At 65.2% G+C, this 54,716-nt stretch carries 60 protein-coding genes (2 of these 60 running past the window's edge); 44 read left to right on the plus strand and 16 right to left on the minus strand.

The genetic code is table 11. The features are described from left to right. The 34 genes from rpoC to B8446_RS04795 form a co-directional block, all read left to right on the plus strand. Positions 1-592 carry the final stretch of a DNA-directed RNA polymerase subunit beta' gene (rpoC, locus tag B8446_RS04630; protein ID WP_048847692.1) on the plus strand. It extends 3,599 nt beyond the left edge of the window, so the window shows 592 of its 4,191 coding nt (coding positions 3,600-4,191); its start codon lies beyond the left edge, outside the window; the stop codon is at positions 590-592. 406 nt (positions 593-998) lie between these two features. Next, positions 999-1,370, plus strand: coding sequence for a 30S ribosomal protein S12 (gene rpsL, locus B8446_RS04635; protein ID WP_023979007.1), 372 nt, complete (start codon positions 999-1,001; stop codon positions 1,368-1,370). Between the two features lie 12 nt (positions 1,371-1,382). After that, positions 1,383-1,859: a 30S ribosomal protein S7 gene (gene rpsG, locus B8446_RS04640; protein WP_048847697.1), complete on the plus strand. Its 477-nt coding sequence runs from the start codon at positions 1,383-1,385 to the stop codon at positions 1,857-1,859. A gap of 116 nt (positions 1,860-1,975) precedes the next feature. Next, positions 1,976-3,166 carry an elongation factor Tu gene (gene tuf, locus B8446_RS04645; protein WP_048847699.1) on the plus strand — a complete coding sequence of 397 codons (1,191 nt, stop codon included), beginning with the start codon at positions 1,976-1,978 and terminating at the stop codon, positions 3,164-3,166. A 137-nt stretch (positions 3,167-3,303) separates the two neighbouring features. After that, the gene (gene rpsJ, locus B8446_RS04650) at positions 3,304-3,612 is read left to right on the plus strand and encodes a 30S ribosomal protein S10 (protein WP_048847701.1); all 309 of its coding nucleotides are present in this window, start codon (positions 3,304-3,306) and stop codon (positions 3,610-3,612) included. A gap of 10 nt (positions 3,613-3,622) precedes the next feature. Continuing rightward, positions 3,623-4,306 (plus strand): 50S ribosomal protein L3, encoded by a 684-nt coding sequence (gene rplC, locus B8446_RS04655; protein WP_048847703.1) that lies wholly within the window; start codon positions 3,623-3,625, stop codon positions 4,304-4,306. 12 nt (positions 4,307-4,318) lie between these two features. Continuing rightward, complete coding sequence (rplD, locus tag B8446_RS04660; protein WP_048847705.1) at positions 4,319-4,933, plus strand: 50S ribosomal protein L4; 615 nt, start codon at positions 4,319-4,321, stop codon at positions 4,931-4,933. A 41-nt stretch (positions 4,934-4,974) separates the two neighbouring features. Then, complete coding sequence (locus tag B8446_RS04665; RefSeq protein WP_148505852.1) at positions 4,975-5,271, plus strand: 50S ribosomal protein L23; 297 nt, start codon at positions 4,975-4,977, stop codon at positions 5,269-5,271. A 19-nt stretch (positions 5,272-5,290) separates the two neighbouring features. After that, positions 5,291-6,121: a 50S ribosomal protein L2 gene (gene rplB, locus B8446_RS04670; protein ID WP_048847709.1), complete on the plus strand. Its 831-nt coding sequence runs from the start codon at positions 5,291-5,293 to the stop codon at positions 6,119-6,121. 17 nt (positions 6,122-6,138) lie between these two features. Continuing rightward, positions 6,139-6,417 (plus strand): 30S ribosomal protein S19, encoded by a 279-nt coding sequence (rpsS, locus tag B8446_RS04675; RefSeq protein WP_048847711.1) that lies wholly within the window; start codon positions 6,139-6,141, stop codon positions 6,415-6,417. A gap of 2 nt (positions 6,418-6,419) precedes the next feature. Beyond that, positions 6,420-6,887, plus strand: a complete 468-nt coding sequence (gene rplV, locus B8446_RS04680; protein WP_048847713.1) for a 50S ribosomal protein L22 — start codon at positions 6,420-6,422, stop codon at positions 6,885-6,887. A 2-nt stretch (positions 6,888-6,889) separates the two neighbouring features. Further along, entirely contained in the window at positions 6,890-7,567 is a 678-nt protein-coding gene (gene rpsC, locus B8446_RS04685) for a 30S ribosomal protein S3 (protein WP_048847715.1), read from the plus strand. Between the two features lie 26 nt (positions 7,568-7,593). Continuing rightward, complete coding sequence (gene rplP, locus B8446_RS04690) at positions 7,594-8,010, plus strand: 50S ribosomal protein L16 (RefSeq protein WP_048847718.1); 417 nt, start codon at positions 7,594-7,596, stop codon at positions 8,008-8,010. 1 nt (position 8,011) lies between these two features. Further along, positions 8,012-8,245, plus strand: coding sequence for a 50S ribosomal protein L29 (gene rpmC / locus B8446_RS04695; protein ID WP_048847720.1), 234 nt, complete (start codon positions 8,012-8,014; stop codon positions 8,243-8,245). A 13-nt stretch (positions 8,246-8,258) separates the two neighbouring features. Further along, positions 8,259-8,537 (plus strand): 30S ribosomal protein S17, encoded by a 279-nt coding sequence (gene rpsQ / locus B8446_RS04700; protein ID WP_048847722.1) that lies wholly within the window; start codon positions 8,259-8,261, stop codon positions 8,535-8,537. Between the two features lie 13 nt (positions 8,538-8,550). After that, a complete protein-coding gene (gene rplN / locus B8446_RS04705; protein ID WP_048847724.1) occupies positions 8,551-8,919 on the plus strand; it encodes a 50S ribosomal protein L14 in 369 nt (122 codons plus the stop codon). Next, positions 8,919-9,239, plus strand: coding sequence for a 50S ribosomal protein L24 (gene rplX / locus B8446_RS04710; protein WP_048847726.1), 321 nt, complete (start codon positions 8,919-8,921; stop codon positions 9,237-9,239). Before rplN ends, rplX begins: the two co-directional genes overlap by 1 nt. 10 nt (positions 9,240-9,249) lie before the next feature. Continuing rightward, on the plus strand, positions 9,250-9,816 hold the full coding sequence (gene rplE, locus B8446_RS04715) for a 50S ribosomal protein L5 (RefSeq protein ID WP_048847727.1): 567 nt from the start codon (positions 9,250-9,252) through the stop codon (positions 9,814-9,816). Between the two features lie 178 nt (positions 9,817-9,994). Beyond that, a complete protein-coding gene (gene rpsN / locus B8446_RS04720) occupies positions 9,995-10,300 on the plus strand; it encodes a 30S ribosomal protein S14 (RefSeq protein WP_048847729.1) in 306 nt (101 codons plus the stop codon). A gap of 12 nt (positions 10,301-10,312) precedes the next feature. Then, positions 10,313-10,711, plus strand: a complete 399-nt coding sequence (rpsH, locus tag B8446_RS04725; protein WP_048847731.1) for a 30S ribosomal protein S8 — start codon at positions 10,313-10,315, stop codon at positions 10,709-10,711. Between the two features lie 13 nt (positions 10,712-10,724). Further along, the gene (rplF, locus tag B8446_RS04730) at positions 10,725-11,261 is read left to right on the plus strand and encodes a 50S ribosomal protein L6 (protein WP_048847733.1); all 537 of its coding nucleotides are present in this window, start codon (positions 10,725-10,727) and stop codon (positions 11,259-11,261) included. After that, positions 11,261-11,623, plus strand: coding sequence for a 50S ribosomal protein L18 (rplR, locus tag B8446_RS04735; RefSeq protein WP_048847735.1), 363 nt, complete (start codon positions 11,261-11,263; stop codon positions 11,621-11,623). The genes rplF and rplR overlap by 1 nt, the downstream gene beginning before the upstream one ends. 13 nt (positions 11,624-11,636) lie before the next feature. Further along, complete coding sequence (rpsE, locus tag B8446_RS04740) at positions 11,637-12,215, plus strand: 30S ribosomal protein S5 (protein WP_048847737.1); 579 nt, start codon at positions 11,637-11,639, stop codon at positions 12,213-12,215. Then, positions 12,208-12,396: a 50S ribosomal protein L30 gene (gene rpmD / locus B8446_RS04745; RefSeq protein WP_048847739.1), complete on the plus strand. Its 189-nt coding sequence runs from the start codon at positions 12,208-12,210 to the stop codon at positions 12,394-12,396. Before rpsE ends, rpmD begins: the two co-directional genes overlap by 8 nt. 1 nt (position 12,397) lies before the next feature. Beyond that, positions 12,398-12,883, plus strand: coding sequence for a 50S ribosomal protein L15 (rplO, locus tag B8446_RS04750; protein ID WP_048847740.1), 486 nt, complete (start codon positions 12,398-12,400; stop codon positions 12,881-12,883). A gap of 125 nt (positions 12,884-13,008) precedes the next feature. Continuing rightward, the gene (gene secY / locus B8446_RS04755; RefSeq protein ID WP_048847742.1) at positions 13,009-14,376 is read left to right on the plus strand and encodes a preprotein translocase subunit SecY; all 1,368 of its coding nucleotides are present in this window, start codon (positions 13,009-13,011) and stop codon (positions 14,374-14,376) included. Then, entirely contained in the window at positions 14,373-15,041 is a 669-nt protein-coding gene (locus tag B8446_RS04760) for an adenylate kinase (protein WP_048847744.1), read from the plus strand. Before secY ends, B8446_RS04760 begins: the two co-directional genes overlap by 4 nt. A gap of 222 nt (positions 15,042-15,263) precedes the next feature. Continuing rightward, positions 15,264-15,641, plus strand: a complete 378-nt coding sequence (rpsM, locus tag B8446_RS04765; RefSeq protein WP_048847747.1) for a 30S ribosomal protein S13 — start codon at positions 15,264-15,266, stop codon at positions 15,639-15,641. 86 nt (positions 15,642-15,727) lie between these two features. Beyond that, positions 15,728-16,120 (plus strand): 30S ribosomal protein S11, encoded by a 393-nt coding sequence (gene rpsK, locus B8446_RS04770; protein WP_048847749.1) that lies wholly within the window; start codon positions 15,728-15,730, stop codon positions 16,118-16,120. Between the two features lie 130 nt (positions 16,121-16,250). Next, complete coding sequence (locus B8446_RS04775; protein WP_048848040.1) at positions 16,251-17,270, plus strand: DNA-directed RNA polymerase subunit alpha; 1,020 nt, start codon at positions 16,251-16,253, stop codon at positions 17,268-17,270. Between the two features lie 45 nt (positions 17,271-17,315). Then, positions 17,316-17,747: a 50S ribosomal protein L17 gene (gene rplQ, locus B8446_RS04780; protein ID WP_048847750.1), complete on the plus strand. Its 432-nt coding sequence runs from the start codon at positions 17,316-17,318 to the stop codon at positions 17,745-17,747. 369 nt (positions 17,748-18,116) lie between these two features. Further along, the gene (locus B8446_RS04785; protein WP_048847752.1) at positions 18,117-19,430 is read left to right on the plus strand and encodes an MFS transporter; all 1,314 of its coding nucleotides are present in this window, start codon (positions 18,117-18,119) and stop codon (positions 19,428-19,430) included. A 107-nt stretch (positions 19,431-19,537) separates the two neighbouring features. Further along, positions 19,538-19,774, plus strand: a complete 237-nt coding sequence (locus B8446_RS04790; protein WP_048847754.1) for a hypothetical protein — start codon at positions 19,538-19,540, stop codon at positions 19,772-19,774. 57 nt (positions 19,775-19,831) lie between these two features. After that, complete coding sequence (locus tag B8446_RS04795; protein ID WP_048847755.1) at positions 19,832-20,008, plus strand: DUF1328 domain-containing protein; 177 nt, start codon at positions 19,832-19,834, stop codon at positions 20,006-20,008. Between the two features lie 68 nt (positions 20,009-20,076). On the opposite strand, the gene B8446_RS04800 is transcribed toward B8446_RS04795, so the two are convergent. Genes B8446_RS04800 through B8446_RS04815 form a run of 4 tightly spaced genes read right to left on the minus strand, consistent with a single transcriptional unit; the run spans position 20,077 to position 29,564 of the window. Continuing rightward, complete coding sequence (locus B8446_RS04800; RefSeq protein WP_048847758.1) at positions 20,077-21,678, minus strand: efflux transporter outer membrane subunit; 1,602 nt, start codon at positions 21,676-21,678, stop codon at positions 20,077-20,079. Then, positions 21,675-24,953 carry an efflux RND transporter permease subunit gene (locus B8446_RS04805; RefSeq protein ID WP_048847760.1) on the minus strand — a complete coding sequence of 1,093 codons (3,279 nt, stop codon included), beginning with the start codon at positions 24,951-24,953 and terminating at the stop codon, positions 21,675-21,677. The genes B8446_RS04800 and B8446_RS04805 overlap by 4 nt, the downstream gene beginning before the upstream one ends. Then, on the minus strand, positions 24,950-28,144 hold the full coding sequence (locus tag B8446_RS04810; RefSeq protein ID WP_048847762.1) for an efflux RND transporter permease subunit: 3,195 nt from the start codon (positions 28,142-28,144) through the stop codon (positions 24,950-24,952). Before B8446_RS04810 ends, B8446_RS04805 begins: the two co-directional genes overlap by 4 nt. Positions 28,145-28,199: 55 nt before the next feature. Further along, positions 28,200-29,564, minus strand: a complete 1,365-nt coding sequence (locus B8446_RS04815) for an efflux RND transporter periplasmic adaptor subunit (protein ID WP_048847764.1) — start codon at positions 29,562-29,564, stop codon at positions 28,200-28,202. A gap of 380 nt (positions 29,565-29,944) precedes the next feature. On the opposite strand from B8446_RS04815, the gene B8446_RS04820 reads away from it, so the two are divergent. From B8446_RS04820 to B8446_RS04835, 4 genes are all read left to right on the plus strand, one after another. Further along, positions 29,945-30,232, plus strand: coding sequence for a CsbD family protein (locus B8446_RS04820; RefSeq protein WP_048847767.1), 288 nt, complete (start codon positions 29,945-29,947; stop codon positions 30,230-30,232). 102 nt (positions 30,233-30,334) lie between these two features. Further along, on the plus strand, positions 30,335-30,964 hold the full coding sequence (locus B8446_RS04825; RefSeq protein WP_048847769.1) for a ribonuclease HII: 630 nt from the start codon (positions 30,335-30,337) through the stop codon (positions 30,962-30,964). Next, complete coding sequence (locus B8446_RS04830) at positions 30,961-32,046, plus strand: site-specific DNA-methyltransferase (protein ID WP_048847771.1); 1,086 nt, start codon at positions 30,961-30,963, stop codon at positions 32,044-32,046. The genes B8446_RS04825 and B8446_RS04830 overlap by 4 nt, the downstream gene beginning before the upstream one ends. Positions 32,047-32,544: 498 nt before the next feature. Beyond that, entirely contained in the window at positions 32,545-33,561 is a 1,017-nt protein-coding gene (locus B8446_RS04835; protein ID WP_048848042.1) for a purine-nucleoside phosphorylase, read from the plus strand. A 61-nt stretch (positions 33,562-33,622) separates the two neighbouring features. On the opposite strand, the gene B8446_RS04840 is transcribed toward B8446_RS04835, so the two are convergent. The 6 genes from B8446_RS04840 to B8446_RS04865 form a co-directional block, all read right to left on the minus strand. Next, positions 33,623-35,116, minus strand: coding sequence for an adenosine deaminase family protein (locus B8446_RS04840; protein ID WP_084712075.1), 1,494 nt, complete (start codon positions 35,114-35,116; stop codon positions 33,623-33,625). Positions 35,117-35,168: 52 nt separating this feature from the next. Beyond that, complete coding sequence (locus tag B8446_RS04845; RefSeq protein ID WP_148505840.1) at positions 35,169-35,777, minus strand: ankyrin repeat domain-containing protein; 609 nt, start codon at positions 35,775-35,777, stop codon at positions 35,169-35,171. Positions 35,778-35,853: 76 nt separating this feature from the next. Beyond that, entirely contained in the window at positions 35,854-37,947 is a 2,094-nt protein-coding gene (locus B8446_RS04850) for a hypothetical protein (protein WP_048847773.1), read from the minus strand. Next, positions 37,944-40,736, minus strand: a complete 2,793-nt coding sequence (locus tag B8446_RS04855; RefSeq protein WP_048847775.1) for a DUF4159 domain-containing protein — start codon at positions 40,734-40,736, stop codon at positions 37,944-37,946. The genes B8446_RS04850 and B8446_RS04855 overlap by 4 nt, the downstream gene beginning before the upstream one ends. A 10-nt stretch (positions 40,737-40,746) precedes the next feature. Next, positions 40,747-41,706 carry a DUF58 domain-containing protein gene (locus B8446_RS04860; protein ID WP_048847777.1) on the minus strand — a complete coding sequence of 320 codons (960 nt, stop codon included), beginning with the start codon at positions 41,704-41,706 and terminating at the stop codon, positions 40,747-40,749. A gap of 23 nt (positions 41,707-41,729) precedes the next feature. Continuing rightward, complete coding sequence (locus B8446_RS04865; protein ID WP_048847779.1) at positions 41,730-42,758, minus strand: AAA family ATPase; 1,029 nt, start codon at positions 42,756-42,758, stop codon at positions 41,730-41,732. Positions 42,759-42,896: 138 nt separating this feature from the next. Between B8446_RS04865 and B8446_RS04870 the strand changes: the two genes are divergently transcribed. The 4 genes from B8446_RS04870 to B8446_RS04885 all read left to right on the plus strand — a co-directional run bounded on the left by B8446_RS04870 (position 42,897) and on the right by B8446_RS04885 (position 47,067). Beyond that, the gene (locus B8446_RS04870) at positions 42,897-43,511 is read left to right on the plus strand and encodes a DUF1285 domain-containing protein (RefSeq protein WP_084712093.1); all 615 of its coding nucleotides are present in this window, start codon (positions 42,897-42,899) and stop codon (positions 43,509-43,511) included. After that, on the plus strand, positions 43,508-44,713 hold the full coding sequence (locus B8446_RS04875; protein WP_048847781.1) for a CCA tRNA nucleotidyltransferase: 1,206 nt from the start codon (positions 43,508-43,510) through the stop codon (positions 44,711-44,713). The genes B8446_RS04870 and B8446_RS04875 overlap by 4 nt, the downstream gene beginning before the upstream one ends. A gap of 144 nt (positions 44,714-44,857) precedes the next feature. Continuing rightward, on the plus strand, positions 44,858-46,630 hold the full coding sequence (locus B8446_RS04880; protein WP_048847783.1) for an ABC transporter ATP-binding protein: 1,773 nt from the start codon (positions 44,858-44,860) through the stop codon (positions 46,628-46,630). Beyond that, a complete protein-coding gene (locus tag B8446_RS04885) occupies positions 46,627-47,067 on the plus strand; it encodes an NUDIX hydrolase (RefSeq protein ID WP_053053704.1) in 441 nt (146 codons plus the stop codon). The genes B8446_RS04880 and B8446_RS04885 overlap by 4 nt, the downstream gene beginning before the upstream one ends. On the opposite strand, the gene B8446_RS04890 is transcribed toward B8446_RS04885, so the two are convergent. From B8446_RS04890 to B8446_RS04915, 6 genes are all read right to left on the minus strand, one after another. Beyond that, positions 47,019-47,534: an RNA pyrophosphohydrolase gene (locus B8446_RS04890; protein ID WP_048847785.1), complete on the minus strand. Its 516-nt coding sequence runs from the start codon at positions 47,532-47,534 to the stop codon at positions 47,019-47,021. The two genes, B8446_RS04885 and B8446_RS04890, sit on opposite strands and share 49 nt — an antisense overlap. A gap of 129 nt (positions 47,535-47,663) precedes the next feature. Beyond that, positions 47,664-48,866, minus strand: a complete 1,203-nt coding sequence (locus B8446_RS04895) for a divergent polysaccharide deacetylase family protein (protein ID WP_048847787.1) — start codon at positions 48,864-48,866, stop codon at positions 47,664-47,666. Then, positions 48,853-50,319, minus strand: a complete 1,467-nt coding sequence (locus B8446_RS04900) for a S41 family peptidase (protein ID WP_048848052.1) — start codon at positions 50,317-50,319, stop codon at positions 48,853-48,855. Before B8446_RS04900 ends, B8446_RS04895 begins: the two co-directional genes overlap by 14 nt. 234 nt (positions 50,320-50,553) lie before the next feature. Further along, positions 50,554-51,849 carry a murein hydrolase activator EnvC family protein gene (locus tag B8446_RS04905; protein WP_048847789.1) on the minus strand — a complete coding sequence of 432 codons (1,296 nt, stop codon included), beginning with the start codon at positions 51,847-51,849 and terminating at the stop codon, positions 50,554-50,556. Between the two features lie 22 nt (positions 51,850-51,871). Further along, positions 51,872-53,407, minus strand: coding sequence for a 2,3-bisphosphoglycerate-independent phosphoglycerate mutase (gpmI, locus tag B8446_RS04910; RefSeq protein ID WP_048848054.1), 1,536 nt, complete (start codon positions 53,405-53,407; stop codon positions 51,872-51,874). Positions 53,408-53,519: 112 nt separating this feature from the next. Then, on the minus strand, positions 53,520-53,699 hold the full coding sequence (locus B8446_RS04915; RefSeq protein ID WP_048847791.1) for a CsbD family protein: 180 nt from the start codon (positions 53,697-53,699) through the stop codon (positions 53,520-53,522). Between the two features lie 163 nt (positions 53,700-53,862). Here B8446_RS04915 and msrB point away from each other — a divergent pair, with 163 nt between their 5' ends. Next, positions 53,863-54,273, plus strand: coding sequence for a peptide-methionine (R)-S-oxide reductase MsrB (gene msrB / locus B8446_RS04920; RefSeq protein ID WP_048847793.1), 411 nt, complete (start codon positions 53,863-53,865; stop codon positions 54,271-54,273). A gap of 44 nt (positions 54,274-54,317) precedes the next feature. Next, on the plus strand, positions 54,318-54,716 hold the 5' portion of the coding sequence (gene upp, locus B8446_RS04925; RefSeq protein WP_048847795.1) for a uracil phosphoribosyltransferase. It continues 267 nt past the right edge of the window; only the first 399 of its 666 coding nucleotides appear in the window; it begins with the start codon at positions 54,318-54,320; its stop codon lies off the right edge, out of view.

Consider the following 54,716-nt stretch of genomic DNA (forward strand, 5'->3'; position numbering starts at 1 on the left):
CGTGCAGGAAGGCGACTTCGTCCAGAAGGGCGATCCGCTGGTCGACGGTCCGCGCGTTCCGCACGACATCCTGAAGGTCATGGGTGTGGAGGCTCTGTCCGACTATCTCGTGAACGAGATCCAGGACGTCTATCGACTGCAGGGCGTGAAGATCAACGATAAGCACATCGAGGTCATCGTGCGGCAGATGCTGCAGAAGATCGAGGTGCTCGAGCCGGGCGACACGACCTACCTGATCGGCGAGACGGTGGATCGCATGGAGTTCGACGCGGAGAACACGCGGCGCATGAATGCAGGCGAGCGCCCGGCAGCGGGTATGCCGATCCTTCAGGGCATCACCAAGGCGTCCCTGCAGACCCAGTCGTTCATCTCCGCGGCCTCCTTCCAGGAGACCACACGCGTGCTGACCGAAGCGGCGACAGCCGGCAAGGTCGATACGCTGAACGGGCTCAAGGAGAACGTCATCGTCGGTCGCCTGATCCCGGCCGGCACGGGCAGCGTGATGAATAAGCTTCGCGCGGTTGCGGCGTCTCAGGATCGTCAGCGTGTCGGGCGGGCTACTCCGCGAGTCGAGGAAGATGCCGCGGAGTAAGGATTCCATCGCGTTCCTGCGCAACAATATTACCTGGCGGGCCTCTGGCCCGCCTTTTTTTTGCGCCGAATGTTCCAGTTTGGGCCGGGTACGGGTCGTTTGCGCAAAGCCTGCCCGAATCGGGCGGTTCTGCTTGACTCGGGCTCAATCCACTCGTAGGTTCCGCGCCCTCGGCTACCCCCGTCTGAAACGACGTCGATAGCCGCAAAAAACCAGCATGTTCGCGTGCGGTGCCGCGGAGGCAGCTCTGGGTTTTCGACCTTGTGAGTTTGCCGTAAGCCCAGGCCGGATGCGCTGAGGATGCCAAAGGCGCGCGATGAAGATCGTGCGTCGTCTTGTCATGAATGAAGCGGTCCGGCGTGAGACGTTAGGCCGGCATTGAGAAAGCAAGGATCGGGAAGGGCGTATGCCGACCATCAACCAGTTGATCGCCAAGGGCCGCGAGCCGGCCGCCAAGCGGAACAAGGTGCCGGCGCTGCAGGGCTGCCCGCAGAAGCGCGGCGTTTGCACCCGTGTCTACACCGTGACGCCGAAGAAGCCGAACTCGGCTCTCCGTAAGGTCGCCAAGGTGCGTCTGACCAACGGGTATGAAGTCGTGAGCTACATCCCTGGCGAAGGCCATAACCTTCAGGAGCACAGTGTGGTCCTGATCCGGGGCGGCCGCGTGAAGGACCTTCCGGGTGTTCGCTACCACATCCTGCGCGGCGTGCTCGACACGCAGGGCATTGCCAAGCGTCGTCAGCGTCGTTCGCTGTACGGCGCGAAGCGTCCGAAGTAAGAGGAAAGAGGCATGAGCCGCCGCCACCGCGCCGTAAAGCGCGAGATCCTTCCCGATCCGAAGTTCGGAGACGTCGTCATCACGCGCTTCATGAATGCGCTGATGTACGATGGAAAGAAGTCCACCGCCGAAGGCATTGTCTACGGTGCGATGGAGACCATGCGTCGCCGCGGTGGTGCATCCGCCGATCCGGTGTCGATGTTCCACGCTGCCTTGGACAACGTGAAGCCGGCCGTTGAGGTTCGCTCCCGCCGCGTCGGTGGTGCGACCTATCAGGTCCCCGTCGAGGTGCGTGCAGAGCGCCGCCAGGCGCTGGCAATCCGCTGGCTGATCGACGCCTCCCGCAAGCGTGGCGAGAACACGATGCAGGACCGGCTCTCGAACGAGCTGATGGACGCGGTGAACAACCGTGGCACGGCGGTCAAGAAGCGCGAAGACACGCATCGTATGGCTGAAGCCAACAAGGCATTCAGCCACTACCGCTGGTAATTGCGACCGGCTAACGGGCTTGTGCGGCACGGTGCGGACATCCGGCCCGGCACCGCACCGTGTTTTGAACTTTTCATTCTCACCCGGCTGATCTGGCCGGGCCCTGGAGAGAGACAATGGCAAAGGCCAAATTTGAGCGGACCAAGCCGCACTGCAACATCGGCACCATCGGTCACGTCGACCATGGCAAGACGTCGCTGACCGCTGCGATCACCAAGACGCTGGCGAAGTCGGGTGGTGCGACCTACCGCGCATACGACATGATCGACGCTGCGCCGGAAGAGCGCGCTCGTGGCATCACGATCTCGACGGCTCACGTCGAGTACGAGACGAAGGCGCGTCACTACGCCCATGTCGACTGCCCCGGTCACGCCGACTATGTGAAGAACATGATCACGGGTGCCGCCCAGATGGACGGCGCGATCCTGGTCGTGTCGGCTGCTGACGGCCCGATGCCGCAGACCCGCGAGCATATCCTGCTCGCACGTCAGGTCGGCGTTCCGGCGCTGGTCGTGTTCCTGAACAAGGTCGACCAGGTTGACGATCCGGAGCTGCTCGAGCTCGTCGAGATGGAAGTGCGCGAGCTGCTTTCGTCCTACCAGTTCCCCGGCGACGATATTCCCATCGTCAAGGGTTCGGCGCTCGTCACCCTCGAGGACGGCGATGCGACGATCGGTGAAGACCGCGTTCTGGAGCTGATGGAAGCGGTTGATACCTATATCCCGCAGCCGGAGCGTCCGATCGACCGTCCGTTCCTGATGCCGATCGAAGACGTGTTCTCGATCTCGGGTCGTGGCACGGTGGTGACCGGCCGTGTTGAGCGTGGCGCCGTCAACGTTGGTGACGAAGTCGCAATCGTGGGCCTGAAGGACACCGTCAAGACGACCGTCACCGGCGTCGAGATGTTCCGCAAGCTGCTCGACCGCGGAGAGGCTGGCGACAACATCGGCGCGCTGCTGCGTGGCACCAAGCGTGAAGACGTCGAGCGTGGCCAGGTTCTGGCGAAGCCCGGCTCGATCACGCCGCACAAGACCTTCAAGGCCGAGGCGTACATCCTGACGAAGGAAGAGGGTGGCCGTCACACGCCGTTCTTCACCAACTATCGTCCGCAGTTCTACTTCCGCACGACCGACGTCACTGGCGTCGTGAAGCTGCCGGAAGGCACCGAGATGGTGATGCCGGGCGATAACGTTGCGATGGATGTCGAGCTGATCGCGCCGATCGCCATGGACGAAGGCCTGCGCTTCGCGATCCGCGAAGGCGGCCGCACGGTTGGCGCCGGCGTGGTTGCTTCGATCAGCGCCTGAGCGCCCTGAAGGTTCTGCCTGAAGGCGCCCCGGCCGGAGTAATCCGGCCGGGGTCTGCTTTTAAGTAGAGGCTGAAGAGGTGGCGGGGCGGTTTCGACCGCAGGCCCGAACCTATTTTGAGTTGGACGAACAGACAGATGGACAACCAGAACATCCGCATTCGCCTGAAGGCGTACGATCACCGCGTGCTGGACAACAGCACCAAGGAGATCGTCAACACGGCGAAGCGTACGGGTGCGCGGGTTCGGGGTCCTATCCCGCTACCGACGCATTTCGAACGGTTCACGGTGAACCGTTCCCCACACGTGGATAAGAAAAGCCGCGAGCAGTTCGAAATTCGGACCCATCGCCGGCTGCTCGACATTGTCGAGCCGACACCGCAGACCGTGGACGCCCTCATGAAGCTCGACCTCGCCGCTGGCGTGGACGTCGAGATCAAACTGTAAGGTCCAGACGATGCGTACCGGATTGATCGCAAAGAAGCTGGGTATGACCCGGCTGTTCAAGGAAGACGGCACCCACGTGCCGGTCACCGTCCTTCACCTCGACGAGGTCGAGGTCGTGGAGACGCGGACCGTGGAGCGTGACGGCTACAGCGCTGTGGCGCTGGGCATGATGCCGGCCAAGGTGAAGAACGTGTCGAAGCCGATGCGTGGGCATTATGCCCGCGTGGGCGTCGAGCCGAAGAAGGTCGTGCGCGAATTCCGCGTGGCCGATGATGCGGTGCTCGAAGCCGGCTCGAAGCTCTCCGCGGCCCATTTCGTGGTCGGCCAGAAGGTCGATGTCACGGGGACGTCGAAGGGCAAGGGCTTCGCCGGCGTCATGAAGCGCTGGAACTTCGCGGGTCTCGAAGCCTCGCACGGTGTTTCGGTCAGCCACCGTTCGCACGGTTCGACCGGCCAGCGCCAGGACCCGGGCAAGGTCTTCAAGAACAAGAAGATGGCGGGACACCTCGGCGACCAGCGCGTGACCACGCTGAACCTGGAAATCGCGGCAGTCGATGCCGAGCGCAACCTGATCATGGTGCGCGGCTCGATCCCCGGTGCCAAGAACGGTCTCGTCATGATCCGCGATGCGATCAAGAAGGCTCGCCATAGCGATGCGCCGTATCCGGCCGCGACGCTGGCAGCCGCCGGTTGAGGATAGAGGGTGATGGAATACGATATTAAGACCCTCGACAACGGCAGTGCCGGTCAGGTCGACTTGCCGGAGGCGATCTTCGCCCAGGCGCCGCGGACCGACATCATGGCACGCGTTGTTCACTGGCAGCTGGCCAAGCGCCGCGCCGGTACGCATCGCACCAAGGGCATGGGCGAGATCTCGGGCACGACCAAGAAGCCCTACAAGCAGAAGGGCACGGGTTCGGCTCGTCAGGGCTCGCTGCGGGCACCGCAGTTCCGTACCGGTGGCGTCGTCCACGGTCCGGTCGTGCGTGACCACGGCTATGACCTTCCGAAGAAGGTTCGCAAGCTGGGCCTGATCTCGGCGCTGAGCCAGAAGGCTGCCGAAGGCAAGCTGGTCGTCCTCGATACGACATCGGGCGTGACCAAGACGCGCGAGGCGCAGGCCAAGATGCGCGCGTTCGGCTGGACGTCCGCTCTCATCGTTGATGGTGCAGTCGACGAGCGCTTCGGCCTTGCGATTCGCAACCTGCCGAAGATCGACGTGCTGCCGACCATCGGTGCCAATGTGTATGACATCCTCAACCACGACGTGCTGGTCATCACGCGCGCCGGGCTCGAGGCTCTGAAGGAGCGCCTGTCATGACCGCAAGGAACGTACTCGCCGAGCGCAACCGCGCAACGCGCATGTCGCGTGATGCGCTCTTTGACGTGATCCGCGCGCCGCACATCACCGAGAAGTCGACCGCCGCTTCCGAGCGGAACCAGGTTGTCTTCAAGGTGGCCCTTGATGCGACGAAGCCGCAGATCAAGGTCGCTGTCGAGACGCTGTTCGGGGTGAAGGTCCTCGGCGTCAACACGCTGGTGCAGAAGGGCAAGACCAAGCGGTTCAAAGGCCGTCCGGGTCAGCGCTCCGACATCAAGAAGGCTTTCGTGCAGCTCGCGGAAGGTCAGTCCATTGACCTGACCGCGAAGCTCCCCTGAGCCGACGGGATAGAATACCATGGCATTGAAGCACTTTAATCCCAAGACGCCGAGCACCCGCGGCACCGTCCTGATCGACCGCAGCGAGCTGTGGAAGGGCAAGCCGGTCAAGCAGCTCACCGAGGGCAAGAACAAGTCGGGCGGCCGTAACAACCACGGTCGTACGACGTCTCGCTTCCGTGGCGGCGGGCACAAGCAGTCCTACCGTTTCGTCGATTTCAAGCGTCGCAAGTTCGACGTAGCCGGCACGGTCGAGCGTCTGGAATATGACCCGAACCGGACCGCGTTCATCGCGCTGATCAAGTATGACGACGGCGAGCTGGCCTACATCCTGGCGCCGCAGCGCCTGCGTGCCGGTGACCGCGTGGTCGCCGGAGCGCGCACGGACGTCAAGCCGGGCAATGCGATGCCGCTCGCGGCGATGCCGGTCGGCACGATCGTCCACAACGTCGAGCTGAAGCAGGGCGCTGGCGGCAAGGTTGCGCGTTCGGCAGGCACGTATGTGCAGCTCGTCGGCAAGGATGCCGGTTACGCGCAGATCAAGCTGCAGTCGGGTGAGCTGCGTCTCGTTCGCGCCGAGTGCATGGCGACAGTTGGCGCGGTGTCGAACCCCGACAACATGAACCAGCATCTCGGCAAGGCCGGACGTCGTCGCTGGATGGGTCGTCGCCCGCACAACCGCGGCGTCGTGATGAACCCGGTTGACCATCCGCATGGTGGTGGTGAAGGCCGCTCCTCCGGTGGCCGTCACCCGGTCACGCCGTGGGGTATTCCGACGAAGGGTTACAAGACCCGGACCAACAAGAAGACGGACAGCCTGATTATCCGTCGCCGCAAGACCGGCAAGTAAGAGGGGGCACGAGAGAGATGGCACGTTCCGTCTGGAAAGGCCCGTTCGTTGACGGGTATCTGTTCGGTAAGGCCGAAGCGTCGCGCGCTTCGGGTCGTAATGAGGTGATCAAGATCTGGTCGCGTCGTTCGACGATCCTGCCGCAGTTCGTCGGACTTACGTTCGGCGTCTATAACGGCCACAAGTTCCTGCCGGTGCAGGTGACGGAGAACATGGTCGGTCACAAGTTCGGCGAGTTCTCGCCGACGCGGACCTTCACCGGCCATTCGTCCGACAAGAAGTCGAAGCGGGGCTGATCATGAGCAAGCCGAAGCACATTCGCACCCTGGCCGATAACGAGGCCCAGGCTGTTGCGCGCAACATTCGCGTCAGCCCGCGCAAGCTGAATCTGGTCGCGGCCACGATCCGCAACCAGCCCGCTTCCGCCGCGATCGCAGCGCTGACGTTCTCGCGTCGCCGGATCGCGCAGCAGGTCAAGGCAGCGCTGGAAAGCGCCGTGGCCAATGCCGAGAACAACCACCAGCTCGATGTCGACCAGCTGGTCGTCAAGACGGCGGAAGTCGGCAAGTCGATCGTCATGAAGCGTTTCCACGCTCGTGGCCGCGGTCGTTCGGCGCGCGTCGAGAAGTTCTTCAGCCACCTGAAGATTGTCGTCGCCGAGCGCTCGGCCGACGAAGGCGCGGAGACGGGGGGCAAGACGGAAGAGCCGTCAGCGCGCCGCCGTCGTGCCGCGTCCAAGTCCGCCACCGAGCAGAAGGCAGCCTGATCATGGGACATAAAGTCAATCCGGTCGGGCTGCGGCTCGGCGTCAACCGCACATGGGACAGCCGCTGGTATGCCGGCGCCGACTATTCCCGCCTGCTGCATGAAGACCTGAAGCTGCGCGCGTATCTTCGTCGCAAGCTGTCCGGAGCAGGCGTGTCGCGCGTCGTGATCGAGCGTCCGGCCAAGAAGCCGCGCGTCACGATCTATGCGGCACGTCCCGGTGTCGTCATCGGCAAGAAGGGCCAGGACATCGACGCACTGCGTCGTGAGCTGTCCAAGATGGCGAAGACGGATGTTGCCCTGAACATCGTCGAGATTCGCAAGCCCGAGATCGACGCGACTCTGGTCGCCGAGAACATCGCGCAGCAGCTCGAGCGCCGCGTTGCGTTCCGTCGCGCCATGAAGCGCGCAGTCCAGTCCGCCATGCGTCTCGGCGCGCAGGGGATCCGGATCAACTGCGGTGGTCGTCTCGGCGGTGCTGAAATCGCACGTGTCGAGTGGTATCGCGAGGGTCGGGTGCCGCTGCACACATTGCGCGCGGACATCGATTATGGTGTAGCCACGGCGAAGACCACGTATGGCACCTGTGGCGTGAAGGTCTGGATCTTCAAGGGCGAGATCCTGGCTCACGATCCGTTGGCGCAGGACCGCCGCGCTGCCGAGCAGGCGCCGCAGCGGTAACCACGTCGCATTGAGGAATAACGACGATGCTTTCCCCGAAGCGAACGAAGTTTCGCAAGGCTCATAAGGGCCGCATCCATGGACTGGCGAAGGGCGGCACCACGCTGAACTTCGGTGCGTTCGGCCTGAAGGCGCTTGAACCCGAGCGGGTGACGGCGCGCCAGATCGAGGCTTCGCGTCGCGCGATTACGCGTGCGATGAAGCGTGCTGGCCGCGTGTGGATCCGTATCTTCCCGGATCTTCCGGTTTCGACGAAGCCTGCCGAGGTCCGCATGGGCTCTGGCAAGGGCTCGCCGGAATACTGGGTGGCGCGCGTCAAGCCGGGCCGCATCCTGTTCGAGATCGAAGGCGTTCCGCCCGAGGTTGCCCGCCAGGCGCTGAGCCTTGGTGCCGCAAAGCTCCCGATCAAGACCAAGTTCATTCAGCGCATCGGGGAGGCGTGATATGGCTGACCAGTTGAAGCCCGCTGACCTGCGTGCGAAGAGTGCGGACGAACTGCAGACGCTGTTGGTCGATCTGAAGCGCGAGCAGTTCAACCTGCGTTTCCAGGCGGCTACCGGCCAGTCGGAGAACCAGGCGCGTGTGCGCGTCGTGCGTCGTGCGATTGCCCGCGTGAAGACGCTGGCCCATCAATCCAAGAACAGTGCGGGCGCAAAAACGTCCGCCGTCAAGTCCTGAGAGGAGACGGGCGATGCCAAGGCGCGTCCTGACCGGGCGGGTTACGAGCGACAAGATGGACAAGACGGTCACCGTTCTTGTCGACCGTCGTATCATGCACCCGCTCTACAAGAAGTTCATTCGCCGCTCGAAGAAGTACGCGGCGCATGACGAGCAGAACCAGTGCCAGATCGGCGATATGGTGCGCATCGAAGAGTGCGCGCCGATCTCGAAGCGCAAGACCTGGGCGGTGATCACGCGGAATGGCGCGGAGCTGGCTTCGCCGGCTCCTGCCGACCAGGCATCGGCGTAAGGGGGCATAGACAATGATCCATCCCGAGACCAACCTCGACGTCGCTGACAACTCCGGCGCGCGTCAGGTGCAGTGCATCAAGGTGCTGGGCGGTTCCAAGCGGAAGACTGCCTCGGTCGGCGACGTGATTGTCGTGTCCGTCAAGGAAGCGATCCCGCGCGGCAAGGTGAAGAAGGGTGACGTCCATCAGGCCGTCATCGTTCGCACATCCTATCCGGTGCGTCGTCCGGACGGCAGCGCGATCCGCTTCGACAAGAACGCGGCGGTGCTGATCAACAAGCAGCAGGAGCCGATCGGCACCCGTATCTTCGGACCGGTTGTTCGTGAGCTTCGTGCACGCAAGTTCATGAAGATCATTTCTCTGGCGCCGGAGGTGCTGTAATGGCTGCGCGCATCAAGAAGGGTGACCAGGTTGTGGTTACCGCCGGCGCGTCCAAGGGCGTCCGGGGCGAGGTTCTGTCCGTGCTGCCGACCGTCGAGAAGGCGGTCGTGCGCGGCGTTGCGATTGCGAAGCGCCACACGAAGGCGAGCCGCACCAATCAGGAAGGCGGCATCGTGGAGCGTGAGCGTCCCGTGCATCTGTCCAACCTTGCATTGATCGATCCGAAGAGCGGCAAGCCGACGAAGGTTGGCTTCCGCGTGCTTGAGGACGGTCGCAAGGTCCGCGTCGCGCGTGCGACCGGCGAAGTGATCGAAGGCTGAGGGGCGAGACATGAGCGACACACAGACACGGCCGGTGCCGCGCCTGCAGAAGCGCTACCAGGAGACGCTTCGTCAGCAGCTGCGTGAGCAGTTCGGCTACAAGAATATCATGCAGGTGCCCAAGCTCGAGAAGATCGTGCTGAACATGGGCGTCGGCGAAGCGGCGGGCGACCAGAAGAAGCTCGACAGCGCGGTGGCTGAAATGACGGCGATCGCCGGCCAGAAGCCGGTGAAGACCCTGGCGCGCAAGGCCATTGCGGGCTTCAAGATCCGTGAAGGCCTGCCGATCGGATGCAAGGTCACGCTGCGCAGCGCGCGGATGTACGAATTCCTCGATCGTCTGACGACGATCGCGATGCCGCGTATCCGTGACTTCCGTGGCCTCCCGGGGAACAAGGGCTTTGATGGACGTGGCAATTTCGCCATGGGTGTCAAGGAACAGATCATTTTCCCCGAGATCGAATACGACAAGATCGATGCGGTGCGCGGCATGGACATCATCTTCGTCACTTCGGCGAAGACGGATGCGGAAGCCAAGGCTCTGCTCAAGGCATTCGACCTGCCGTTCAACGCCTGATCGGCGCTGGCATTCGAGCCCGTTGATCGGAGTGCCCGGCCACAGAACCTGTGGCCGGGCCGCTATTTCATGTCAGGGGCAATCAGGCCTTTCTTTTGGGCTGACGTTGCCTATATAGACACGCTGTGTGGAAAACCGTAGGGCGAGGCCCGACAGGTTCCGGAGGAAAAAAGTAAGCATGGCCAAGATCTCCGCCGTCAACCGCAATGCCAAGCGCGAAAGCATGGCAAAGCGGGACAAGGGAAAGCGGACCGCGCTCAAGAACATCATCATGGATCGGACTCTTCCCGTGGAAGAGCGCTTCGATGCGTCGATGAAGCTCGCCGAGCTCCCCCGCAACGGTGCGCGCGTCCGCGTCCGTCTGCGTTGCAAGGTGTCCGGTCGTCCGCGCGCCAACTACCGCAAGTTCGAACTTTGCCGCGTCGCGCTTCGCGATCTGGCGTCCGCCGGGCAGATCCCCGGAATGGTCAAGTCGAGCTGGTAAGGGGCTACATCCATGTCAATGTCAGATCCGCTGGGTGATATGCTCACCCGGATCCGCAATGCGCAGCGTGCGCGTCACGCCGCCTGCATTGCGCCCGCGTCCAAGCTCCGTGCGAACGTCCTGGAGGCGCTCCGTCGCGAAGGTTATATTCGTGGTTTCTCCACGGAAGAACTGCGCGCCGGCATTTCCCAGCTTCGTATCGAGCTGAAGTATGCGGACGGTCAGCCGGTGATCAAGGAGATCCATCGCGTCTCCAAGCCCGGCCGCCGCGTCTATTCGAAGATCAAGGAGCTGCCGCGCGTCTACGCCGGTCTTGGCGTCTCGATCCTGTCCACTCCGCGTGGCGTCCTGTCGGACGCCGAGGCCCGCGCTGCCAATGTTGGCGGCGAGGTCCTCTGCCGCGTGTTCTGAGGGAGGGGAAACGATGTCACGTGTAGGCAAGTATCCCGTCGCCATTCCGTCGGGCGTCGAAATTTCGATCGCGGATGGTCAGTTCACGGCAAAGGGCAAGCGCGGCTCGCTCTCGATTCCGCTTTCGCGATATGTCGAGGCGAAGGTCGAGGACGGCAAGATCGCCATCGTTCCGGTCGGCGCGCGTTCGCGCGAGAACTGGACCATGTGGGGCACGACGCGCGCCGTTGTCGCCAACGTGGTCAAGGGTGTCTCCGAAGGCTTCAGCAAGTCGCTCGAGATCCAGGGCACGGGTTTCCGCGCTTCGGTGCAAGGCTCGAACCTGGTGATGAACCTCGGCTTCTCGCATGACGTGGTCTACCCGATCCCGTCGGACGTGAAGATCACGACGCCTCGTCCCACGGCCATCACGGTCGAAGGTAACGACAAGCAGCGCGTTGGTCAGGTTGCACTTGATATTCGGAGCTTCCGCCGTCCCGAGCCGTACAAGGGCAAGGGCGTTCGGTACGAGACCGAAGTGCTCCGCAGGAAGGAAGGCAAGAAGAAGTAATGGCTACGCAGCAAGGTTTGCAGGAGCGCCGCCGTCAGCGGCTGCGTTTCCAGCTTCGCCGCAAGAGCGGTGGCCGGCCGCGTCTGTCGGTCTTCCGCTCTGGCAAGAATATCTATGCGCAGGTGATCGACGACGCCGCCGGCCGGACGCTGGCCAGCGCCTCCTCGATCGAGAAGGTTCTGCGCGACGGCAACAAGACGGGCGCGGATGTCGAGGCGGCGAAGGCTGTCGGCAAGCTCGTTGCCGAGCGTGCGACGGCGGCCGGCGTGTCGGCGGTCGTGTTCGACCGTGGGTCGTATGTCTACCATGGCCGGGTAAAGGCCCTGGCCGAGGCTGCCCGCGAGGGCGGGCTCGCGTTCTAAGGAGAGATCACTGATGGCACGAGAGCCAAGAGAAGGCGGCCGTGGTGGTCGTGAGCGCGAGCAGGACGATGGCCTGGTCGACAAGCTCGTCACGATCAACCGCGTCGCGAAGGTGGTGAAGGGCGGACGTCGTTTCGCTTTCGCCGCACTCGTCGTGGTGGGTGACCAGAAGGGTCGCGTGGGTTACGGCGCCGGCAAGGCGCGCGAGGTTCCCGAAGCGATCCGCAAGGCCACCGAGCGCGCGAAGCGCACGATGATCCGCGTTCCCATGAAGGAAGGCCGCACGCTGCATCATGACATGTTCGGCCGCTTCGGCGCCGGCAAGGTCGTGCTGCGGACGGCAGAGGCCGGCACCGGGATCATCGCGGGCGGTCCGATGCGCGCCGTGTTCGAGTCGCTGGGCGTGAACGACGTCGTTGCCAAGTCGCTCGGCACGCGGAACCCGCACAACATGGTCAAGGCCACGTTTGCGGCGCTCGAGCGTTGCACGAGCCCGCGCGCAGTGGCCAGCCGTCGTGGCAAGAAGGCGTCCGACCTGTTCGCCAAGCGCGATGTGACCGACGCGGCTTCGACGGAGGACGCTCATGTCTGAGACGAAGTCGACGGTTGTCGTCAAGCAGATCGCGTCTTCGGCCGGGCGTAAGCCCGGTCAGAAGGAGACGCTGGTTGGGCTGGGTCTTCGCGGGATCGGTTCCGTGCGCGAGCTGGAGGATACTCCCTCGGTGCGCGGGATGATTCGCAAGGTCGCCCACCTGATTTCGGTGGAGGGGTGACATGAACCTCAACGAACTCCGCGATAACGAAGGTTCGCGTTATCGCAAGAAGCGACTGGGCCGAGGTATCGGTTCGGGCAAGGGCAAGACGTCCGGCCGTGGCGTGAAGGGTCAGAAGGCACGTGAAGGCGTGTCTCTGAACGGCTTCGAGGGCGGTCAGCTCCCGATCTACCGCCGGATGCCGAAGCGCGGCTTCGTCAACATCTTCCGCAAGGAATACGCTCCGGTGAATGTCGGCGCGCTCCAGGCGGCGATCGAGGCAGGCAAGATCAAGGCCGATGCGACCGTCACCGAGACCGTCCTGCGTGAAGCAGGGCTGGTCGGCACGGGCAAGTATGCCGGTGTGCGCCTTCTGGCGCGCGGCGAGCTGAGCCATGGTCTGACGATCGAGGTGGCCGGTGCTTCGGCAGCGGCAGTCGCTGCTGTCGAGAAGGCGGGCGGCTCGGTCAAGACCACGGCCAAGCCCGCGGAAGCGCCTGCTTCCTGAAGGCTCGCGCCTGGGCTCTGGTCAGGATGGCGGCACGCCGGTATCCTGACCAGGCTTCGATAATGACGACTGAGGCAGCGTCCCGTGCATGCACGGCGACGCTGTTTTCGTGAAAGGACTGTCGGATGGCGTCCGCGGCTGAACAGCTCGCCTCCAACCTCAATTTCCAGGCCTTTTCCAAGGCGACCGAGCTGAAAAAGCGCATCTGGTTCACGCTGGGTGCGCTCATCGTGTATCGGCTCGGAACATACATTCCGGTTCCGGGCGTCGATGCGACTGTGATGGGCCAACTCCTGGCCCAGCATCAGGGTGGCATCCTCGGTATGTTCGATATGTTCACGGGTGGTGCGCTGGGCCGCATGACCGTGTTCGCGTTGAACATCATGCCCTACATCAGCGCATCCATCATTGTGCAGCTGCTTTCGACCGCGCTGCCCTCGCTGGAAGCGATGAAGAAAGAAGGCGAGGCAGGGCGGAAGAAGCTCAACCAATATACGCGCTATCTGACCGTCATCATCGCCCTGTTTCAGGCCTATGGCATCGCCGTGGGGCTTGAGAACATGCACAGCCAGGCTGGCAGTGCCGTGGTCGACCCCGGCGCGTTCTTCCTACTGTCGTCCGTCGTCACGCTTGTCGGCGGTACGATGTTTCTGATGTGGTTGGGCGAGCAGATCACCGCACGTGGCGTCGGCAATGGCGTTTCACTGATTATTTTCGCGGGCATCGTCGCCAATCTGCCGCATGCGCTCGCAAGCCTGTTCCAGCTTGGCTACACTGGTGCGTTGTCGCCGTTCTTCGTAATCGTCTTTCTGGTCCTCGCGGCTGTGACGATTGCGTTCATCGTCTTCATGGAACAGGCTCAGCGCCGGGTGCTGATTCAGTATCCGAAGCGGCAGGTCGGCACGCGGATCTATGGTGGCGAATCGACGCATATGCCGCTGAAAGTGAACACGGCCGGTGTGATCCCGCCGATCTTCGCGTCGTCGGTTCTGCTGATCCCCGTGACCATCGCAGGGTTCATGAACGGCAAGTCGATGCCGGGCTGGCTGTCTTTCCTCGGTCAGGAGCTCGGTCAGGGGCAACCGCTCTATATGGCGTTCTATGCCGGCATGATCCTTTTCTTCTCTTATTTCTACGCGGCTGTGACCTTCAATCCGGACGAGACGGCAGAGAACCTGCGCAAGCAGGGCAGCTTCATCCCGGGCATCAAGCCGGGATCGGCAACGGCGAAGTATTTCGACCGGATCCTGACGCGACTGACGACGATCGGTGCCCTGTATCTGGTGCTCGTATGTCTGCTGCCGCAGATCCTGATCAGTCGCTACAACGTCCCGTTCTATTTCGGCGGCACCAGCCTGATCATCATCGTCTCCGTCACGATCGATACCGTCACGCAGATCCAGTCTCATCTGGTGGCGCATCAGTATCAGGGTCTGATCCGCAAGCAGCGAGGCCGAGAAGGACGACTTCGCGGACGGGTGCGTCCGCGATGAATATCATTCTTCTGGGTCCGCCGGGAGCGGGCAAGGGCACGCAGGCCAAGCGCCTGGAACAGACCTACGGACTGGTGCAGATCTCGACGGGCGACATGCTGCGCGCAGAGGTCAAGGCTGGAACCAAGCTGGGCCTCGAAGCACGGGAGATCATGGAGCGGGGCGCATTCGTGCCGGACCCCATCATGGTCGGTATGATCGAGACTCGCGTGCAGCGACCGGACTGCGCGGGCGGCTTCATCCTCGACGGGTTTCCCCGCACGGAGGCACAGGCCGAGGCCCTCGATTCGATGCTGTCGAGGCGATCCCTGCGAATCGACGCAGTGTTGTTGCTTGAGGTGGATGAAGATGCGCTGACCAAGCGCTTGAGTGGTCGATTCACCTGCGCCGAGTGCGGCGCCGGGTACCACGACCGGTTCAAGCCGACGAAAGTGCCGGGTGTCTGCGACGTATGCGGCAGCACGGAGTTCATCCGGCGTCCGGATGATAATCCGGCCACGGTTCGCAAGCGGTTCGAGATCTACCGCGAACAGACCGCACCGATTCTTCCTTATTATGAGCAGGAAGGGCGGCTAGTCCGGATCGACGGCATGGCCGAGATCGGCGTCGTTTCAGCGGAAATCGACGGCGCACTGCGAAAGCTTGGGCTGATCACGCAAACGTGATCGGTTTCGTTTGACTCAAGGGGGTGCGCCGTTATATTGCGCGCCCTCGACACCGGCGCAATTCGGCAGTGATGACACGAAGCGCGTCCGACCGCGAAAGCGGCGGCGTTTCGTGCGCTGACCAGGGTTCTGGCGCCGCGGATACGGATTTTGGGCCCCGGGCTGATACCGGGAACAAGCCCCAGCCACGAGATGGCTGGAGGCTCTGAGGGAGTGAGTGGCGTGGCGCGTATTGCCGGCGTGAATATTCCGACGAACAAGCGGGTGCTGATCGCACTCAGCTATATCTATGGCATTGGGCCGTCGACGGCGCAGGCGATCTGCACGCGTCTCGAAATTCCCGATGCAAAGCGTGTGAATGAGCTGAGCGACGACGAGATCGTGCGCATTCGCGAACTGATCGACCAGGACTACCGCGTCGAGGGCGATCTGCGGCGTGAAACTGCGATGAACATCAAGCGCCTCATGGACCTCGGCTGCTACCGCGGCCTGCGTCATCGTCGCGGGCTGCCGGTTCGCGGCCAGCGCACCCATACCAACGCGCGCACCCGCAAGGGCAAGGCAGTCGCGATCGCCGGCAAGAAGAAGGCCACGCGCTGATCTTCTCCGCGCGGCGAAAGCAGCTGTTTCATCTGCTGCTCCGCCCGCTTCGCGCCCCCGCACGGAACTGACAGGAACACCTCACTATGGCCAAGGCCGCTACGCCGCGCATTCGCAAGAAAGAGCGCAAGAACATCATCTCCGGTGTCGCGCACGTGCTCTCCACGTTCAACAACACCATGATCACGATCTCGGACGCACAGGGCAACTCGATTGCCTGGTCGTCCGCTGGCGCCCAGGGGTTCAAGGGCTCGCGCAAGTCCACGCCTTACGCCGCCCAGGTTGCCGCCGAGGATGCAGGCCGCAAGGCGCGCGAGCACGGCATGGAGACGCTGGAGATCGAGGTGTCCGGTCCGGGCTCGGGGCGTGAAAGCGCGCTGCGTGCGCTGCAGGCCGTTGGATTCTCGATTACGTCGATCCGCGACATGACGCCGGTGCCGCATAACGGCTGCCGCCCGCGCAAGCGTCGCCGCGTCTGATGCACTTTCCCGCCCGCCGCGCAGAACCGGTGCGACGGGCGGGAAATTATCGCCCTCGTCCGTGGCTGGTCCGCGGGGTTTGGTCCGCCGTATTCCGATCGGTGGATTTCGTATTTGAAAGGCCATGATCTTGGTGCTCCAGAAAAACTGGCAGTCGCTCATCAAGCCGGAAAAGCTGGAAGTCGAGCAGGGGGCGGTACCTTCGCGCACAGCGACCGTCGTCGCGGAGCCGCTGGAGCGGGGTTTCGGCCTGACGCTTGGCAATGCGATCCGTCGTATCCTCCTGTCGTCGCTTCAGGGTGCCGCCGTCACTGCGGTCCAGATCGATGGCGTGCTGCATGAATTCTCGTCGGTCGCCGGTGTCCGCGAGGACGTCACCGACATCGTGCTCAACATCAAGCAGCTTGCCCTTCGCATGCATGGCGAAGGCCCCAAGCGCATGGTGCTGACGGCGACGGGTCCGGGCGAAGTGCGCGCAGGCCAGATCCAGGCCGGCCATGACATCGAGGTCATGAACCCGGATCTCGTGATCTGCACGCTCGACGACGGTGTGAAGCTCGGCATGGAATTTACGGTCAATGTCGGCAAGGGCTACGTGCCTGCAGCCGCCAACCGTCCCGAGGACGCGCCGATCGGGCTTATCCCGATCGATGCGATCTACTCGCCGGTTCGTCGCGTGTCCTACAAGGTCGAGCCGACCCGCGTGGGTCAGGTGACCGATTATGACAAGCTCATCCTGACGGTCGAGACCAACGGTGCCGTGACGCCTGAAGACAGCCTGGCTCTGGCCGCGCGTATCCTTCAGGACCAGCTGCAGCTGTTCATCAACTTCGATGAGCCGCGTCCGGTCCGCCATGAAGAGCCGCGCGACGATCTGCCGTTCAACCGCAACCTCCTGCGGAAGGTGGACGAGCTGGAGCTTTCGGTTCGTAGCGCCAACTGCCTGAAGAACGACAACATCGTCTATATCGGCGATCTCGTTCAGAAGACCGAGCAGGAAATGCTGCGGACGCCGAATTTCGGCCGCAAGTCGCTCAACGAGATCAAGGAAGTTCTCACGGGCATGGGTCTGTCGCTGGGCATGAGTGTCCCGACCTGGCCGCCGGAGAACATCGAGGACCTCGCCAAGCGTCTTGACGAGCCGTTCTGAGAACAACGTTTTAAACCCCAACGTCTAGACTAGGGATAAGCAGTCATGCGTCATGGTGTGAGCGGGCGTAAGCTCAATGTCACCTCTACCCACCGCGCCGCCATGTTCCGCAACATGGCCGTGGCCCTCATCAAGCACGAGCAGATCACGACGACCCTGCCCAAGGCGAAGGAACTTCGCCCGGTGGTTGAGAAGCTGATCACGCTGGGCAAGCGCGGCACGCTTCATGCGCGCCGTCAGGCCGTGTCGCAGCTTCAGGACGAAACGATTGTCTCGAAGCTGTTCGGTGCGGTGGCCGAGCGCTACAAGGGTCGGGCAGGCGGGTACACCCGCGTGCTGAAGGCCGGCGTGCGCTATGGCGACAACGCCGACATGGCAGTGATCGAGTTCGTCGAGCGTGATGTCGACGCCAAGGGCAAGGACAGCGGTCCGGTCCAGGTTCGTGCCGACGAAGACGACGATCAGCTCGCTGCCTGATCGGCCACGATCCGAGACGAGAAGATGCCGGCCAAAAGGTCGGCATTTTTTTTGCCTAGAAATCTGACTGAAACAGTCCTATATATCGCGCCGTTGTGATGTGCTTCGGCACACGCGCATGCGGTCACCGACGATAAGAAGTCGTCCAATTTTTTCTCGCATGCGGAATGAACCGGCCGGCGATGCCGCGGTTCTGGCCAGATGCCCAGATGGTGACATGGGCATGGCGCTGGTTCGGGCCTTCAGGCCTGCAGCCGACCTTTTCCATGGGCCCGAGCACTCTCGTAGGGCCCGCTCAGCAACGCCTTCCACGCACCGCAATGAGGCGGAGCGCTGCAGGGGGCGTTCGCGACATGAAGGAGAGCATTTTTGTCTGATGCAACGACCCCAAATCAGGGCGGGATTGCGGGTGCCCTCGGCATTCCAAGGCCGCTGCTGTTCGGCTTCCTCGGTCTTCTGCTATTCATGGTGGGTGATGGCGTCGAGGCTGGCTATCTCGACACCTACATGCTGCATCACGGTCATACCCAAGGCGATGTGAACCTGCTTTTCACCACCTATGGTATAACCGTGATGATCGCGGCCTGGTTCTCGGGCCCGCTTTCTGATCTGTTCGGTCCCAAGAAGGTCATGTGGGTTGGTCTTGTCCTCTGGGCTGCCCTCGAAGTCGGCTTCCTGTCTCTCGGCCTCGGGTCGAATTCATATCCGATGATTCTGACGTTCTATACGCTGCGCGGCTTCGCCTATCCGCTGTTCGCGTATGGCTTCCTGGTCTGGATTGCGGCATCCACGCCGCCGGTGATGCTCGGATCGGCCGCCGGCTGGTTCTGGTTCTCCTTCTCGGCCGGTCTGCCTACCCTGGGTTCCCAGTTTGCCCGCTATGCGATCCCGGAAATCGGCGAGCTCGCGACATTCTGGTGCTCGCTCGGCCTGGTCGTGCTTGGTGGTCTCGTGGCCCTGCTGTTCACGCATGAGCCGACCGGATCGAAGCGTCTGCTGCCGGAGCATGTGAGCACGTCGAAGATCTTCTTCGGGTCGATCAGCATCGTCTGGCGCGAACCTAAGACGCTGGTTGCAGGCATCGTCCGGACCGTCGACACATCGTCGGAATACGCGTTCCTGGCCATCATGCCAGCGTTCTTCGTCGATCATCTGCACTTCACGCAGGGGCAGTGGCTGAACCTGCTGTCGATCGTGTTCCTGTCGAACATCCTGTTCAACCTGGCCTCGGGCATGATCGCCGACAAGCTGGGGCACCGGTTCGTCGTGGCAGTTTTCGGGTGCGTTGGCGGCTTCGTTTCGATCCCGCTCTTCTACTACGTGCCGGTCTGGTATCCGGGTAACTTCGGCATGGCCGCGCTTGTGGGCGTGTTCTATGGTGCGACGGTCGCGGCGTTCGTGCCGCTGTCGGGCCTGATGCCGCAGGTCTGCCCCAAGGAGAAGGCTGCCGCCCTGTCCATCCTGGGTCTCGGCGCGGGCGCCAGCACCTGGGTCGGGCCGGCGATCGTGGCCCTGTGCGAGGGCGCGTTCGGCATGGGCCTGCAGGGCGTGATCTGGACGTTTGCCGTGATCTATCTGCTGTCGGGCGCCCTGACGATGATGATCACGATTTCGCCGGAAGCGCGTAAGTACAGCGAAGAGGCGATCGCCCGCGGCGAGACGGTCACGGCCGTTGGCCACTGACGACTGACGCGTTATTCGCGGCTAAATAGCGGGGAGGCGGCTCGATCGGATCGGGCCGCCTCCTTTTGCGTTGAACGACAGTGATCATGCATGTGAAGGACATAGAGATGGCAGAAAGCGATTTGCGTGAAGGTCTGGAAGAGGGCGTAGGCCGGGTCCAGGACGGACTTGATTCCGTGTTCGCGGGCAACTGGATCGGGACGCTCAAATCCCGCGGGTGCAAAACCCTGTGTGGTACACGAGACGCGGTGTCCGACCTTGCGGTCGACAGGCCGATCCTGTCCGTAACGATCGCCGTTCTGATCGGGCTTGTCTTGGGCCGGCGCCTGTCTCGACGCGGATGAACTTTGGTTCACAGGCCGCGTTAGCCGCGTGTTGCACCCTCTGGAGAGCCGGACACCATGTTACACTGGGCTATTGTATTTCTCGTGATCTCCCTGGTCGCCGGTCTTTTCGGCTTTACAGGGATTTCGGAATCCGCGGCCGGTATCGCGAAGATTCTTTTCTTCTTGTTCCTCATCATCTTCCTGGTGATGCTGGTGCTGGGCTTCATGGGCGCGCACGCCGTCGCGGGCTGATGCCGGTATCCTGAACAGGATCCTCTAACGAAACGGGCGCCGTGCTTCACACGGCGCCCGTTTTGCATTCAGTTGCCGTTCTCGCGCTCGACCGATGCCGGGCGCGCGCCCTGCTTGTCATGCTGAATGAAGCCGGGAAGAAGCGGCTGATCGGTCTGCAGGCTGTTCTTGGTGGGCAGGGATGCCGGATCCCAACCGCCGCCAAGATCCGTCACCAGCGTTACGCTGTTGATGGCGAGCTGCTCGCGTATGGCAAGTGCGTCCTGCTCATATGTAAGCGCATTCTGCTGGGCGGTGATGACAGTCGTATAGATATCGATGCCGGCCAGATAGCCGTTCATGGACACCCGCACGGCCTCGTTGGCCGCACCGACCGCCGTGTTCTCCTGGTCGAGCTGCTGCGTGTAGATCCGCAGATTGGACAGGTCGTTTTCCGTATCCTGGAATGCGGTCAGCACGGTCTGGCGATATGTCGCAACCGCCTCGTCATATTGGGCATAGGCGCTTCGCACGGCGGCCGTCCGGGCACCGCCGTTGAAAATCGTCTCGCTGGAGGATGCAGCGAGGGACCAGAACTGGGTTCCGGCCTGGATCAGTTGGGTAAGCGGATTGCCCTGATACCCGTATTCGGCTGTGAGCGTCGGTGTCGGATAGAAGGCCGCGATATCGATCCCGATCTCGGCGTTAGCGCTTTCCATGTTGCGCTCCTGCTCCGCAATGTCGGGGCGGCGCTGAAGCATGACGGCGGGAATCGCTGATGGCGGGGCGGGCAGGCGATCAGGCAGGGCACCGGCAGGAATGTTGAGGTCGGCGGGCGTCTTTCCGACCAGCACCGCGATGGCATGTTCCCACTGCGCGCGTGCGGCCCGTGCCTGGGTTGCCTGGGCTCGCGTGCTCTCGAGCTGATAGCGTGCCTGCAGCGCCGTGGTCGGGTCGGCCGTCCCGGCCGTGACCTGGTTGCTCACGATCTTGTAGGCCTGCTGGTAGTAGTTCACGTTGCGGTCGAGCAGCGTAATCAGGCTGTCTTCGTAGCGCAGCGAGAAATAGTCCTGCGCCAGCGTCGACTGATAGGACAGGGTCATGGCGGCGAGTTCCGCGGCGGACGCCTGCGTCGCCGTCACCTGCTGCTGGATCTGACGTCTGACCTTGCCCCAGATATCCGGCGACCAGCTGGCTTCCGGATAGGTCTGCCATGTGTTCGTGATCGTCTTCGTCGTAAAGCCGGTCGTGCCCCCATTGGCGCGCGAGCTCGCGCCGTAGGAATTCCGCGTGAAGCCGAACGTGCCGGTGACGGTCGGATAGAGCTGCGCGCGTACGGAATCGACCATTGAGGCGGCATAACGATAGGCCGCCTCGTAATATTTGACGTTCTGGTTCGAGATCGCGACCTGCTGCTCGAGCTGGTCGAGCTGCGGGTCGTTGAACACTTCCCACCACGGGCCTTTGGGCGCTTCGGCAAGTGTCGGCTGGGCATACTGCCAGCCCGGCGGCGGCGGCTGCTCCTTGAAACGCTGGGACGTAATGGCGGCCGGCCGATGATAGTTCGGCCCGACCATGCAGCCGGACAGCGCTGTCGTCATCGACGCGGCAGCCAGAAGGATCGTCGTCGCCGGGATCGGCGCACGCACGCGACGCGCGCTGCGGGGACGGGACGGAGAAGACGGGATCATCCTGGCGAAATATCCTGGCGAGTAGGGGAGAGGACCTTCGAGATCCGGTGGAGGCCGCGACGCACGGCTTCGCCGAACTGTTCGAGGTAGAGATAGACGACGGGCGTGCTGTAGAGGGTCAGCAACTGGCTGACCAGCAGGCCGCCGAGGATCGACAGGCCAAGCGGATGGCGCAGTTCGCTGCCATAGCCGTTGCCGATGACGAGCGGGACCGCGCCAAGTGCCGCGGCAAGCGAGGTCATGATGATCGGCCGGAAGCGCAGCACGCTGGCTTCGCGGATCGCACCATGGGCGCTCATGCCTTCCCGTCGGGCCTGGATCGCGAAATCGACGAGCAGGATCGCATTCTTCTTCACAATGCCGATCAGCAGGATCACGCCGATCATGGCGATCAGGGAGAAATCCTCGCCGAAGAGCTGAAGGAACAGCAGCGCACCGACACCGGCGGACGGAAGGGTCGAGAGAATGGTCAGCGGGTGCACCGTACTTTCGTACAGGATGCCCAGCACCACGTAGACCGCGATCAGGGCCGCACCGATCAGCAGCGGCTCGCTCTTGAGCGACGACTGGAACATCGCGGCATTGCCGGCGAAGCCGCCCTGGATCGTCTTGGGCATGTGCAGCTTCGCCATGGCGGCATGAATGACGGTGACCGCGGTTCCGAGCGAAACGCCGGGCGAGAGGTTGAACGACACCGTGGTCGCGACGGCCTGACCCTGATGATTGACCGTAAGCGGCGTCGTGGTCGGCTTGATGCTCCCGACCAGTGTCAGGGGCACCATCGTTTCGGCGCTGGTGCTGACGGCAGCACCCGTCGAGGCGGAGTTGCCGCCGGCGAGACTGTTGGCCATCTCGTTCGCATAGGCGCTGGAGGCGGCACTTGCCGTCGTGCTGGTGGAATCCTCGAGCTGCACGCGAATGGTGTTGGACGAGGAGCTGCCGGATGCCGTGCCGCCGCTCGTGCTGATCCAGACCTGACGCAGCGATGTCGGGTCCCGCCAGAAGCGGGGCGCCGCTTCCATCACCACGCGATACTGGTTCAGCGGCTTGTAGATGATCGAGGCCGCACGCTGGCCGTAGGCATCGTAGAGGATGTTGCTCACGAGCTGGGGCGTGAGCTGCACGCGCGCTTCCGTGTCGCGGTGGATGGAAACCGACAGGGCCGAGCCGCCCTGCTGCATGTCCGAGGAGATGTCCATCAGCTCATGCTGCGCCTTGAGCGCGTTCACGAGCTTGGGCGTCCACTCGTAGAGGGCGTCCGCATCCGAGCTCTGCAGGGAATACTGATAGGCCGCATTGGAGCTGCGCGCGCCGGCGCGAACGGCGCCCGGCTCCATGAGATACATCTGCGCGCCCACCATGTGGCTCAGCCGGCGGGAAATCCGCTGGATCGTCTGGCTGACTTCATCGGTACGCTTTCCCTTGTCTTGCAGCTGGATGAAGAGGTTGCCCTCGTTGGCCGAGCGCCCACCCAGGAAGGCAGCGACGCCGTCCACGTCACGGTCCTTCAGGATCCCGCGCATCGCCTCGTCCATCTTGGTCTTCATGGCGGTGAACGAGATGTCCTGATCGCCCATGAGGTGTCCCATGAGCAGGCCCGTGTCTTCCGTCGGGAAAAAGCCCTTCGGCATCTTCACGAACAGCACGCCGGCCAGAACCAGGGTCGCCGGCAGCGACAGGACAGTCAGGAAACGGTGGCGCAGGGTGACGTCGAGCGATGCGGCATAGGCGTTCGTGATACCGTCCAGCACGCGTTCGACCGCCAGTGAAATCTTGGAATGCGGTCGCTCGTGATCGCCGTCCGGCAGGATCATCGCGCACAGCATCGGCGTCAGCGACAGCGACAGCACCATCGAGATCACGAGCGAGATCGAGATCGTCATGGCGAATTCATGGAACAGGCGCCCCGCGATCCCGCCGAGCAGCATGATCGGCATGAACACGGCGATCAGGGATGCCGTGATCGAGACGACGGTGAATGCGACTTCCTGCGAGCCGAGCAGGGCCGCGTCGAAGCGCGAATGCCCCATCTCGATATAGCGCGTGATGTTCTCGAGCACGACGATCGCATCGTCGACCACGAACCCCGTCGAGATCGTGAGCGCCATGAGTGACATGTTGTCGAGCTGGTACCCCATCAGCGCCATGGCACCGAAGGTCGCGATGATCGACACGGGCACCACGATCGCGGGAATGACGATCGCGCGGAACGACCGCAGGAAGATCAGCACGACCGCCACGACGAGCGCCACCGCGATGACGAGGGTCGCCTTGGTGTCGGCCAGCGACGAGCGGATGGTGAGCGAGCGGTCGATCGCGATATGGAGCTGGACGTCGGGCGGCAACGCGGCCTGGATCAGCTTGAAGCGCGACTTGATCTCGTCGGACGTCTTGATGACGTTCGCACCGGCCTGCGAGAAGATCGTGATGATGATCGCGGGATCGCGGCTGTACCAGCCCGCATTGCGCAAATTCTCGACGCTGTCGAAGACCTGCGCCACGTCCGCCAGATGGACCGCGGCATTGTCCCGATAGGCGATCACGAGATCCTTGTAGGCCTCGGCCTGTGTCGCCTGGTCGTTGACGTCCAGCATGTAGCGGGTGTTGCCGGCCTCGATGAAGCCCTTGGGGCTATGGGCGTTCGCGGATGCAAGGTTCGCGCGAAGGTCCTCGAAGCCGATCCCGTATTTGTAGAGCTGAAGCGGGTTCACCTCGACCCGCACCGCCGGCAGGGCGCTGCCGCCGACCTCGAGATCCCCGACGCCCTGCACCTGCTCGAGCTGCTGCTGGAGAACATTGGTGCCGAGGTCGAAGAGCTGGGCCTGGGTGCGCGTCGGCGAGGTGAGCGACAGCACCATGATCGGCGGGCCGTTGGAATTGGCAAGCGAATAGGCGGGATTCTGTCGCAGGGAGCTCGGCAGGTCGGCGTGGGCTGCCTGAAGGGCCGCCTCGACGTCGCGGGCCGCGCCGTTGATGTCACGCGAGAGAGAGAACTGAAGCGTGATGCGCGTCTGGTTGACCATCGACTGCGACGTCATTTCGGTCAGGTCGGCGATCGCGCCCAGATGGCGTTCCAGAGGCTCGGCGATCGTACTGGCAATCTCGCTCGGAGACCCGCCCGCCTGCTGGGCGTGCACCGAGATCACCGGAAAGTCCACGTTCGGCAGGTCTGCGACCGGCAGCTGGGTGTAGCCGAGCACGCCGCCGATCAGCAGGGCGGCCGTGAGAAGCGTGGTGGCGACGGGCCGCGTGATGAAAAGGCGGGCTGGGTTCACTGGCCGGCCTGATCGCTCGCCAGGCCCGCCGCGCCGCGATCGGGGGCAGGGGCATGGCCGAACATGCGACGTGCGCCACGACCGATGCGGTCCATCGCGAGATAGACGACCGGGGTCGTGAACAGCGTCAGGAGCTGCGACAGCGCAAGACCGCCGACGATGGAGACGCCCAAGGGACGGCGCAGCTCGGAGCCGACGCCATGGCCCAGCATCAGTGGCAGGGCGCCGAGCAGTGCAGCGAGTGTCGTCATCAGGATCGGACGGAACCGCAGAAGTGCCGCGTGACGGATCGCGGCCACGGGCGTCATGTGCTCGATCCGCTCGGCTTCGAGCGCGAAGTCGATCATCATGATGGCGTTCTTCTTCACGATGCCGATCAGCAGCACGATGCCGATGATCCCCATCACGTCGAGCCCCATGCCGCAGACCTCCAGCGCCAGCAGCGCGCCGATGGCGGCAGACGGCAGCGTGGACAGGATCGTGACGGGATGGATGAAGCTCTCGTACAGGATGCCGAGCACGATGTAGACGGCGACGAGGGCAGCGACGACCAGATAGAGCTCGTTGCCAAGACTGCTGCGGAATGCGGCCGCCGTGCCTTCGAAAGCGGTCTGGAACGACGGCGGCAGGTTGATCGCGCGCTCGACGCGCATGATCGCATCCGTCGCTTCACCCAGCGAATAGCCCGGCTTGATGTTGAACGACACAGTGGTGGCCGGGAACTGGCCGAAATGCGTGATCAGCAGCGGTGCCAGCCCGCGGGTGACGGTCGCGACCTGACGCAGCGGCACCAGCCCGGACGTCGGCGAGCGCGTCGGCCCGGACGTGCTGCCCCCCATCTCGGTGGAGATGCCCGGGAGATACATCTGGTTCAGGCTGCCAAGATCGTGCTGGAAGCGCGGATCGGCCTCGAGGATCACGCGATACTGGTTCGCCTGCGTGAAGATCGTGGTGATCTGGCGCTGGCCGAAGCTGTCATACAGCAGGTTATCGATGGTTTCGGGTGTGATCGAGTAGCGCGCGCCGTTGGACCGATCGAGCGTCACGTGGGCCACGAGGCCGGAGGCCTGCATGTCGGACGTCACGTCCGACAGCGACGGCTCCTTCTGCAGCGCTTCCACGAATTTCGGGACCCACGTCTTCAGCTCGTCGTAGTCCGGATGCTCCAGCATGAACTGGTATTGCGTGGCCGAGACCTGCGTATCGAGGGACAGGTCCTGCACCGGCTGCAGATAGAGCTGCGCGCCGACCACAGTGTTCGCATTGCGGGCCAGCCGCGCCATGATGTCGTCAAGCGACGCGGTGCGCTGCGTCTCGGGTTTCAGATTGATCAGCAGACGCCCGACGTTGAGCGTCATGTTCTGCCCGTCGATGCCCACGAAGGACGACACCGACGCGACGTCGGGATCCTGCTGCACCACGCGGGCGATGTCTGTCTGATGGCGCTTCATGTCGTCGAAGGAAATCGACTGCGCCATGACCGAGATGCCCTGGATCACGCCGGTATCCTGCTCGGGGAAGAAGCCCTTCGGGATGATGACGGCGAGGAACACGGTCAGCGCGAGCGTCACACCGGTCACGAGCAGTGTCAGGCCGCGATGGCGCAGCACCACGTCGAGCGCTCGGCCGTAGCCTGCGATCACGGCATCGATGCGCCCTTCGGTCCAGGCCGACATGCGGGCCCAGCGGCTGGTCGCATTCAGGTCGTGCGGCCGCTCGGACAGCAGGCGCGCGCACATCATCGGCACCAGCGTGATCGAGATGATCGCGGACAGCACGATGGTGATCGCAAGCGTCATGGCGAATTCGTGGAACAGGCGCCCCACCACGTCCGACATGAACAGAAGCGGGATCAGCACCGCGATCAGCGAGATCGTCAGCGAGATGATGGTGAAGCCGATCTCGCCCGCGCCGCGCAGGGCCGCGGAGTAGCGATCCTCGCCTTCCTCGACGTAGCGCGCGATGTTCTCGATCACGACGATCGCGTCGTCGACGACGAAGCCCGTCGCGATCGTCAGCGACATGAGCGAGAGATTGTCGAGCGAATATCCGAGCAGATACATCACGGCGAGCGTGCCGACGAGCGACAGAGGCACGCTCAGGCTCGGAATGATCGTGGCCGGGATGTTGCGCAGGAACACGAAGATCACCGCGACGACCAGGACCATCGCCATGCCAAGCTCGAATTCGACGTCGGCGACCGAGGCGCGGATGGTCGTCGTGCGGTCGGTCAGGGGCTGAATGTCGATGCCCGGGGGCAGATTCTGGCGCAGTTTCGGCAGGATGGCGCGCACGTTGTCCACGACCGAGATCACGTTGGCGCCCGGCTGGCGCTGGACGTTCATGATCAGGGCAGGGACGGTGCCGGCCCAGGCGGCAAGCTGCTCGTTCTCCGGGCCGTCGATCACGGTGCCCACGTCGCGCAGGCGGATCGGGCCGTTGTTCTGGTAGGCGATCACCTGGTTCATCAGCTGGTCGACGGACTGGATCTGTCCGTCCACGCGCAGCGTCGAGGAGCGGTTCGGCCCGTCGAACGTGCCCGTCGGCGAATTGACGTTCACCGTCGTGATCGTGGTGCGCAGCGTGTCGAGCGCGATGCCGTAAGATGTCAGCTTCGGCACGTTGATGCGGATGCGGATCGCCTTGCGGTTGCCGCCCGAAAGGGTCACGAGGCCGACGCCGTTGATCTGCTGGATCTTCTGCATCAGCCGTGTGTTGACGTAGTCCTCGACCTCGGTCAGCGGCATCGTCCTGGACGTGATGCCGAGCGTCAGCACGGGCGTATCCGCCGGATTGACCTTGGCGTAGATCGGCGGCGCGGGCAGGTCCGTCGGCAGCAGCGAGTTCGCCTGGTTGATGGCGGCCTGGACTTCCTGTTCAGCGATGTCCATCGACATCGTCAGCCCGAATCTCAGCGTGATGACCGAAGCACCGCCGGACGATTGCGACGTCATCTGGTCGAGTCCGGCCATTTCGCCCAGCTGGGTTTCCAGCGGGGCGGTGACGGACGTCGCCATCACGTCAGGACCGGCGCCGGGATAGAAGGTCGAGACCGTGATCGTCGGGTATTCGACCTCGGGCAGCGCCGACAGGGGCAGGAAATGATAGCCCAGCAGGCCCGTCATCAGGATCGCCAGCATCAGCAGCGTCGTCGCGACCGGGCGCTCGATAAAGATGCGTGACGGGTTCATGAACGGGGCCTCTGGGATACGCGCATGATCGAATGGTCAGACCGGGGACGGCAGATCACGGATTGGTGCCTGACTGCGTCGCGTTGTTGCCCGTGTTGGCGGGCGGGGTCTGGCCGGTGCTGGGCGCCTGCTGCGTCTCGCCCTGTTCGCCGTCCGCCTTGTGATGCTTGCTGCCGGAGCTGGTCTGCGACGTCGTATCCGACTGGGCCGCGGCCGCCGGATGGTCCGCCTGGATCGAGACCTTGGCACCCGGACGCAGATGATTGGTGCCGTCGGTGACGACGCGGTCGCCGATCTTCACGCCCGACGTGATCACGGCATGGTCGTTGTCCGAGACGCCGACCTTCACATACTGGACCTTCACGGTGCTGTCCGGCTGCACAACGTAGACAAACTGCCCGTTCGGTCCGGTCTGCAGCGCGTTCGTCGGCAGCAGCATGACGTCATGCAACGTGTCGACCAGAAGATGCGCATTGACGAACTGGTTCGGGAACAGATGCTCGTCCTCGTTCGTGAAGATCGCACGCAGGCGAACCGTGCCGGTCGAGGTGTCGATCTGGCTGTCCAGCGCACGAACGGTGCCATCGGCGATCTTCTTGAGGTTGGCGCTGTCCCAGGCGCTGACCGGCAGGTCGCCGACCGCGCGCAGACGGTCCGTAACCTGTGCCAGCTGGTCCTGCGGCAGGGTGAAGATGACCGAGATCGGCTGCATCTGCGTCAGTGTCGTCAGCGTCGTGCTGCCGGCGGTGACATAGTTGCCCATGTCCACGCCGCGGATACCGACGCGACCGTCCACGGGGGCCGTGATGTAGCAGTAGAAGACGTTGAGCTTGGCCGCCGCGAGATTGCCTTCGTCGTTCTTGACCTGGCCCTCGTCCTGCTGGACCACGAATTCCTGATCGCGTGCGGTCTGCGCGGCTACACTATTCTGCGCGATCAGGCGCTGGTAGCGGGCGTTGTCCACGCGCGCCTCTTCCAGGACCGCCTTGTCGTGGGCCAGCAGGCCCTCATACTGGTCGACGATCGCCTGATAGGGACGCGGGTCGATCACTTCCAGCAGGTCGCCTTTCTTGACGTGCTGGCCCTCCTGATAAAGCACCTGCATCAGATAGCCCGTCACCTTCGCCTGCATCGTGACGTTGGTGATCGGAACGACCGTGCCGAGTTCCGTCAGCTCGATCGGCATGCTGCCGGTCGAAACGCTCGTCACCGCCACCGGCTCGGCGGCGTTGGCCGCTGCCTGACGGCCGTGGCCCGCACCCGTCTTCGCGTGCGGGCGCAGGAGCGCAAGCGCGATGATCGCGATCAGAACGACAAGGCCGACGATCACGAGCAGGCGGCGCCGGCCGCTCCTGCGTGGTTCCGTCTGCGTCGGAGTGATTCGATGGCGGTCGCGCGATTCGGCCGTCTGGTCGTCCATGCGTGTAGTCTTCCGTGCCCCGTTTGTTTGGCGACGGCCGCGTGCCGGTCAGGCTTCCGCGAGGTCGCGCCTTGGCGTGCGCGTGTCGCGAGACCCCCGGGAGGCAGCCGGAATTCGTGGGGCGACCATACCGCAACTGTGCCCTGCGTCCCATGACGGCAGCTAAATATTTATTCAATGAAGTCGCGTCGATTTATTGTCGTCTTTCAATGCGTTACGAGATTACGAATTGTGCCACGAATGTAACAGACGTGTACATTGTTCCGGTTTCGCGTGCGTGCACGGTTGGGTTGCGAAGTTCTCGCGCAACCGTTGCCCGAACGCTCCGTTTGGCACACACCCGCTTCTTCGCGGACACATTTGCTTCGGGAGATATGAGAATGGTTGACGAGAACACGCAGACGAAGGCCGAAGGGCTGCTCGACGAGGTTTCGGGCAAGGTGAAGGATGCAGCCGGCGGGCTGACCGGCGATATCGGTCTGCAGGCCAAGGGCAAGATCGAACAGTTCGGCGGTCAGGCGCAGCAGGAATTCGCCGGCCTGTATGACGAGGGCGAAAGCAAGCTCGAGATGGCGACGGCGTTCGTTCAGGATCGGCCGCTTCTCTCGCTCGGCGTCGCGACGCTGGTCGGCACACTCGTTGGCTGGCTGCTGTTCTCCCGGAAGTAATCTCGACCGGAGACAATTTTATCGGTTGTCAGGGTCCACGCCTTTGATTCACAAGCGACTCGGGGCGGCACTTGGGCCGCGTCGTGTCGCAAGGCGAGGTCGATGCCCGATTTCCTGCTCGAGTCTCAACATGGCGGTCTTGTCGCCGGCGTGGATGAGGTCGGGCGGGGCCCACTCGCAGGTCCTGTCGTTGCCGCCGCGCTGATCTTCAGTGCGGCTCCGACGCAGGCTCTGGCGCAGGGCCTCGATGATTCCAAGAAACTCAGTGCGCCCAAGCGCGAAGCGCTCTACGCAGCGCTCAGGGCGGATCCGACCGTGACGCTGGCGCTCGGTGCCGCGTCGGTCGATGAAATCGCCCGTTACAATATTCTCCACGCCAGTCACATCGCCATGCGACGTGCCCTCGCGCGTCTGGCCGTGCGTCCGGCCCTGGCCCTGATCGACGGGAACCGGGTGCCGGATGGGTTGTGCTGCCCGGCGGAGGCCGTGATCGGTGGTGACGGGCTCAGCCTGTCGATCGCCGGCGCCTCGATCGCAGCCAAGGTCGTCCGCGATCGCCTGATGGTCCGTCTGGCGCAGCGTCACGGTGGCTATGCTTGGGAGCGCAATGCGGGCTACGGCACCGCCGCGCATCTGGCGGGCATGAAGAACCTCGGCGTCAGCCCTCATCACAGAACCGACTTTGCCCCTGTCCGGGCCTGTATCGCAGCGCGAGAGGTAATTGCGGCATGAGCTTCGAACTGCCGCTTGACCAGATTTTCCGGGGCGACTGCATCGAGATGATGCAGATGCTGCCATCAGGCAGCGTCGACTGCGTGTTCGCCGATCCGCCGTACAATCTGCAACTGCGGGGCGAATTGCGCCGTCCGGACGAGAGCGTGGTCGACGGCGTGGACGACGCCTGGGACAAGTTCGCCGATTTCGCAACCTATGACACCTTTACCCGTGCCTGGCTGGGTGAGGCGCGTCGTCTGATGCACAAGGACGCCACGATCTGGGTGATCGGGTCGTACCACAACGTCTTCCGGCTCGGCGCGATCATGCAGGATCTGGGGTTCTGGATCCTGAACGACATCGTGTGGCGCAAGTCGAACCCGATGCCGAATTTCCGGGGGCGCCGCTTCACCAACGCGCACGAGACCCTGATCTGGGCCGCGCGCGGGCCGGAGAGCAAATATCGTTTCAATTATCAGGCCATGAAGGCCCTGAACGACGATCTGCAGATGCGCAGCGACTGGTATCTGCCGCTATGCACCGGCAATGAACGGCTGCGCAACACGCACGGTCTCAAGCTTCATCCGACGCAGAAGCCCGAGAGCCTGCTCCATCGGGTGCTGATTGCCTCAACGCACGTCGAGGACATTGTTCTCGATCCGTTTTGCGGCACGGGCACGACGACCGCGATGGCCAAGCGTCTGGGCCGCCGGTACATCGGCATCGAACGCCATCCGGATTACGTCGAGGCGGCGCTGGGCCGCACGCAGCGCGAGGTGCGCCTGCCGCCGGACCAGCTCGCCATCACGCCCGCGCGCCGGGAGGCACCGCGCGTGCCGTTCGGCAGCTTCGTGGAGCGCGGCGAACTGCCGGCCGGGACGACACTGTGGGATCGCAGCCGCCGCGTGAAGGCGGTGGTCACGCCGGACGGCAGCCTCGTGTCGGGCCAGCAGCGCGGGTCGATCCACAAGATGGGCGCCCTGCTGACAGGGGCCGCGTCCTGCAATGGCTGGACGTTCTGGCATATGGAACGCGACGGCGCGCTCGTGCCGATCGACGTGCTCCGCACCACCGAGACGGCATTGCGCAGCGCGGGCTGAGGCTGCCGCATCCGGGACTCGTTCCTGCGCATGGGTGTCCGGCACTCATTCACGGGATGCGTGAGAGCAGGATGCGGACGGATACAGGAAAGCCGGGCCGTCCGCCTGTCGGCTTGGGTCTGTCGTGTCGTCCATCGCAGTCGGCATCACAAGCGTCCGCGTGGCGCGGGCTCATCAGAACCGCGGACGGTGATCGCGAAGATCCGGACATGTGAGAAGGCCGTCACACTTCACGGTCTCTCCGCCAGCGTAACAATCTGCTAATCCGTGAGAGACGGTGATCGCGGAGCAAAGTGTCTGCGGGCCCGAAATCCTTCTGTGTGGAGTTGGCTGATGCCTCGACGATCAGGCGTATTTGCGCGTGCGCTTCAATTTCTTGGCCTTGAGGCGCCCACAGGGCTGAATATGCCTCGATTGCCGCGCGCGGACGCCGGGCGGACCGATTCGAAGTGCCGCCCGCGCGGTGTTGTCCGAGGTCTGGTCGCGGGGCTCGCCAGCATGAGCGCCATGACCGTCTCGGCCCATGCTGCGCCATGGCCGGTGCGCGCGGTCATCGTCACGACGTTCGAGGTCGGGCACGACACGGGCGATGCGCCCGGCGAGGCGCAGTTCTGGATCGAGCGTCTTCATCTGACCGAGAAGCTCGACTTTCCGGGCGGCACGCATCCGATCCTCGCATCGCCCGATCATCGCATTGTGCTGATCGAGACCGGCATGTCGCTGATCAATGCCGGGATCTCGACCATGGCGCTCGGACTGGACCCGCGTTTCGATCTGAAACAGGCCTACTGGCTGGTCGCGGGCATCGGCGGCATCGATCCGGCGGCCGGTGCGATCGGCTCGGCCGTTTGGGTGCAGCACACGATCAACGATACGGCGCAGGAAATCGATCTTCGCGAGGCGCCGAAAGGCTGGGCCTATGCCCGCTATGTCTCCGACACCCATGGGCCGGGCACGCTCGAGGGAGCCGAGCATGATCTCGGGCCGGACGGGCCTTATCCTCTGGTGTTCACGCTGAACCCCGATCTGGCGCGGTTCGCCTGGTGCCACTCGCGCGACAAGGCTGTCGCTGCATCCGATGACATGAAGCGTTTCGGCGTGCGCTATGGTGGTGCCGCAGCCCAGCCGCCATCCGTGCTGCTGGGTGACAGTTTCGCGTCCGATATCTATTGGCACGGCGCGATCCAGACGCATTACGCCGAGGACTGGGTGAAGCTGCTGACCCACGGAGCCGGGCGCTTCATGATCAGCGATATGGAGGATTCGGCCGTCGCCGAGGCGCTGTGGCGTCTCAACCGCATGGGCCGTGCCTCATTTGACCGGCTGATGATCCTGCGCACGGCCTCGAACTACACGGTGCAGCCGCCCGGCGAGACGGCGATCCAGTCCGTGCTCGCACCTTATCCGGGCGGGGGGAAACCGGCATTCGAGGCGGCTTTCCGGGCGGGCAATGCGGTTCTGGATGCGCTGCTGGCAACCTGGCCTGCAATGCCCGCGAAGGATACGTGTCGATAAGCCGAGGCTGACGACGCGCCGAAGCTCCGCGATGAAGTGGCGGGGCTTCGGTCCTGTAGCGTTACCGGAAAAGTGGCTCGTGTGCCGCCCAATGCTCGAACGCCGCGAAATCATGCTGGAGCCGCGCGTTCAGCGTCGTGCGATCGGCATCGGATTCAAAACCGTAGCGGATACCCGTCGCCGAAAGCTGCTTCAGTGTCGGATAGTCGAGCCCGTATGTAGTGGTGGCCCGCTGGTACTCGTGGGTCAGGTCGATGCGCGAGACGCCCTCGTCGTCGGTCGACAGCGCCGTCGGCACGCCTGCGCGGCGATAGAGCATGAACGGGTGGTCGCCGCCGCTGACGCCGAGAATCTGGGCGTTGCTCGACAGGTTGATCTCCACCATGATCTGCTTCTGAGCCATCTCATGCAGCAGTTCGGCGGCGTCTCGCTCATATGCGATATCGACGCCATGACCGATCCGGCGAGCGCCCGCGACCTCGACCGCCTGCCGGATATGGCTCTCCAGTTCCGAAGGCGGAACGAGGCCCAGTGTCAGCTCGCCGGCGTGCAGGCTCAGCTTCACGTCCGGAGCCACGCCGTTGAGATAACGGAACATCCGCATGTGTAGATCGTAGTCGCGCAGGGCGACGGGATCGTCTTCGGGCGCCACGAAGTTCACACCGACCACGCGCGGATCGCTGTGCGCAAGGGCATAGCCGGCGGCGAGCTGTCCGAAGACCATCGGCGGCGGCAGGATGCGCAGCGGCTGAAACAGGTATCGCACCGTCACGGCACAGCCCGGCTGTGGGTGCGCGGTGCCGCATCCGAGGATGGCGTGCGCGCGGCTCTCCATCTGGTTGATCTCGGCGCGCGCGGTTGCGACCACCGCGGGAAGGGACGGGGCGATCTCCGCGTAGCTTCCGGCGAAATTATTGCCTTTCAGCGGATGATGCGCGCCGAGCGCCATGGCCTGGGCCAGCGCGGGTGAGACCATCGTTTCGAGATAGAGCTCGTGATCGCGGGCCGCCTGCGCGAGCACCTCGGCCAGCGCTTCGCCCTGATGGGTCTCATAGGCGGCATCGAACTTGTCGAACGTATCGAAGAAGTGGTCGTGCCCGCTGCGATCGGTTTCGGTCGGCACGAAGCCGCGCATGGACATCGCGTCGATGGCGCGGTTGGTCGTATCCTCGCTGTTGAACGCTTCGGCTGCGGGGACGAGGCCCGGCCGGCCACAGCTCGAATCGTTGCTCAGCGTCTGGCGGCGCGGATCGAGGCATTCGCGGTCGGTCCGGGCCCAGTCGAGCATCGGTTCCGCGTAAATCGCGCCGGCAAGATGATTATGCAGGTCCGCACCCTTGGGAAAGGCCTGCAGGAACAGGCGAAGACGGGCGGGATCGTTCCGGAGTGCGGCAAAACGACGGGCGGTCTCGGCCGCATCGTCGGCGCTCGACGCGACAGGAGCTGTCGTGTCGTTCTGCGGGACATCGTGCGCCAGCGCGGGCGCTGCGATGAGAAAGGCCACGAGCGCGGTTGACGCGCAGCCGTGGCCGTATCGGGAAATTCGGTCTGTCATGGGATCGTTACGCTGGCACAGTCACCCGATGTCGCCAAGCGTCCCGTTCAGGTCAGCGCGAGGCAAACCCCAGGAAACCGATATCGGGCTGCGGTGTGCCGCCACCGGTCTCGTAATGCGGCCCGGTAGGCACCGGCGCCGAGCGCCTGGTATGTCCGTTCAGCGTCAGGTGGCCGGCGCTGCCCTTCGTATCGACGCCTTCGTCGGAAAGATCGGATGCGGTCTCGATCTTGCCGTCCGGGTTGTAGGTCCGCATCGACAGCAGCAGGAAGGTGATGTCGTTGCGATTGAGATCGATCGCCATGTCGAGCGGCGTCTGGCCGAGGACATTGTGGCCACCCATGTCGGCGCCCCGGTTCAGCGCTTCCTTGGCCGCTCCCAGACTTCCACGATTGATGGCGTCGAACAGGGCCGAGGTCGGGTTCAGGTCGGTGTTCGCATGCCCCGACTCTTCCTCCTGCGATTCGGCGCCGGGAAGGGCGGAGGGCGGTGCTGCCATCTTGGCGGCGCGCCGCGCTTCCTTTTTCTTCTGGGCGTCCATCGCCTCCTGTTCGGCTTCGGCGTCGTCGGCATCCTGCGCGTGGGCAGCGTGCCATGGCACGAAGGCGACGGGGGTCGCGATCACGCAGGCGATCAGGAACAGGCGCAGGAAACGGGTCATGATCGAACCGGGCTCGTCATCGGGAAGGGACAGAAGGCACTCTCTATAACCGGATGCGTCGTGCGATGCGACTCCTTCAACGCCTGCGTCCCTCGCGCCACCAGCCAAGCATTGTAAGGCAGAGTATCAACGCCATGGCGACCCAGGCGGGCAGCAGCGGCGTCGTGTGCGCAGCACCCGGTATGCGCGAAAGGCGCTGGGGGAAGCCGATCCAGCCGGGGCCGGATGCGGCTCCGCCGGGCTGGGCCAGACGCAGCGCAGGCGTGCCGTCGGGTGACGGCACGAACAGGGACGCGCCATGGCTCGCGTCCACGACGGGCGCCAGACGGCTTGCCGTCGCGCGCAGATCCGCGAGTTCGAGAGGGTCGCCGCCCATCGGGGCCGCATAGGCCGTCAGCGATCCGCACGTGACGGTCCAGATCCCGAACGTGTCGGGAATTGCAAGACGTGCGCTTGCGAACCCGTGGCCCGTGCCCGTCAGCCTGATTTCGGTGCGTCGTCCATCAGGGGCCGTCACGATGGCCGGCGGGATGGCATCGTTGCCCGCAGACCGGCGCGCGATCGACAGATGTCCGTCCGCGATCGAGGCCGAGAGCTGGTTCTCCTCCAGCTCGGGCTCCTTCATCAGCCAGTGTGCCAGACGTCGCAGCAGTTCGGCCTGCGGGCCGCCACCGGCCTCGCCGCGCGACCAGAGCCAGATCTGGTCGGACAGCAGCAACGCGACACGCCCCTGCTCGACATGATCGAGGATCAGCAGGGGCTGTCCGTCGGCGCCGTTCATCAGGACTTCGCCGCGATGTTCGTCGCTGCGCAGGTCGCGATACCACGGCCCCCAGCCGGGCGGCGCGGTCATCGAGAGTGGTGCGCCGGGCAGGCCTTCGGTCACGGGATGGCGTGCGCCCGTCTCGCTCAGCGTCGGCGTGAATTTCTGCTGGACCAGTCCGTCTTCCGGGACATGTGCCGGCAGGATGTCGGCGAGCGGCCCGTCCTGCAGGGTTCCGGGCTGCGTGAATTCCGGGCCCGCCGTCAGCAGAAGGCCGCCGCCGCCACGTACGAAATCGGCGATGTTCTGGAGATAGACCTGCGGCAGGATACCGCGATTCTGGAAACCGTCGAGGATGATGAGGTCGAACTGGCGGATCTTGTCGGCAAACAGCTCGCGCACCGGAAACGGGATGAGCGCCAGATCGGAATTCGGCGTGTCGTCTTCCTTGTCGCCGGGACGCAGGATCGTGAAATGCACGAGGTCGACCGACGGATCCGCCTTCAGCAGGCGGCGCCAGACCCGCTCGCCCTGATTGGGTGCGCCGGACACGAGCAGCACGCGCAGGCGGTCGCGCACGCCGTTGATCCGCACGACCGCGCGGTTGTTTTCCTGCGAAACCTCGCCCGGAAGCGCCGAGACCGACAGCCCGACCAGCGTCTCGCCTGGGTGGCTGATCGGTACGGGAATGTCCTGCGGCACGCCGGGCTGCACATCACGTACGATCGGGGGCTCGCCGCTGCGCGTCAGCGTCAGTGTCGCGGGCGCATGCGCGACAGGACCCATGTCATCGACCTGCACGCGCAGGGTCGCGGTCTGACCGACGATGGCAAACGGCGGCGCCTGTAGGATGCGCAGGCGGCGATCGGTTTCCTCGCCGCGGGCGGTCAGCAGCGCGAACAGCGGCAGCGCGTGCCCGTCCTGATCGCGGAACAGATCGGGCAGGGCCCTGGGCACGTCATCGACTTCGCCATCCGTCACCATGACGGCGCCCGCGAACCGCCCGGCTGCGATGTCGGCCCGGTCGAGGCCTGCGAACAGGCGCGTGCCGTGGCCCGGCTCGGTGCCCGCATCGACGAATTTCAGCGACAGGCCCGGAATGTGGTCGGCTTCGGCGCGGAGAGCGGCGGCAATCCCCTGGGCATCGGTCGCGCGATTGCCGGTCGCCATCGAATGCGACCGGTCGAGCACGACCAGGGCCTGCATCGGCACGGCGCGCAGCGACTGGGTGAGCCATTGCGGACCCGTCAGCCAGCCGAGCAGCACGGCAAGCGCCAGCAGCCGGAACACGCTGCCGCGCGCGCCGCGGATCAGGCCGTAGAGCCCGAGCGCCAGTGCGATCGCCGCCAGCGTCGCCAGCAGCCAGACCGGCAGGAGAGGTGTTGCGATCAGGCTCGCCCGCGTCATTCGCCACCGAGCCGCTTGAGGATGGCCGGGATATGCACCTGATCCGCCTTGTAGTTGCCCGTCAGCGCATACAGCACCACGTTGACGCCGAAGCGATAGGCCAGCGTGCGCTGGTCATCGCCGCCGGGGATGACGGCATAGGGCGTGCCGCCGGAGGAATCGACCGCCCATGCATGTGCCCAGTCGGCGGAGCCGATGATGACGGGGCTGACGTCGTCGTTGCTCTCGTCGCCCGACTGCGCGACCCAGACCGGCTGGCCCGCGAGGCGTCCCGGGAAATCGCGCAGCAGGTAGAACGTATGCGCCAGCACATGCTTGGACGTGAGCTTCGCAAGGGCCGGGATATCGAGCCCGTCGGTCACGCGTCGGAGTGCTGCCTGGGTCGCGGCACTCTGCCCGGCATCGTCCAGTTCGGACCCCGCGCCCTGCGTGTCGATCAGGATGATGCCTCCATGGGCCATGTAGGCATTCAGCGCGTCGATCTCGTGCGGGTTCGTGGTCGAGTTCGGCGTGATCGGCCAGTAGAGCATCGGATAATAGCTGAGATTGTCATGGCCCGGTGTCACGCCATCCGGCGCGCCGAGCTGGGCCGAGGTCCGGGCATTCACATAGTCGCTCAGGCCGCGCAGTCCCTCACGCGATATGTCGTCCACGGCGGAATCGCCGCTCAGCACATAGCCCAGATGCGTCTCGACGGCCGCGCGCGGGACGTTGGCCGGCAAGGGGGCTGGAGCTGGCGCGGGTGCCGGCGGTGGCGCGGGGGGCGGATCGGCATACTGGGCATGTGCCTGCCCGGACAGGCCGATGACGAGGGCTGCGGCCGCAAGCCGTCCAAGCAGCCCGCGAAGGCGCAGGGAAGCCAGCAGGTCCGCCAGCAGGAGAAGCACGCCGAGCAGCGCAAGCCACGGTCCGAACTGTCGTTCAGGGGCCGCGCCAGCCGGCGAGATCGCGGTGCCGAGGAGAGGCTCGCGATCGATGGCGCCGCTTGCACCGCCGGCACCGGGCGCGTCGCCCAGATTGAGCGCGCGCCGCCCGGATTGCGGGCCGTAGAGACCTGCCGGATGCAGCGCGGAGACGGACGTCGTGCGGAACGCGTCCGCCGCGATCGACCGCGCGCTTTGTGGCGCCGGACCCAGCAGCCCGTCGGAATCGAGGGTGAGTGCCGGTGCCAGATCGCCGGTGGCAACGCCGTCGCGCTGGCCCGCCGAGCGATCGATCAGGCGCTGGAGCATGTCCGGGAAGATCCCGGACAGCGGCAGGTTCGACCAGTCGGCGCCCGGGGTTACATGAAACAGGACGATTTCGCCGTGGCCGAGCGGAGCGGCCGTCACCAGCGGCGTGCCGTCCGCCAGCCGCGCCCAGACATGACGGTCGAGGTCCGCGCCCGGCTGGGCGAGCACCTGACGCGAGACCGTCACCTCGCCCGGAATGGGCAGGGCGGTGAACGGCGAATCGTCCGGGAACGGGTTGAGATGTTGCGGGTGCCCCCATGACATCGCGCCACCGATCTGGCGCATGCCCATCAGCGGCACCGGCAGGAGCGATTGCGCGAGGTCCGGGGCAGGCGTAGCCGTCTCCGCGCCCGGTTCCTGCGTCTGCGGCTGGACGATTTCGGGACCTGCAAAACGGATCAGCTCGCCGCCGTTCTGAACCCATCTGGCGACCAGATCACGCACATGCGGATTGGCGAGCGTGCCGTCGGTCGCCACCAGAACCGAGAGCGGGCTCGTGACAAGCTGGGCCGCATCGCCTTCATGCACGTCGGCGATCGGCGCCAGCGCCCGGTTCAGGAAGAACAGCGCGCCCACAAGCGGCGTATCGGATCCGCGCGAGGCGATCAGCCCGACCGGATGGCGCCGGTCGCCCGCATCCAGCAGACGCACGCCGGCGGGCCCGTTCGCGCCGTCCAGCGTCAGCGACGCCGTCCGGTTGCGAAGCAGCGCGGGCAGGTTGAGAGCGACCGTGGTCGTCTGCGCACCTGCCGCAATCGTCGCCGGGAACACGCCGAGCGTCGCCCCGGTCTCGCCGCGCGCGCGGACCGTCACCGCGCGGGCAGGGCAGCCGCCAGGCGTGTGGATTTCGGCGTTCAGCGTCGCACCGGTCCGCGCGCCGATCGTTGCCGTATCGCACACGTCCCAACGCATGTCGGAGACGGCTCCGAGCGTCGACAGCGCTGTCCGCAGCGGCGCATCGTCAGCCGATGCGATGCCGTCGGACAGCACGACGATCCGGGCAGTGCCGGTCAGGTGCTGACGCAACGCATCCAGTGATTGGGCCAGCGCGGCGCGATCCGGACCCCACGGTTCGGGACGCCATTGCGCCAGCGTGCGGGCGATCTGGGCGCCGTCACGGGCGACGACTGGCTCCGGCAGAGCGCCATCCGGGCCACGTGCGCTGCGCAGGAGCGCGATCGTGCGACCTTCCCGGGCCGCCGCTGCGGCCAGAGACTGTGCGGCCGCGATCCGCGCCCGCCACGTCGCGATGGAAGCCCAGCCGTAATCCACGACGATGACGAGCGGTCCGCTCCCCCCGGTCGACGGCGTCGTGGCGTGGGGAAGAAGGGTCGGTTGTGCCAGGCCGAAGATGACGAGACCCGCGGCACACAGGCGCAGGATCAGCAGCCACAGTGGTGCCCGCGCGGTGTCTTCCTGCCGTCTTGCAAGGCGTCGGAGCAGCAGGAGTGCCGGAAACGCGACATCGCGCGGCGGCGGCGGCGTTGCACGGATCAGCCACCAGATGGCCGGAAGCGCGAGCAGGCCCAGAAGGGCGAGGGGCGCCAGAAGCGTCATGCGGGCGACCTCATTGCGGCCCGCGTGCGCCGGACAGACGCCCGTGCAATGCCAGCAGGGCGGGCATCGGGCTTTGATCCGTCACATGCAGCGTGAAATCGGCGCGATGGGCGGCACAGTGCGTGCGCAGGATGTCCAGATGGCGCGCGATGGCCGCGTCGTAATCGGTGCGGAGGGTTTCGACGGCCGGCAGGGTCAGGCTGTCACCGGTCTCGAGCGCATTGAACCGCACGCGTCCCTCATAGGGGAGGGTCAGTTCTGCCGGATCGAGCACGCACAGCAGATGCGCGCGTCCCGCGCGACCGGAGATGGCGTCAAGGACACCTGCGATGCGCTCTTCCGGCCAGAGGAAATCGCTGACCAGAAGGATCTGGGCATAAGGGCGCAGCGCGCGGGTTTCCGGCCAGTCGTCGCCTCCCGGCGCCGGGGCCTCGGTCAGGACGTGGGCAAGGGCCGGAAACGCGCTCTGCCCGGTATGGAAGCGTCCGGGCCGGGCGCTGTTTCGCGCGCCCATGCCGAGCATGCCCACGCGTTCGCCGCCACGCAGCAGCGCCGAGGCCAGGGCCAGCGTGCAGACCTGCGCGCGGTCGCGCTTGGTCGGCAGGGCGGGCTGCGATCGCCATGCCATGGAGGCGGACGGATCGCACCACAGGGCGATCGTTTGCGGGCTCTCGGCTTCCCGCTCGCGCACCCAGAGCTGGTCGGAACGCGCGGACTGTCGCCAGTCGATGCGGCTGGCGGGCTCGCCGGGCTGGGCCGCCCGATACTGCCAGAAATCCTCGCCCGCGCCGGCCATGCGCCGGCCATGGGCTCCGGCAGCCAGCGCGCGTGCGATCCGCTCGGCCTGCAGCACGAGCTCGGGCAGCGGCGTCGCCTGGGCATCCACGACGCGCGCGGCGGGACCTGCCGTGCGGCCCGCGCGTTCGCGCCGTCGCGAGAACGGGAAAAGGGAGGAGAAGGCGCCGGCCATGATGCTGCGTGCCCGGGGCGGCCTTATGCCAGCGCCGCGGCGTGTCCTGCGATCATCGTCTCGAGGGAGGCGCCGTCCGCGCGGGCCGAGAAGGTCAGCGCCATGCGATGGGCGAGCGTGGGTTCGGCCAGGGCCAGCACATCGTCGGGGCTCGGTGCCAGACGGCCGTCCAGAAGGGCACGGGCGCGCACGGCAAGCATCAGGGCCTGGGCCGCGCGCGGGCCGGGACCATAAGCCACGGCGTCCCGCGTCTCGGCCCTGGTCGCGCTTTCGGGGCGGAGGCTGCGCACGAGGTTCACGATCATGTCCACGACCTTGTCGCCGACCGGCAGGCGCCGCACCAGCGCCTGGGCCGCCATCAGCGACTCGGACGAGAAGACGGCACGCGGCGCAGCACCCTCGACGCCGGTCGTCGCCAGCAGCATCGCGCGTTCGTGTGCGGCATCCGGGAAGCCCAGCATGATCCGCAGCATGAACCGGTCAAGCTGCGCTTCTGGCAGGGGATAGGTGCCTTCCTGTTCGATCGGGTTCTGCGTTGCCAGCACATGGAACGGACGCGGCAGCGCATGCTCGATCCCGGCCTGTGCCACGCGATATTCCTGCATGGCCTGCAGGAGTGCCGACTGGGTTCGCGGGCTGGCGCGGTTGATCTCGTCGGCCATCAGCATCTGGCAGAAAATCGGGCCCGGCACGAAGCGGAACCGTCGGTGGCCGGCGTCGTCCTGATCGAGGATTTCCGCCCCTGTGATGTCGGACGGCATCAGGTCGGGCGTGAACTGCACGCGCTTGGCATCCAGCCCCAGCACGCGCGCGGTCGTATTCACCAGCAGCGTCTTGCCCAGGCCCGGTGCGCCGACCAGAAGGGCGTGGCCGCCTGACAGGATGGTGATGAGCAGGTTTGCGATCACGTCATCCTGACCGAGCACGTGACGGCCGATTTCGCCTCTGATTTCCGCAAGGGAGGCCGTCACCCGATCGGCCAGCGCCGCGTCGTCGGACGGGGCGCGCTCGGTCACAGGGGAGCCCGGATGGAAAGACGTGGTATCGCTCATGCCGCCAATCTGACACGTCCGGGGCTTTCATCAAGACGAAAGCGCACCCACTATCTGCCGCACGCCGGGCGGTCGTTGTCGCCCGGCCCGGTTTTTTCAGGTTTTCGGAGAAGTATAGTGCGCGACGAACGCAATCTCATGCCGCGGCAGGATCTTTCCGCGCACGGGTGCGCCAAGGCTGCGCCATCCTCCGTCACCCCGGCCCACACGCCTCTGGCCCGACGCGTGCTGCCGTTCCTGATCCGGCGCGACGGCACCTGGCTCTATCGCGGGACGCCGATCACCCGCAAACCCATGGTCTGCCTGTTCGCCTCCATGCTCACGCGCGATGCCGAGGGCACCTTCTGGATGCGCACGCCGACCGAGAGCGGCACGATACAGGTGGAGGACGCGCCGTTCCTGGCGGTGGCGCTCGACTTTCACGGCACCTGCGGACGGCGCCAGAACCTGTGTTTCCGGACCAATGTCGATGAGGTCGTCTGTGCAGGGCCGGATCATCCGCTGCTCTGTCACTGGGATGCGCCTTGTGCGGAGGATTGTGCAGGTGCCGTTCCCTATCTGACCGTGCGCAGCGGCGAGGACGGAATGCCGATCCAGGCCAGACTGACGCGCGCGGTCTACTACGAGCTGGCGGCCCTTGCTGTCCCCGGCCATGCGGATGGGCGACCCTGCATGGGCGTCTGGAGCCAGGACGTGTTCTTCCCGCTCGGTCCCATGCCCGGCGCCGGCCATGACTGCATGGACGATCTGTGACGGGCTTGCAGGCGGCCCGGGCCGATCTCGCGCCACTGCCCGGCCATGACGGTCTGACCCGGCTTTTCGATCTTCTTCCCGATGCGCGTCTGATCGGCGGCTCCGTACGCGATCTTCTGTGCGGTCATGTGCCGAGCGACCTCGACCTCGCGACGCCCGAGCCGCCCGAGCGTGTGCAGGCGCTGCTGGAGGCGGCCTCCATCAAGGTCGTGCCGACCGGGCTGTCCCACGGGACCGTCACGGCCGTGATCGACGCACGGCCGTTCGAAATCACGACCCTGCGGCGCGACGATGAAACGGACGGACGCCATGCGGTCGTCTCGTGGACTTCGGACTGGCGTGAAGATGCAGCGCGACGGGATTTCACGATCAATGCCATGTCCTGCGGGCGGGATGGGCGAATTCACGACTATTTCGGCGGCCTTGCGGATCTCGAAGCCCGGCGCGTCCGCTTCGTCGGCGATCCGGGACTTCGGATCGAGGAAGACGCGCTGCGCATCCTGCGCTTCTTCCGGTTCACGGCGCGGTTCGGCGGCGATGTGATCGACGGACCGGCTCTGGCCGCGATCACGGCGCATGCCACGTTGATCGACAAATTGTCACGTGAGCGCGTCGCATCCGAGTTCCTGCGCCTTCTGGGTGGTCCGCGCGTGGTCGCGATGCTGCGCGCGATGGCGGAAGGTGGCGTTCTGCCTCATGTGATCGCAACGACCGACGCCCGGATTGCACAGCTCGAGACCCTGATCGTGCGCGGATTGCCCGCCGATCCGATCCTGCGTCTTGTGATGATCGCGACAGACGCCGTCGGTGCCGCGCGAGCGCTGCGCCTGTCGAACGCGCAGATCGCGCGCCTTGAGGCTGCGACATCCGCTTCTGCCGAAAAACCTGCGCCTGACTGGGATGACGATGCGCTCAGACGGGCACGGTCGCTCGAAAGCGCCCGCACGCTGACAGACCGGACATGGCTGGCGCAGGCGGAGAACGGGGCATGCGGCGACTGGAACGCGTTGCGCGCCCGGATCGAGGCGATCGACCAGCCGGTCTATCCGCTGACAGGGCGCGACGCGGCATCCGTGGGTCTGAAACCCGGGCCCGCGATGGGACAGGCCCTGCGTTCGGTCGAGGCGTGGTGGCGTGCGGGCGGGTGTCGGGCCGATCGCGCCGCCTGCCTGGCGCGCCTGCGTGAAATTGCGACCTCTTGAGTTCGCATGACGCGGACTGGTCTGTGGCATGTCGCATGGCGGGAGGCATTCAGGTGGCCTGCGATAGATCGCATTCGCGGCTCGATACCGCGAGGCGGTGCGTCAGGCTTTCCATGACCGCCGGGCCGCTGTAAGCCGCCGGACATGGACGCTTCCGCAAAACCCGATCCGCTGGAACCGCGCAGTCGCGCATTGCTGCGCCGCCTGTGGCGCGAGGCAGTCCGCCAGCACCCCGGGATGATCGCGTCCGTCGTGCTGCTGACCATTCTCATGGCCGGGCTGACCGCGCTCTATCCGGTCGTGATCTCCCGTGCGGTCGACATGTTCGCAGGACACGATCCGCGCATCCTGTATCAGGTGCCGGCTCTCGTGGTGATCATCACGAGCGCCAAGGCGGCCGCGCAGTATGGCCAGAGCATCGCCGTGCAGGGCCTCGTGCTGACGGTCATCCGCGGCCTGCAGGCGCGCATGTTCGCCCATACGCTACGCGCCGACATCACGCGCGTCGAGGAAGAGGCACCCGCGCGCTGGGCCGCGCGTTTCACGACCGATGCCGTCTCGATCCGCGAGGCCATGGTGCGGGTGGTCAACGCGTTGGGCGATGTCGTGACCGTCGTCGGTCTGGTCGGCTCCATGGTCTACATGGACTGGGAACTCAGCGTCATCGCACTGGTGCTCTATCCGGTGGCGGCCGTGCCGATTCAGAAGCTCGGCCGTCGCGTGCGGCGTGCGTCCGGTGGCATGCAGGAACAGATCGGTCACACCGCCGCCCTGCTGACCGAGAGCTTCGGTCTGGCCCGGCAGGTCCGGATCTACCGGATGGAGCAGACGGAAGGCGCGCGGGTGAACGCCTCGCTCGACCTGCTGCACAACGCCTTCCTGCGCATCGCGCGCGGTCGGGCGCGGGTCGATCCGGTGCTGGAGGTCCTCGGCGGGACGGCGATCGCGCTGGTGCTCGGGTTCGCCGGGTGGCGGGCGGCCACTGGCGGTGCCTCTCTCGGCGATTTCTCGGGCTTCGTGACGGCGCTCTTCGCTGCGGCACGCCCCTTGCGGGCACTGGGTGCGCTGAATGCGGCGCTGCAGGAGGGGCTCGCCGGCATGGCGCGCGTGTTCGCCGTCATCGACGAGCCGCCTGCCGTAGCCGAACGTCCCGGCGCGCGTGAATTGCCTGCCGGGTCCGGCCATCTTCAGTTTCAGGGGGTCGATTTCTACTATCCCGACGGCCGGCGCGGGCTTCGCGGTTTCGACTTCGAGGCGCGCCCCGGCCGCACGGTCGCCCTGGTCGGGCCATCGGGTGCCGGCAAATCGACGGCCCTGTCCCTGATCCCGCGCCTGCATGATGTCGCCGGCGGCCGGATCCTGCTCGATGGCGTCGATCTGCGCGATCTGACGCTGGCGTCCCTGCGCGATGCGATTGCCTATGTCAGTCAGGACACGATCCTGTTCGACATGTCGGTGCTCGACAACATCCGCCTCGGGCGACCGGATGCATCTCGCGCCGAAATCGAGCATGCCGCCGAAGCGGCAGCCGTGGACTTCGCAGCCAGCCTGCCCAATGGGCTGGATACGCCGGTCGGGCCGGGCGGGCAGCGCCTGTCGGGCGGCCAGCGTCAGCGCGTGGCCCTGGCCCGGGCCCTTCTGCGCGATCCGCGCCTGCTGCTGCTGGACGAAGCGACGAGCGCGCTCGATTCCGACAGCGAAGCCAAAGTGCAGGCGACGCTTGCGCATCTCAGGCAGGGGCGCACGACGATTGTCGTCGCCCACCGTCTGTCGACCGTTCAGTCGGCCGATCTGATCGTCGTGATGAGCGAGGGGCGGGCGATCGAATATGGCACCCACGCCGAACTGTTGCGGGCGGACGGCATCTACGCGCGTCTCGTTCGGACACAGTCGCTGGAACTGGAAGTCCTGTCGTGAAGACCGTGTCGGTCGTCTGCGCGTGGGTCATGCGCGCGGATGGCCGGATCCTGCTTGTGCGCAAGGCGAACACTGCGCTGTTCCTGTTTCCCGGCGGCAAGCCCGAGCCGGGCGAGACGGCAGAAGAAACCCTGCGGCGCGAAATTGTCGAAGAACTGGGATGCGCGTTGCGCTTCGAGCACGACCGTTGGCCAGGCGACGTATTGCGGGCGCCTGCGGCCAACGAGGCGGGCTTCGATGTCGAGGCAACCCTTCTGCAGGTCGAGCTGGACGGTCTGTTTTCCGCTCGGGCCGAGATTGCCGAGATCGCCTGGATGGATCGTGCCGGCCGCGACGATGATGGCCGGCTGCTGCCGTGCGCGCCGCTTACGGATGTGGCGTGGTCGGCCTATGACGGCTGGATGATTTCAGCGAAATCCTCGGCCAGACGCGCATAGAGTGCGCGTTTGAAGCCGAGATCGAAACGCTGGACGTCACCGATCGGCACCCAGCGCCATGCATCGAACTCGGCCGGCAGATGCGCGTCCAGACGGATGTCCGAATCCCTGCCGTTGAAGCGCACGACGAACCAGACCTGCGTCTGTCCCCGATAACGGCCGCCGAGCGCGCGTCCGATCAGATGCGGCGGCAGATCGTAACTCAGCCATTCGCCATGACGCGCCAGAACGCTGACATCGTTCGTGCCGATTTCCTCGCCCAGTTCCCGAAACAGCGCCTGCTCGGGCGCTTCCCCATCGTCGATCCCGCCCTGAGGGAACTGCCATACCCCATCCTCGGGTCCGCGATCGGGCGTACGGCCGACCAGGTCGGCGCGGCGTGCCAGAAACACGTCTCCCGCCCGGTTGACGATGATCGCGCCGACATTCGGTCGATAGGGAAGGGTGGTCGGATCGGGGGCCGTCAAGGCAGGGTTCCTTCGGGAGCGGGGCACGGTTTCCGATGTAGAGCAGTTCACCCGGTCGACGAAGCCCCGATGCGACGTAATGTACGTTTGGACCGCTATCCCGCGTCCCGACCCGGATATCCGGACGATCTAGTTGGCTGGGGCGTCCGCCTGCACGTTGGCTCCGCTCACGTCGGCTCCGCTCGCAACAGGTGAGGCGGACGCAGGCAGGGGCGCCGCCGAGACGGCAACGGTTTCAAGCGGCGACGGCGCCTCATGTTCCGTCAGCCTGGAGACCGGTACCAGCCGGACAGCCTGCAAGCCTTTCGACCATTCAGTGATACGCGCCAGCAGGGCCGGCGTGAGCGGGCCGGCGACGCCAAGCGCATGCCCGTTTCGTGCCGCGACGGTCGTCAGGGCTGCGAGCTGCCGGTCGATCCCTGTCGCATCGCTGTCACCATCGATCGAAACATCCGCCGTGGCGCCCGGCGCTGTTCGCGCGCGTCCGGGCTCGGCTTCGATGAAGGTGAGATGCGCCTCTTCCAGACGTCGGGCGATGGGATCGAAGTCGGGTGAGGATACGAAGGCGCCGCCGGTCATGCCGGATGCGAGATCCGTGACGCCGTCGGGATGCGGAAGCCGTGACAGGGCCCAGGTCAGCGCATCCTGATCCTCCTGCGCTGTGTGGACGCCGCCGAGCTGCTGGGGGCCTTCATCATCCCGTGCACCTTGCGAGGGCTCCATCGGCAGCGAGAGCAGCACCGCGTGCCCATGCGCGCGCGCCTCGTCCGCCGCTGTGGAGGCGTCGGGCAGATACGGCGAAACGATGACGCCGATTGCGGACGGCAGAGCCAGTGCCTGCCCGGTGAGATCGGCAGAGAAGCCGACACCATCAATCACCAGAGTCACGACCGGACCTGATGGTGTCGGCAAATGCGCGGGCGCCGGGAGAGACGGAGCCGTAGAGGCTGTCGGCTGCGATACGGCTGTCCGATCCGGGACCGGCGGCTGGTTGTTCTGCGGTTCCGACGGAAGGTGTGCTGCTGCGGATTTCACAGAGGCAGGTGTGCCATGAGCAGCGGGCGCGGCCGGCTTGGGCAAGGGGCCGAGCCAGGCGAGCGTCGCGCCGGTCGCCAGCGTCGCCGTGGCGAGACCTGCCCATGCAAGGAGCAGGATACGCCCCGCTTCTGGCAGGCGCGCCCAGAGGCCGGGTGGTCTCGGCGCGGATGCATCGTCGCGCGGGGCACCCAGACGCGCCGACGGGTCAGCGCCGATCGGCACATCCGAACCCGACAGGGCGCGCGACCGATTGTCGGGAGCCGAAGGAGATGGGCGTTCCTTACGGAACCGCATGGGCAGTCGCATTATGCGGCGGTGTCGCATTGGCCGTGACGTCCGGCGCCGGCAGGCCGGCCATCGAGCGCACGACGCGCAGGCCTTCCTGAAGCTGGAAGTCGGTATCGGGCTTGGTCAGGTCGAGGTCGGGCCAGTTCGCGGGCGGCTCGTCCGGAATGGAGCCGGCGATCGCGGGCAGATCGGTGCGGGCGACCGGCTTCGACCGGTTGCCGCCCTCGTTCTTGATGATATGGGCGAGATCCGCTTCGTGAACGCTGAAACCCGGGTCGGACCGGCTGTCCTTGACTGCAATGTCCGGCACGATCCCCAGGCCCTGGATCGAGCGTCCCGACGGCGTGTAGTAACGAGCGGTCGTCAGGCGGACAGCGCCATATCCCGGGAACGGAAAGATGGTCTGGACCGAGCCCTTGCCGAACGACTTCGTGCCGAGCAGCACGGCGCGCCTGTGGTCCTGAAGGGCGCCTGCGACGATCTCCGCGGCCGACGCCGTGCCCCCGTCGATCAGGACGACGATCGGCAGATGGTTCGTCATGTCCGTGCCGCGCGCGTCCCAGCGCTGATCCTCATGCGGGTCGCGGGCCCGGATGGACACGATCTGCCCTTCCGGAATGAAATCGTCGCTGACGGCAATCGCCTGGTTCAGCAGGCCGCCGGGATCGCTGCGCAGGTCGAGAACGAGGCCCTGCAGCTTGCCGCCGGCGCCTTTGGCATCGGCCTGGGCCTTCAGCTTGTTGAAGGCTTCATGCATCCGGGCTTCGGTTTCTTCCGTGAACTGGGAGACGCGGATGTAGCCGATATTGCCGTACAGAGCTGAGCGCACGACCTGAAGATGGATGATCTCGCGCGTCATGGTGACGGTGATGGGCTTGGGGGCCTTCTCGCGCAGGACGGTAACGGCGATCTTCTCGCCGGGCTTGCCTTTCATCGTCTGCACGACGGTATCGACCGGCTGGCCATCCACGTCATGCCCGTTGACGGCGACGATATAGTCGCCGGGCTTGAGGCCGGCGCGGGCCGCCGGACTGCCGTCGAAGGGGGCCACGATCCGGATGTGGCCGTCCTGGCCCTGAACCTCGATGCCGAGACCACCGTAATTGCCGGTCGTCTGGATCTTCATGTCCCCGTACTGCTTTTCGGTCATGTACGAACTGTGCGGATCAAGGCCGCTGATCATGCCGGACAGGGCGTTGTTGATCAGGTCGTGCACGCTGACCGGCTCGACATATTTCGCGCGTGCGAGGTCGAGCACCTGACCGAACAGCACAAGGTAGCGGGCAATTTCCGCGTGATTTCCGGAATCGGCGGCACTCGCCGGGACTTCCTGCGCCAGGGCCGCCATGCCGAGGCTGAAGGGACCTTCCGGCAGTCCTGCGATCCGGCCCGCAAGCGGCCCCGCTGCCAGACCGATGGCAAATGCGCTGCCGAGCAGCAGACCGTTGCGCAACTTCATACCCTTCGTTTCCCCGAACGCGGCCGGCCCGAATCGATATCGGGCAACCACCGGTCCCATACGCTGTCCGGCGCCCGCGTCCTGGTTATTGACCGCAGGCAATCTAGGGCGCCGAAGGTTGACAAACTTCTAACGTGGGCGAGCTTAGACGCTCGCGCGGCACCGCGAAACTCCGATCGCGCGGATTGCTGCATCGTCATGTTCTCGACATGACCCAGGTGCATCTGCCGCTTCTCACAGGAACGGCGCCGGATCGACGCTCTGTGCGCCCTGTCGCAACTGGACGAACAGGATCGGCCGCGATCTGCCCGTCGAGCCCATGACGCCCAAGGGGGCGCCGCGCCCGATCTGCGCGCCGCGGGCGACCGAAAGCGATCCCATCCCGGCGATGACGAAACGATAGCCGCGTCCGCAATCGAGGATCAGCATCCGTCCGAAGGACCGAAACGGCCCGGCGAACTCCACGGCACCCGAGCACGGCGCACGTACGGCGCTGCCGGGGTCGGCGGCATAGGTGATGCCGGTGGCGGGCCCGGCTTCCGTGGTCTGGCCGAATGCCGTCAGCACCGGCCCGGCGACAGGTGCCGCGCCCCCGTGGGATGCAAGGCCGGGCCCGGCATGGCCGGACAGCGTGTTGGCAAGGGTCTGGGCGCGCGTCTGCGCGTCATGGGCGCGGGCGGCCTGATGCGCCGTTTCGGCGGCACGGGCTTCTGCATCGGCTTTGGCCTCGGCAGCGCGTTCGGCAGCATCGATCTGTGAGAGCGCGGTCGAAAGGGCCGCGGCCTGCGCCACGGCGGCACTGGCCGCGGCACGGGCGCGGGCGAGGGCATTGTCATCCTGGCGCTGCACCCATCGTGCGCTGGTGGCTGACTGGGCCGCGGCGCGGGCGTGGGCCGCCTGCTTGTCCTGCAGGGCGGCAAGCTGTGCCGACTGCGCCGACAATTCCGTGTTCGTCCGGTCGAGGGCTGCCGTCTGGTCGCGCAGGATACCCGCGCTCCGGTCCGTCAGCATGGCGACGCCGGAGAGGATGGTCAGGCCGCGCACCACGTCCCCGGGGTGACTGGAGGCGACCAGCAGTGTGGCATTGGGATGCGCCGATACCCGCAGCGCCGTGGGCAGAAGGGCCCGCAGCGTTGCGGCATTGTTCGCAATCGCCGTCTGTGTGCGCGCCTGATCCGCGCGCAGGACGGCGATCCGCGCGGCCGTGGCATCGAGCTGCTGCGTGGTCTGGGCGAGGGCTGCGCGATCGGCGTCGCTCACGGCTCCCAGCGTCTGGGCACGGGTGGCGGCCTGAAGGGCGCGGGCCTGCGCCAGTGCCTGTGCCCTGGTGCGCGCCTGGACCATCTGGGCCTGGGCCGCCTGCTGTCGTGCCAGCGCCGCGCGCTCGGCCCGGGCTTTCAGCAGGGCATCGCGCGCGGCATGGCTCGGCGCCGCGTGCGACACGTGCGCCGGAGGGCGATGATGCGGTGCGGCCAAGGCAGGAGCGGCCGCTGCAAGGGCCGCCAACAGCATGGCACGGACATGCGGCATCCGGGCGTCCGGAGCAGGACGATCAGGCGTCGGTCAGCAGCGAATGACCCGTCATTGCGTCCGGCTGCGCAAGGCCCATCAACGCCAGAAGCGTGGGTGCGAGATCGGCCAGCCGCCCGTCCGAAAGACCGTGGCCCTGTCCGCCAGCCAGCATCACCGGCACACGGTTGAGCGTATGGGCCGTATGCGTCCCGCCGGTGGCCGGATCGCGCATCGTCTCGCAGTTGCCGTGATCGGCCGTGACCAGTAGGGCGCCGCCCTGGCGCGTGATGGCGTCCGCGATACGGCCCAGCCCCTGGTCGACCGCCTCGCACGCACGGATGGCCGCCGACAGCACGCCGGTATGTCCCACCATGTCGGGATTCGCGAAGTTGAGCACGATCAGATCGAACCTGCCGCTTTCGATGGCCTCGACAGCGCGATCCGTCAGCTCGGGGGCGGACATTTCAGGTTGCAGGTCATAGGTTGCAACCTTGGGGGAGGACACCATGATCCGCTCTTCCCCCGGCAGGACCGCCTCGCGGCCGCCATTCAGGAAGTAGGTCACGTGCGGATATTTCTCGGTCTCCGCCATGCGGAGCTGCGTCCGGCCGGCCTGCGCCACCACGTCACCCAGCAGATTGTCGAGGCTCTGCTTCGGGAACAGCACGCTCATGCGTTTGGCCAGCGTCTCGCTGTAGGGCGACATCGCGCAGGCATCGGCGAACCGGATCGTCTTCGTGCGGGCGAAACCGTCGAAATCGGGTTCGAGCAGCGCATCGAGCAATTCACGAATGCGGTCGGCGCGGAAATTGAACGAGACGAGCCCGTCGCCGTCGCGCATGCCGCCGTAGCCTTCCATGACGCTGGGGGTGACGAATTCGTCCGATGTGTCACGGGCATAGGCCTCGTGAAGCGCTGCCTCGGGGGCCGTGATGAGGGCGCCTTCGGCCAACACCATCACGTCATAGACCTTCGAGACGCGATCCCACCGCTTGTCGCGATCCATGGCGAAATAACGGCCCGAGACCGTTGCGATCCGGGCACCCGGCGGCAATGCCGCGGCAAACGCCGTCAGATCCTGTTCGGCTGCGCGCGGTGCGCAGTCGCGGCCATCCGTGAAGACATGAACTGCGACCGGGATGCCTGCGCCTGCCACCACTTTCGCGAGGGCCACGGCATGGTCTTGATGAGCATGAACGCCGCCGGGCGAGATCAGGCCCAGCAGATGGCAGGTGCCGCCGGTGTCGCGCAGGGTCGCGATCAGGTTCCGCAGTGCTGCGATATCGGCCAGCGAGCCATCGCGGGCGGCACGGGAGATCCGTGGCAGTTCCTGCATGACGACACGGCCCGCGCCGATGTTGAGATGACCGACTTCGGAATTGCCCATCTGGCCTTCCGGCAAGCCGACATCCTCGCCGCAGGTCGCAAGGAAGGCGCGGGGCCCCTGGGCCCATAGCCGGTCGAAATTGGGCGTGTTCGCCAGACGGACGGCGTTGTCGGCATCGTCCTCGCGCCAGCCGAATCCGTCGAGGATCACCAGCATGACAGGCTTGGGCGGGTGGGCGGTATCGGACATGGGCAGGGCTCTCCTCGCAATCGCCGCCATCATGCCATCACCCGGCAGATATGCGAACGCCGGGACGATCACTCGTCCCGGCGTTTTGCAGTATCAGGTGAAAAGAGCGCGATCAGACCTTGTCGATGGCGCCCTTGACCCGACCCTTGGCTTCCTGGGCGTGGCCCTTGAGTTCCTGGGCCGTGCCTTCTGCCTCGAGGCGATCGTTCTTGGTCGCCTTGCCGACGCCCTGTTTGGCCTTGCCGGCTATCTGGTTGGCGGCGCCGCTGATCTTGTCGGAAGTCTTGCTCATCGGTCTTACTCCTTTTGAAGACGATGGTATCGAGGCTAACGGCATGCCGAACATGGAGTTTCCGCTCGCATGGCGGGGCTGGAAGACTTAATTTTGCAGACCCACATAGGCATGGAACCGTCCCGCCCGCGTTCCGGACCGGGCCACCTCGAAGGACATCGTCATGACCGAACCGACCACGCCCGCATCCTGCGGCCCCGTTTCCTGCGGCACGCCCCTCAGCCCCGAACAGCGCCGGATCATGCGCGAGCACGGCACTGAACGGCCCGGATCGAGCCCCCTGAACGACGAGAAGCGTGAAGGTGTCTATCATTGCGCCGATTGCGGAACGCCGCTGTTCAGTTCGAAGACGAAGTACGAGAGCGGCAGCGGCTGGCCGTCGTTCTGGGCGCCGCTGCCGGGCGCTGTCGGCAGCACGACCGATACGGCCTTCGGCATGGTGCGCACCGAAATCCACTGCGCGAAATGTCATGGTCATCTGGGGCACGTCTTTCCCGACGGCCCGCGTCCCACGGGGGAGCGGTATTGCATGAACGGTCTGGCGCTCTCGTTTCATCCGGGCGAGACGGCCTGATCGGCGCAGTAGCGAGGCACGCGCGATCGCGGTAAAGTCGGTTCATGACCGATACGTCTCCCAACGCCCCGATCCCGTCCGCCATTCCGCCGGTTGTGCTCGACCATCCGCTGGTCCGCCACAAGCTGACGCGCCTGCGCCAGGCCAGCACGTCGACCGCCGGTTTCCGGCGGCTGACGCGCGAACTCAGCCTGCTGATGTGCTACGAGGCAACGCGCGATCTCGCAGTGGAACCGATCGAGATCGAGACGCCGCTGGAGCGCATGGAAGGCTGGGCCCTGTCCGGTAAGAAACTGTGTTTCGTTTCCGTCCTGCGAGCGGGCAACGGCATTCTGGACGGCATGCTCGATCTGGTTCCGGCGGCGCGCGTCGGCCATGTCGGCCTTTATCGCGATCCGAACACGCTCGAAGCTGTCGAATATTATCTTAAGTTCCCCGAGGAC

It is taken from the genome of Tanticharoenia sakaeratensis NBRC 103193 (assembly GCF_000963885.1).
Lineage (GTDB): Bacteria > Pseudomonadota > Alphaproteobacteria > Acetobacterales > Acetobacteraceae > Tanticharoenia > Tanticharoenia sakaeratensis.

Excerpts from the sequence above, each read along its gene's own strand:
- rpsL (WP_023979007.1), top strand. The coding sequence starts at position 999 with ATGCCGACCATCAACCAGTTGATCGCCAAGGGCCGCGAGCCGGCCGCC.
- rpsG (WP_048847697.1), top strand. The coding sequence starts at position 1,383 with ATGAGCCGCCGCCACCGCGCCGTAAAGCGCGAGATCCTTCCCGATCCG.
- tuf (WP_048847699.1), top strand. The coding sequence starts at position 1,976 with ATGGCAAAGGCCAAATTTGAGCGGACCAAGCCGCACTGCAACATCGGC.
- rpsJ (WP_048847701.1), top strand. The coding sequence starts at position 3,304 with ATGGACAACCAGAACATCCGCATTCGCCTGAAGGCGTACGATCACCGC.
- rplC (WP_048847703.1), top strand. The coding sequence starts at position 3,623 with ATGCGTACCGGATTGATCGCAAAGAAGCTGGGTATGACCCGGCTGTTC.
- rplD (WP_048847705.1), top strand. The coding sequence starts at position 4,319 with ATGGAATACGATATTAAGACCCTCGACAACGGCAGTGCCGGTCAGGTC.
- B8446_RS04665 (WP_148505852.1), top strand. The coding sequence starts at position 4,975 with ATGTCGCGTGATGCGCTCTTTGACGTGATCCGCGCGCCGCACATCACC.
- rplB (WP_048847709.1), top strand. The coding sequence starts at position 5,291 with ATGGCATTGAAGCACTTTAATCCCAAGACGCCGAGCACCCGCGGCACC.
- rpsS (WP_048847711.1), top strand. The coding sequence starts at position 6,139 with ATGGCACGTTCCGTCTGGAAAGGCCCGTTCGTTGACGGGTATCTGTTC.
- rplV (WP_048847713.1), top strand. The coding sequence starts at position 6,420 with ATGAGCAAGCCGAAGCACATTCGCACCCTGGCCGATAACGAGGCCCAG.
- rpsC (WP_048847715.1), top strand. The coding sequence starts at position 6,890 with ATGGGACATAAAGTCAATCCGGTCGGGCTGCGGCTCGGCGTCAACCGC.
- rplP (WP_048847718.1), top strand. The coding sequence starts at position 7,594 with ATGCTTTCCCCGAAGCGAACGAAGTTTCGCAAGGCTCATAAGGGCCGC.
- rpmC (WP_048847720.1), top strand. The coding sequence starts at position 8,012 with ATGGCTGACCAGTTGAAGCCCGCTGACCTGCGTGCGAAGAGTGCGGAC.
- rpsQ (WP_048847722.1), top strand. The coding sequence starts at position 8,259 with ATGCCAAGGCGCGTCCTGACCGGGCGGGTTACGAGCGACAAGATGGAC.
- rplN (WP_048847724.1), top strand. The coding sequence starts at position 8,551 with ATGATCCATCCCGAGACCAACCTCGACGTCGCTGACAACTCCGGCGCG.
- rplX (WP_048847726.1), top strand. The coding sequence starts at position 8,919 with ATGGCTGCGCGCATCAAGAAGGGTGACCAGGTTGTGGTTACCGCCGGC.
- rplE (WP_048847727.1), top strand. The coding sequence starts at position 9,250 with ATGAGCGACACACAGACACGGCCGGTGCCGCGCCTGCAGAAGCGCTAC.
- rpsN (WP_048847729.1), top strand. The coding sequence starts at position 9,995 with ATGGCCAAGATCTCCGCCGTCAACCGCAATGCCAAGCGCGAAAGCATG.
- rpsH (WP_048847731.1), top strand. The coding sequence starts at position 10,313 with ATGTCAATGTCAGATCCGCTGGGTGATATGCTCACCCGGATCCGCAAT.
- rplF (WP_048847733.1), top strand. The coding sequence starts at position 10,725 with ATGTCACGTGTAGGCAAGTATCCCGTCGCCATTCCGTCGGGCGTCGAA.
- rplR (WP_048847735.1), top strand. The coding sequence starts at position 11,261 with ATGGCTACGCAGCAAGGTTTGCAGGAGCGCCGCCGTCAGCGGCTGCGT.
- rpsE (WP_048847737.1), top strand. The coding sequence starts at position 11,637 with ATGGCACGAGAGCCAAGAGAAGGCGGCCGTGGTGGTCGTGAGCGCGAG.
- rpmD (WP_048847739.1), top strand. The coding sequence starts at position 12,208 with ATGTCTGAGACGAAGTCGACGGTTGTCGTCAAGCAGATCGCGTCTTCG.
- rplO (WP_048847740.1), top strand. The coding sequence starts at position 12,398 with ATGAACCTCAACGAACTCCGCGATAACGAAGGTTCGCGTTATCGCAAG.
- secY (WP_048847742.1), top strand. The coding sequence starts at position 13,009 with ATGGCGTCCGCGGCTGAACAGCTCGCCTCCAACCTCAATTTCCAGGCC.
- B8446_RS04760 (WP_048847744.1), top strand. The coding sequence starts at position 14,373 with ATGAATATCATTCTTCTGGGTCCGCCGGGAGCGGGCAAGGGCACGCAG.
- rpsK (WP_048847749.1), top strand. The coding sequence starts at position 15,728 with ATGGCCAAGGCCGCTACGCCGCGCATTCGCAAGAAAGAGCGCAAGAAC.
- rplQ (WP_048847750.1), top strand. The coding sequence starts at position 17,316 with ATGCGTCATGGTGTGAGCGGGCGTAAGCTCAATGTCACCTCTACCCAC.
- B8446_RS04790 (WP_048847754.1), top strand. The coding sequence starts at position 19,538 with ATGGCAGAAAGCGATTTGCGTGAAGGTCTGGAAGAGGGCGTAGGCCGG.
- B8446_RS04795 (WP_048847755.1), top strand. The coding sequence starts at position 19,832 with ATGTTACACTGGGCTATTGTATTTCTCGTGATCTCCCTGGTCGCCGGT.
- B8446_RS04800 (WP_048847758.1), bottom strand. The coding sequence starts at position 21,678 with ATGATCCCGTCTTCTCCGTCCCGTCCCCGCAGCGCGCGTCGCGTGCGT.
- B8446_RS04810 (WP_048847762.1), bottom strand. The coding sequence starts at position 28,144 with ATGAACCCGTCACGCATCTTTATCGAGCGCCCGGTCGCGACGACGCTG.
- B8446_RS04815 (WP_048847764.1), bottom strand. The coding sequence starts at position 29,564 with ATGGACGACCAGACGGCCGAATCGCGCGACCGCCATCGAATCACTCCG.
- B8446_RS04820 (WP_048847767.1), top strand. The coding sequence starts at position 29,945 with ATGGTTGACGAGAACACGCAGACGAAGGCCGAAGGGCTGCTCGACGAG.
- B8446_RS04825 (WP_048847769.1), top strand. The coding sequence starts at position 30,335 with ATGCCCGATTTCCTGCTCGAGTCTCAACATGGCGGTCTTGTCGCCGGC.
- B8446_RS04830 (WP_048847771.1), top strand. The coding sequence starts at position 30,961 with ATGAGCTTCGAACTGCCGCTTGACCAGATTTTCCGGGGCGACTGCATC.
- B8446_RS04835 (WP_048848042.1), top strand. The coding sequence starts at position 32,545 with ATGAGCGCCATGACCGTCTCGGCCCATGCTGCGCCATGGCCGGTGCGC.
- B8446_RS04840 (WP_084712075.1), bottom strand. The coding sequence starts at position 35,116 with ATGACAGACCGAATTTCCCGATACGGCCACGGCTGCGCGTCAACCGCG.
- B8446_RS04845 (WP_148505840.1), bottom strand. The coding sequence starts at position 35,777 with ATGACCCGTTTCCTGCGCCTGTTCCTGATCGCCTGCGTGATCGCGACC.
- B8446_RS04850 (WP_048847773.1), bottom strand. The coding sequence starts at position 37,947 with ATGACGCGGGCGAGCCTGATCGCAACACCTCTCCTGCCGGTCTGGCTG.
- B8446_RS04855 (WP_048847775.1), bottom strand. The coding sequence starts at position 40,736 with ATGACGCTTCTGGCGCCCCTCGCCCTTCTGGGCCTGCTCGCGCTTCCG.
- B8446_RS04860 (WP_048847777.1), bottom strand. The coding sequence starts at position 41,706 with ATGGCCGGCGCCTTCTCCTCCCTTTTCCCGTTCTCGCGACGGCGCGAA.
- B8446_RS04865 (WP_048847779.1), bottom strand. The coding sequence starts at position 42,758 with ATGAGCGATACCACGTCTTTCCATCCGGGCTCCCCTGTGACCGAGCGC.
- B8446_RS04870 (WP_084712093.1), top strand. The coding sequence starts at position 42,897 with ATGCCGCGGCAGGATCTTTCCGCGCACGGGTGCGCCAAGGCTGCGCCA.
- B8446_RS04880 (WP_048847783.1), top strand. The coding sequence starts at position 44,858 with ATGGACGCTTCCGCAAAACCCGATCCGCTGGAACCGCGCAGTCGCGCA.
- B8446_RS04895 (WP_048847787.1), bottom strand. The coding sequence starts at position 48,866 with ATGCGGTTCCGTAAGGAACGCCCATCTCCTTCGGCTCCCGACAATCGG.
- B8446_RS04900 (WP_048848052.1), bottom strand. The coding sequence starts at position 50,319 with ATGAAGTTGCGCAACGGTCTGCTGCTCGGCAGCGCATTTGCCATCGGT.
- B8446_RS04905 (WP_048847789.1), bottom strand. The coding sequence starts at position 51,849 with ATGCCGCATGTCCGTGCCATGCTGTTGGCGGCCCTTGCAGCGGCCGCT.
- gpmI (WP_048848054.1), bottom strand. The coding sequence starts at position 53,407 with ATGTCCGATACCGCCCACCCGCCCAAGCCTGTCATGCTGGTGATCCTC.
- B8446_RS04915 (WP_048847791.1), bottom strand. The coding sequence starts at position 53,699 with ATGAGCAAGACTTCCGACAAGATCAGCGGCGCCGCCAACCAGATAGCC.
- msrB (WP_048847793.1), top strand. The coding sequence starts at position 53,863 with ATGACCGAACCGACCACGCCCGCATCCTGCGGCCCCGTTTCCTGCGGC.